The following is a 57,671-nucleotide window of genomic DNA, read 5'->3' as shown; positions in this document are numbered from 1 at the left end:
TAGATTCGTCTATTTTTCTTGAAAGAATTGTTTTTACTTCATCATCCGATGTTCCTATTTGAATTTCGTCTTCTAAAGAACGTGTTGCAAAAATATCTGGTGAAGCTAATGTTTTGTCTCCTTTAATGGCATCAAAAGCGGCATAAAAATCATCTTTATAATCGTTTTGTCCATTTTTTTGAAGCTCGTCTGCGTCTTCTAAAGCTTTTCTAAATGTTGGGTCTTGGCTGTTGTTAGCTAAACCAATTAAGATATCTTTTACAGATACTTGTAAAATAGCTTCTAGACCTCCTTTAAGGTCAAGACCTAGTTTCATAGATTTACTCTTAACTTCAGAGTATGTGTTACCTAAATATACTTTTGTAGTATCATTAACTAAAGAGTCTAGATATTTAGCTTCATAGGCACTTACTTTCTTTTTCCTACCTTCTACTGAAGCGTCGAATTTACTTTCTGCAACTTGGTTTGCTTCACTTTCTATAGAATTATTTTTAAAAGTGAAAGACAATTGGTAAATACTTACCAATCCAAATAAAAGTGCAAAGAGTTTTATTAATCCTTTGTTTTGCATTTTTCTAATGTTTGTGTCAACAAATTTAGTTGACTATTTATGTTTTTTTATATGTGATTTCTATAGCTTTTATTTAGCTATTATTTTATCAAGAAATTGTTTTCTTAATTTTTTTGATTGAGGGAATTACTTATATAAAAGATGGTCCAGCTCTAACTTCTGGAATGTTATGTGAAGTATTATCTATTGCTATTGCAATAGTTTTATTTATTTTTAAAGCAACTTTTGTAAGTTGATTTTTTTCATCTACTAAAACTTCAGGTATATAGGTGTTGAAGTTTGGTGTTGAAGAACGATCGTATTCTTGTTTAAGCTCAAATGCATATTTGTTACTTAAATCTGAAGTAACATCTGAAGCATTTTGAATATCAAATACATCTAAATCGTAGTTTTTTGAAGTATCTTTATTAGGTGTATTTGAAGATTCTTGTTTATACTTATATGTTGTAGTTGATTGATTAACATCTAAACTGATGTTTTTTGAAAGGAGTTGCTTTATACTTTTGGAATCTGTATCGCTATAGTATGTGATTTTAAGCTGTTTATTTCCTTGTTCTTCTACTTGAATGTTATTAATTCCTAGGGCTTGTAGCTGCTTGGTAACAAGAGTTAAGGTTTTTTCAACCTCGCTAGATGCTGTTTTAATATCAGTAAATTGTAAAACAATCTGCTGATTTGGCATTGTTATATGCTCTTTGTGTACCCCAAGTAGGGTAAAGATTATAATTAAAGCACTAACATACCATTTTGCTTTCATGCGCCAAATATAAAAATAAAGACTGTATTTCTATAGTCTTTAAGTAATTATATTATTTATAAATTATTGAGTGTTAAAAAGCTAAAATGTAAAGGGTGTTTTTAAGGATATAACTAAAAAAGAGCAACATTATCGTCGCTCTTTTTTTAATTCAAATGAAGGTGTTTCTTATTGACCATCCATTTTTTCATAACCTTCTGGAGGTGTCATGTTAAATTTATCATCTGCTACAGTCTCTTTTTTTATGTCTGTAACTTCTGTTGTTATAACCATGTTTGTACCCATTTGGCTCATTTTCATTACAACATATAAAGGGAATCCTTTAACTTTTTCAGCTACCATTGAAGTTTGTTGAGATCTAGCTGGGATATCTTCGGTAGTGTACATTTCCATTTCTACGTTTCCAGCATCTTGTTTTAAAACTACTGTATATTGTTTACATTCGTAACCTAAAATAGTTTTGGTCTCTGTACCAGGAGTAACTTGTATATCTTGTACTTGTTTTTCGGCTTCTTTTACATTTTGTAACATGTATTTTTTTCCTAGCATTGGATTGTCCATTAATACTAATACACTCTCAGCGTTTGATACTGTTACAACATCTCCCGACATAGGGTTAGATAGCTCAGATCTTGTTTTATCATTTTTAAAGTAAGTGGTCGTTTCCATAGCTCCCATCATTTCTAATTGAGCTTTAACTTGCTCATTATCGCTAGACATTGTTTGTTTAGAAACAATAACACCTTCAGTTATCTTTTTTTGAGCAGATACCATAACTGTTAATGATAGTGCTAGTAATGTAAATACTTTTTTCATTTTATTTGTTTTTATTAATCGCATACAATGTAAGTCTTTCTAGTTTTAAAAATGTTACATTATAAATTATTTTTTTAAATAAAAACCTCACAAGTAAGGACTAGTGAGGTTTTGTTATTTGAAATTAGAGTGTTTATTATAGCTCTAATAATCCGTTAGTTTTATTAACGCCTTCAGCACTTTCTGTTAAATGCGCTTTTTCTGCATCACTTAATTCTATTTCAACTATTTTTTCAATTCCATTTGCTCCTAAAATAACAGGAACTCCTATACATAAGTCATTTAAACCATATTCTCCTTCTAATAAGGCTGAACAAGGGTACATTTTCTTTTGGTCGCAAGCAATAGCTTGTACTAATCCTGAAACAGCGGCACCTGGTGCATACCAAGCAGATGTTCCTAATAACTTAGTTAATGTTGCTCCACCAACTTTAGTGTCTTGTTTTACTTGTTCTAAACGCTCTTCAGATAAAAATTCTGATACTTTTACACTGTTTCTTGTTGCATGAGCAGTTAATGGTACCATGCCTTTATCGCTATGTCCACCAATAACCATTCCGTCTACATCGCTTATTGGTGCTTCTAAAGCTTCTGCTAATCTGTATTTAAAACGTGCAGAATCTAAAGCTCCACCCATTCCTATAATTCTATGCTTAGGTAATCCAGTAGTTTTATGTACTAAATAGGTCATTGTATCCATTGGGTTACTTACTACAATGATTATTGTATTTGGAGAATGCTCTATTAAACTAGCAGATACCATTTTTACAATACCAGCGTTAATACCGATTAATTCTTCACGCGTCATTCCTGGCTTTCTTGGAATACCAGAAGTAATTACACAAATATCACTATTTGCTGTTTTAGTATAATCGCTTGTGCTTCCTGTAATTTTAGTATCAAAACCGTTTAAAGAAGCTGTTTGCATTAAATCCATAGCTTTACCTTCTGCAAAACCTTCTTTAATATCTAGTATTACTACTTCTGAAGCGAAGTTTTTTATAGCAATATATTCTGCACAACTTGCGCCTACTGCTCCAGCTCCAACTACTGTTACTTTCATATTATTTCTTTTAATTGTAATTGTTTTTAATGATCGCAAAAGTAGTGATTATTTATCATTTTTAAACTGAAAAACGCAAGGTTTTATCCTTACGTTTCCTAATAATTTACTATTTGTTATATCTTCTAATTTTTAATACTCAACTTATTACAGGTGTATTTTATTTTCTTTAGATGTTTAAATTGTAGTTAACTCCAAAAAGAACATTTGCATAAACACCAATAGTTAGCATTGAATTTATAGAAAGGTTGTTTAAATTGTAATTAACTCCTAAATCTACCTTGAAATTTGTTTTATTATCCTCTAAGGTTGTTAATGCCTGATTTAAAACGGAAAGTAATAATTCTCCATTTCCTCCAATTTTATATGTAAAAGTGCTAATGTTTATACCTAGTGCAGCAGAGATATCAAATGATTTTATTTTTTTTGAAGCCAAAACATTAAATTGTAAGGATTCTCCTTCTACATTAATTGCATTTATGGTTCCTAAAACAAGATTAGCAGGAGTAAACTCGTCACTAACATTATAATTTGAGTAAGATACTAGCCCTGCTAAATTAAATGATGATTCTTTTAATGTAGGTACCCATTGAGAGATATTGTGTTGTAATCCGAATCCAAAAACTTGATAATGAGTTTTATTTATTTTAATTTTTGGGGAATATCTACTTATTAAAGTTGTGCCTTTCCATAAGCCTAGCCCCGCTTGAACTTGGTAATGATTAACATAAGATTGGTCTAAACCTTCTGGAGCATCAAATTCAAAAGTATTGTCATTTATAACGCCTTCAAAAACAACATTGCTTTTTCCGCCTAATGCAGAAGGGATGTGTGTTGTTGTTTCGGTTCCTTTAATAGTTAAATTTGTAAGATTAGATTCTTCTACTAAAATGTTTTGCTTGCTATTTGGGATAAATAATACGTTGGCTTGAAGTGATATTTCTAAATCCCAAAGTGTCTTTTTCTTTGCAGTAGTGTACCAACCTCCTGATGATTGGTATGTTGTTGCTTGTGCAGCGGGTGCTACATAATTGCCAGTAAGGAATATTAAATCGCCTGCAACATTGTCTAAATCTTGATTTTGACTTAGTGTCATTGCAGGCAATAAAAATATTACAAAAATTAATTTATGCATCAATGTTAGCATAAATTGCATTCTTTTCTATAAAGTCTCTACGTGGTGGTACTTCATCTCCCATTAGCATAGAAAATACACGATCTGCTTCTACACCATTATCAATGTGTATTTGACGTAATGTTCTAAATTCTGGGTTCATTGTGGTATCCCATAATTGTTCTGCATTCATCTCACCAAGACCTTTGTATCGTTGAATTTTAGAGCCTTCTCCAAATTCAGAAACAATTTCTGCACGTTCTTCATCGTTCCACGCATATCTCTTTTTTGCTCCACGTTTAATTAAATATAAAGGTGGTGTAGCAATATAAATATGTCCGTTTTCAATTAATTCTTTCATGTAACGGAAGAAGAATGTTAAAATTAGTGTCTCAATGTGACTTCCATCAATATCGGCATCACACATAATTACAATTTTATGGTACCTTAATTTAGATAGGTTTAAGGCTTTACTGTCTTCTTCTGTTCCTATGGTAACTCCTAAGGCTGTGAAAATGTTTTTAATTTCTTCATTTTCAAAAACTTTATGAGTCATAGCTTTTTCAACATTTAAAATTTTACCACGTAATGGTAAAATGGCTTGAAAAGCTCTATCTCGTCCCTGTTTTGCAGTTCCACCTGCCGAGTCTCCCTCTACTAGGTATACTTCGCATTTTGCGGGGTCTTGTTCTGAGCAGTCTGATAATTTACCAGGTAAGCCTCCAATACTCATTACTGTTTTACGTTGTACCATTTCACGTGCTTTTTGGGCAGCGTGTCTGGCTTGGGCAGCAAGTATTACTTTTTGAACAATGGTCTTTGCATCATCTGGATGTTCTTCTAAATAGTCTGCTAACATTTCAGAAACAGCTTGACTTACAGATGCAGAAACTTCTCTGTTTCCTAATTTAGTTTTTGTTTGTCCTTCAAATTGAGGTTCTGCTACTTTTACAGATACAATTGCTGTTAGCCCTTCACGGAAATCATCTCCAGCAATGTCAAACTTTAATTTGTCTAACATTCCAGAACCATCCGCAAATTTCTTAAGTGTATGTGTTAATCCACGACGGAAACCAGATAAATGTGTACCTCCTTCGTGTGTATTAATATTGTTTACATAAGAGTGTAAGTTCTCTGCGTATGATGTATTATAAATCATAGCAACTTCAACTGGAACACCATTTTTCTCACCTTCAAATGCAATAACATCTTTCATTAAAGGTTCTCTAGTTGCATCTAAAAATCTGATAAATTCTTTTAAACCTTCTTCAGAATGGAATGTTTCGCCTTCAAAAGTACCATCTTCTTTAGTTGTTCTTCTATCAACTAAATGAACTGTAATTCCTTTATTTAAATAAGCTAATTCACGCATTCTACTAGCTAAAGTATCGTAGTTATACTCTAGTGTTTGCGTAAATATTGTTGGGTCTGGTCTAAACGTTACTGTAGTACCTCTTTTGTCTGTGTCTCCAATAGCTTTTACAGGGTAAAGAGATTTTCCACGTTCGTATTCTTGCTCCCAAATTTTTCCCTCTCTAAATACTGTTGCTTTTAAATGTGCCGATAATGCATTAACACAACTAACACCAACACCATGAAGTCCTCCAGATACTTTATAGGAGTCTTTATCGAACTTACCACCAGCACCAATTTTTGTCATTACAACTTCCAGCGCAGAAATACCTTCTTTTTTATGAAGGTCTACAGGTATACCACGTCCGTCATCTTCTGTGGTAATAGAGTTATCTTCGTTTATGGTTACAGTTATGTTATTACAGTGCCCTGCTAATGCTTCATCAATAGAGTTATCTACTACTTCATATACCAAATGGTGTAATCCTCTTACACCTACATCTCCAATATACATGGAAGGACGCATACGTACATGCTCCATTCCTTCTAATGCCTGAATACTATCCGCCGAATATTGTGGCTTATTTTCTTCGCTCATAAATGTTATATTATTAGTTTGTTTTTTACACATAAAAAGATGCAACATTGCATCTTTTCGAGTACAAACAAATATACAATATTATCATAGCTTTTTTAAGCTTTTTAAGTGGTTTGGTCTCTTTTTATTAACAATTGTTAATTTCTTAAAATGGGCTTAAATCGCTTAAAAAGACCTTTATATTGGATTTTAGGTGTTTTTTTATAAGCAGCCGTATTGAAAATTGGTAGAAATAGCATAGAGAGGCTAATTTGATATTGAAAAATACAGATGTTTATTATAAATCTAGTCATTGTTTAAAAGAAAATGCTTTGTTTTTATCCATAACAATAGCTATTTATAATGTGGGGTTGTTTCTGTTTTTAGAACACTATTTCTGTATGTTATAACTTTATCTATAGCGTAAAGGAAACAATAGGCGATGGTGTTTTCTATGTGTTTTAATTTAGATAGATTGGGAATACTATCTCTTATACGTATTAATTTTTTCTTCTAAAAGTCATTGACAATAGTGTCACTTACAAATACTAAAAGAATTGATATAAAAACGAGTATATGCAATCCTAAAATTATAAATATTGTAAAGTTTTTGTTTGATGTTATTTAATTGGGTACGTATATTTTTAATATTTAGTTGTACGAAAACAATTCAATTTAAGTTTTGGAATAGGGGTAAGGGAATGTTTCTTGAGGAACGAGTAGTATTTTTTATAAAATGGTATATTTCTTCTTCTTCTTCTTCTTCTTCTTCTTCATAAATTATTTTAGAAGATATGTTGGCATTTACAATAGAAGTACTAATAGTTTATAAAATTTATAGAAACTTTTTTATTTCTCTAACCTTTTTAATAGAAGGTGTGTTTTTTGTTATTGTTTTAATAGATTAGTTCTGTAGGATATAAAATGTTTTTTAAATTTTTTTAAATGTCTGTTTGGTTTCGATTTAGAAAATGCATTAAACTCTATTCTTTTTTTTAGAAGTCCTAATCGTCCAGACATAAACTCTCGCCACAATGAGTTTTCCAGTATGTTAGGTTTATTATTAGAAATCGTTATGTTGTATTTTTTGTAACCTATTTTTAAAATTAATTGATCTTTTAAGTCAATAATATAAAATCTATTATTAATCTTTTTGTTATTCAATTTATTTTTATACTTGAAACCTTGATTAATGTCGAAGAGTAATATATGTGTTTTTGCGTGGCTTTTTTGCTGTTGGGCCCAATCTGTTATTCTCTTTTTTGCCCATTTTTCTTTCATTAAAAAATAATGAACTTCTTCATCTTCCTCTCCTTCGTGTTTATTTAAAATGGCTTTATGTTCATTGCAATAAGCCTCATTAATATTATAAATACAGAAACCTATGGCGTGTGCAGATTTTTTTAATTTAGCCCAATTGTTGTTTTGGGCATAAGATAGACTAGAGAATAATATTAAACTTAATATGAGCTTCATAGTTATAGTTTTAAGTTCTGTATACACAAATATAAGCTAGTACTATTTGTAAAGACAAAAAAAAGACCATAACAGTTTTTGTTATAGTCTTTTGCTTGTACTTGTATTTTATGTTTTTTATAACCTAAAGCCTAGAGATAAAGTAATGTTAGAGTTTGTATTATCTATAGTTGTAGCATCAGTAAGTCCTGTGTTATACAGTTGGTAATTTGTAGAGTGTTTAGCTTGATCGTAGGTTAAATCTAATCTAGTGTTGCCAAAATTATACCCTAAGCCTAAAGAATAGCCAGTTAAATCACCAATAGTGGTTTCGTTTTTATATGGGCTTTCTTCAAAACGATATCCACCTCTTAAGCTAAAGTTTTTTATTTTGTATTCTCCACCAACTTTATAAGTCGCTGCGGCTTGCAAGTTATTACTAATAATAGCGTTTTGTGAAGCAAAATAAGTGTCAGACGTTGGTTTGAATTTAGTATTGCTGTAATCTTTACGAGAATAATCAAAACTAATTAAACCTTGTTGTCCAAAAATATAGGCAAAACTTGCTGTTATTTTTCCTGGAGCTTGTAGTCTATATCTAGGGAAAATATTAATAATTTGTGGATCTACAATTTGTAAAACATCTGAACCTCCTTCTGTTCTTAAAGTTTCTATATATTGTGTAGTTTCTTCTTCTATGCTTAACCATGTTGGTGAATCGTAAGATAGTCCTAAACGTAAAGCATTAGATACTTTATATATACCTCCTAACTGAAACGAAAATCCTCTACCAATAGTAGATAAGTTGTTTTCAAAACCTACTTGGGTAACAACAGATCCAGCATTAGCATTTTCTTCATATAAAAAGGTAGTACGCTCATAATTTAAAAAATGAGAATTTAAGTTTAAACCTAAGTATAAGTTATCTGTATACTGTGCTCCTATATTAAAGGCTATTTTTCCATTATAACCTGTAGCGGCATAATTGTACTCTTGATTAAAATTTCCTGCGGCAATGTTGGAGTTATATACCGTATTATCATCATCTAATGTTTCAGGTTCTAATATATAAGAGTCATATCCTAAATAGGCTTGTTGGTTTACATAACCATAAGTGTTTCCAATACGAACATAAGCATCTGATGTGCTTTCTTCATCAAACGCAGAGATTTGATCTAGTCTTAGGCCTTGAGCGTTATTTAAAAAGTAACGATCTATAGATGTTGTATTTGTGCCAGAACTAAACCAATCGTCATTATAGTTTTTTGTATTATCATAAGCAATGCCTAATGTTACTTTTTTCCAATTTGAATCTTCTTTATAATTTTTAAAAACAAAAACAGCTCCTCCTTGTTGTAGGGAAATATCTGAGTTTGAAGAATTGTTTCTTCCGTTAAAAAAAGAAGTCTCATTATCATTATTGTAGCTAGACAGAGAAACTGATGCGTAACTATTATTAAATATAGCGGAGCCAGCAGGGTTTAAGCTTATAGCACTTAAATCACCTCCCAATGAGTTAAATGCTCCGCTTAATGCACGATATCGTGCCGTTCCCTGTATGTCTCCGTTACTATATCTTAATGCGTCATTAATGTCTTGAGCGCTAATTATAGGCATAGATAAGATACCTATGAATAGTAATATTAACTTTTTCATATAATTAATTTAATGTCTTAATCGTGTATTTTTTTTTTTTTTGAATTCTAGTTTCTTCTTCTTGAACTTCCTCCTCTGGTAGCTCTAGAAGAACTTGAACTTCTTGGAGCGCTAAAAGATCTGCTAGATCTTTGCGTTCTTGTACCAGAAGACGGCCTTACTCTAGTTCCTGAACTTGGACGAACTCTTGTGCCAGAAGATGGTCTTACTCTAGTGCCTGAACTTGGGCGAACTCTTGTGCCTGAAGATGGCCTTACTCTAGTTCCAGAAGAACTTGGACGAACTCTTGTACCTGAAGATGGTCTTACTCTAGTTCCAGAATTTGGTCTTGTACGTGTATTTGAATCTCTTCCAACTTGTCTTGTTCTTGGCGTTGAAGAAGAGCGTGTTGCGCTAGTTCTAGTTCTTGTGCTTCTTGAAAGGTTAGAGCGTTTTCCTAATACAGATTGTCTACCTAAGTAACCTCTTCTTCCAGATGTATATGCTAAGCCTCTATGTCCATTTCTTCCGTAGTAATTGTATCCGTAATAAGCATTTCCGTATCCGTAAGGAGGACACCAGTAAGGGTTATTAAAGCCAGCATTCCAACCCCAGTTATTCCATCCATAACCAGTATTCCAACCCCAATCTCCCCATCCGAAGCCTGCATTCCAACCCCAGCTATTCCAACGGTTCCATCTATTCCATCCCCAATTGTTCCAACCCCATGGTCTATTCCATGTGTTAAAACCAGTGTTATATACGTTAATTGTTACATCGCTACTAGACTCGCCCCATCCTGCATAACCAGTACTGTTACTAACAGTTCTTTCTTCTTCGGTGTAATCACCTTGGTAAGAGTCTACATCTGTAAATATTTCGCTTTCTTGTTCAGCTAATTCCAGTTCTTGAGATTTTTCTTTAAAGTAGTTTTGATAATAGCCATTAGATGCAGTGGATTCATTAGGAGCTGTTTCTTCTGTTCGTTCAACAGTAGTTTCAGAAGAATCATAAATGCCATCTGTATCTTGACCAACATATTGGTAAGAACCACACGATGTAAGTCCTAATGTTAATCCAATAATAGCTAAAGTTGGTACTTTCTTTTGTAAGTAGTTAATAAATCTCATATCTCTTTCATTTTAATTGTTGAACATAACAAAAATAGTTAGTTTTGTCGAACTATTTATTTTTTTAACATAGTCACAATATTTGTGCCAAAACATTGAATATGAGCAAAAAACTTACGAGTAGAGCAGAGGATTACTCAAAATGGTATAACGAACTCGTTGTAAAGGCTGACTTAGCTGAGAATTCGGCGGTTAGAGGATGCATGGTAATAAAACCTTATGGTTATGCTATTTGGGAAAAAATGCAGGCAGAATTAGATAGAATGTTTAAAGAAACAGGGCATCAAAATGCATATTTTCCATTATTTGTGCCTAAAAGTTTATTTGAAGCCGAAGAAAAAAATGCAGAAGGGTTTGCTAAAGAGTGTGCAGTAGTTACACATTATAGATTACAAAATGACCCAGATAAAGAAGGGAAATTAAGAGTAGATCCTGAAGCGAAGTTAGAAGAAGAGTTGGTAGTTAGACCTACTAGTGAAGCTATTATTTGGAATACTTATAAAGGATGGATTCAATCTTACAGAGACTTACCTTTATTAATTAACCAATGGGCAAATGTAGTTCGTTGGGAAATGCGAACACGTTTATTTTTACGTACAGCAGAGTTTTTATGGCAAGAGGGACATACGGCGCATGCCACTAAAGTAGAAGCTTTAGATGAAGCTAAATTAATGAATAATGTGTACGCAACTTTTGTTGAGAACTTTATGGCTATTCCTGTAGTGCAAGGTGTGAAAACTGAGAGTGAGCGTTTTGCAGGTGCAGATGAAACGTATTGTATAGAAGCCTTAATGCAAGATGGGAAAGCATTGCAAGCAGGAACATCTCACTTTTTAGGGCAGAACTTCGCAAAAGCATTTGATGTTAAGTTTACATCTAAAGAAGGTAAACAAGATTATGTATGGGCAACTTCTTGGGGTGTTTCTACACGATTAATGGGAGCACTTATTATGACGCATAGTGATGATAAAGGATTAGTATTACCTCCAAATTTAGCTCCTAACCAAGTCGTTATTGTACCTATATATAAAACAGAAGAGCAGTTAGCTGAAATTACAGAGGTTGTTAATGGTATAATGAAAGATTTAAGAAGTAAGCATATTACTGTTAAATTTGATAATAGAACAACGTATCGTCCTGGTGCTAAGTTTGCACAGCACGAATTACAAGGTGTGCCTTTACGTATAGCTATAGGACCAAAAGACTTAGAAAACGGAACAGTAGAACTGGCAAGAAGAGATACGCTAACAAAAGAGGTTGTTGCTTTAGAGGCTTTAACAGCTAAAGTGGAAGGTTTAATGACGGAAATTCAAGACGCGCTATTTAAGAAAGCTTTTAATTACAGAACTGAGCATACAACAGAAGTGGATACGTTTGATGAATTTAAAACGGTATTAGAAGGCAAAGGAGGCTTTGTTTCAGCACATTGGGATGGTACAATGGAAACAGAAGATAAAATAAAGGAAATTACTAAAGCAACCATTCGTTGTATTCCTTTAGAAGGAGATGTAAAAGAAGGTGTCTGTGTGTATTCTGGTAAGCCTTCAAAACGTAGAGTATTGTTTGCAAAAGCGTACTAAATGAAATTTTTTTTAAATTTTTTCATTTAGTGCTTGCAACACTCAAAAATAGTTGTATTTTTGCATCCGCAATGGAAACATTGTAAGTTATTTGAAAAGTATAGCAAGTAAAAAAAATAAAAAAAACTTTTGTGAGTTTTAAAATAAGTTTTATATTTGCACACTCAAAAATAAATGGCCCGTTCGTCTATCGGCTAGGACGCCAGGTTTTCATCCTGGTAAGAGGGGTTCGATTCCCCTACGGGCTACAATTTTTTAATAAAGAAAGAATAAGAACAAATGGCAAATCATAAGTCAGCGTTAAAGAGAATTAGAAGTAACGAAACTAGACGCGTAAGAAATAAATATCAGCACAAAACTACTCGTAATGCTATTAAAAGATTACGTGAGTTAACTGATAAGAAAGAAGCTGAGGCTTTATTACCATCAGTAGTGTCTATGTTAGATAAATTAGCTAAAAAAAATATTATACATGCTAACAAAGCAGCTAACCTAAAGTCAGGTTTAACAAAGCACGTTGCAGCTATATAATTATTTAAATTTATATTTAGAAAAACCTATTGTTAACGCAATAGGTTTTTTTATGCTCTATATTTTGATGGAGTGAAAGTGAATATTTATACAGTATTTTATTTATAGGTAAAGCGTGAGGTAAGTTTATAGTGTACCTATTAATGATTTATAATAAAAAAGTCTTTCTGAGAATTTCAGAAAGACTTTTTTATTAGTAAACAACTTGTGTTGTTTTAACCGTTCATAGAGATTAAAAATTCTTCGTTGTTTTTAGTTTGTTTAAAACGTTGGTTTATAAATTCCATTGCTTCTACAGGGTTCATGTCTGCTAGGTATTTACGCATTACCCACATACGTTGTACGGTATTGTCGTCTAACAATATATCATCACGACGTGTACTTGATGATGTTAAATCGATAGCAGGGAAGATTCTACGGTTAGATATTTTTCTATCTAATTGTAGTTCCATATTACCTGTTCCTTTAAACTCTTCAAAAATAACTTCGTCCATTTTAGAGCCTGTCTCTGTAAGAGCAGTAGCTATAATGGTTAAAGATCCGCCATTTTCTATGTTACGAGCAGCTCCAAAGAAACGTTTTGGTTTGTGTAATGCATTAGCATCTACACCACCACTTAATATTTTTCCAGATGCAGGTTGTACTGAGTTATATGCTCTTGCCAAACGCGTAATAGAATCTAATAAAATAACAACATCATGTCCGCATTCTACTAAACGTTTAGCTTTTTCTAATACAATGTTAGCAATCTTTACGTGTTCATGTGCTTCTTTATCGAAAGTAGAAGCAATAACTTCACCACGTACATTACGTTGCATATCGGTAACTTCCTCTGGACGTTCATCTATAAGTAAAATCATTTGATATACTTCTGGATGATTAGCAGCAATAGCATTTGCCACATCTTTTAAAAGCATTGTTTTACCTGTTTTTGGTTGTGATACAATCATACCACGCTGTCCTTTTCCAATAGGAGCAAACAAGTCCATAATACGAGTAGAAATAGTGCTTTGTCTTTCTGCAATATTAAATTTTTCCTGAGGGAATAATGGCGTTAAATGCTCAAAAGATACTCTATCTCTAACAACATCTGGGCTTTGACCATTTATTTTATTGACTTTAATAAGCGGAAAGTATTTTTCGCCTTCTTTAGGTGGTCTTACGTTTCCTAAAACGGTATCACCAACCTTTAATCCAAATAAGCGAATTTGAGACTGTGATACATAAATATCATCTGGTGATGATAAATAGTTATAATCTGATGAGCGTAAAAAACCATATCCATCTTGCATGATGTCTAAAACCCCTTCACTTTCTATAATGGCATCAAATTCAAAGTCTGGCTCGCGGTAACGGTTTCTATTATCCTTATTACCGTTATTACCATTGTTTTTGTTCTGATTTTTATTTTGGTTCTTATTTTGGTTTAGATTGTTGTTACTAGATTTATTTGAACGATTTTGTTGATTATTATTGTTTTCGTCCTTTTTATTCTGGTGGTTGTGAACCGGTTTTTTATGTTGAGGTTTCTGTTGTTGTGGCTTTTGCTGGTCCTCGTTATCCGTTTTTGCTTCTGTATTTGTGCTAGTAGTTGTTTTATCAGCAGCAGCAGGTGCTTTCTTATCTTCTGTTTTTTTAGAAGTTCTAGGGCGTTTTGCTCTAGATTTATTCTCAGTTTTTGCTTCTGCTTTTTCTTCTTTAAAGTCTAGTGCTTCTTGAGCAGGTTTCTTTTCTGCAGTTTTTTTACTTTCAGTTTTTGTAGCCGTCTTTTGTACTCTAGCTCTTTTTTGAGTTGGAGCTTTTTTTGGTTTGTCTTCCTTTTTGACTTCTGTTTTAGCGACTTCTGCTACAGCTTTTGGGTTTGCTGCTTGATGATCTAGAATTTGGTAAACTAAATCTAATTTTTTTAATGAACGAAACTTTGGAATAGATAGTTTCTTTGCAATGTCCTGTAATTCAGGAAGCTTCATTTCTTTTAATTGTGATATTTCAAACATTGATGTTGAATTGAATATTTTGAGTTGAAATTTTTTCCGAAGAAATTGTAATGTAATTCTGAAGAATTAACCCCTTGCAAACGTGTGTATTGCAAAATGTTATTGCAATTATACAACTTTATTTTATTTTTTTGAGTTAAAATTATAAAAGAAACTATATTTTTGTAACTCAAATTTTTCAAATATATATGTTACAACGTATACAAACTATATACTTATTATTAGCCGCAGGAATATCTGGAGGGTTAATTTTTATGTTTCATATTTGGATAACTAATGAGAATGTTAAAGTCTATGCTATAGACGAAATGCCTATTTTTGGTTTGTTTGTAGGATCTGCTTTACTGTCATTAGTATCTATTTTCATGTTTAAAAATAGGAAATCTCAATTTATGTTGGGACGACTTAATATAATATTAAACTTTATTTTACTAGGATTACTTGTGTATCAATCTCTAAATTTACCTGGAGAAGTTACGGCTTCAGAGAAAGGTATTGGGATGTTTCTTCCTATTGCGTCTATCGTATTATTAGCATTGGCTAATAAGGCCATCAAAAAGGACGAAGATCTTGTAAAATCTGTAGATAGATTACGATAAACCTATCATCTTAGTAGTATTAGTGCGTTAACCCAAAGTGAAGACTTTGGGTTTTTTTGTAATTACTATTTTGGTAGTATTATTTTCTAGGGTATTCAATAACTTCTAATTGCTCAATTTTTTTTCCGTTAATTATAAAACGAAGCATGGTTCTAACTTTGTGAAACCCATGCAGGCCTACGGCACCAGGATTCATGTGTAATAGGTTTAGTTTTTTGTCTGGCATAACTTTTAGTATATGCGAATGGCCACAAATAAAAAGCTTAGGTGGATTTAAAGTAATTGCTTCACGAATATTTACATTATATTTGTTTGGATAGCCACCAATATGTGTTATCCATACATCTACGCCTTCGCACATAAATCTATTATGTTCTGGGAACTCTATTCGAGCTTTATGGTCGTCTATATTACCATAGACAGCCTTAAGTGGTTTTAATTTTTTTATTTCATCTGTTACTTTTAAGTCTCCAATATCACCAGCATGCCAGACTTCATCAGCTTGTTTTACATGCTTTATTATATGCTCATCAATATGGCTGTGTGTATCAGATAGTAAAAGGATTTTTTTCATATTTATTCTATAAGTAAGATGAAATCTTGTAATTATGTTAATAGGATATTCTAAGGATTAAAAAACAATTATATTTGTACTTCTTAATACAAAAATAAAGCTTTACTTGAGATATTTTATAGAACTTTCGTACAATGGTAGTGCTTATCATGGATGGCAAAACCAACCCAATGCTATTTCTGTACAAGAAGTTTTAGAAAAAGGATTATCGATCTTATTAAAAGAACCAATCTCTACAATGGGTGCTGGTAGGACAGATGCTGGCGTACATGCTAAACAGTTATATGCACATTTTAATACAGAAGCAAATTTAGAGATAGACACTGTAATCTATAAGCTGAATGCTTTGTTACCAAAAGATATTGCGGTTAGTAATATTTTTAGAGTTAAAGAAGAGTCTCATGCACGTTTTGATGCAATTAGTAGAACCTATTTGTATAGAATAGCTTTATCTAAAAATGTTTTTAATTACGAGCAAGCTTATTACTTGAAGCCAAAAATAAATATAGAAAGACTTAATAAAGCAACAAAAATTTTATTTGACTATAAAGATTTTCAATGTTTTTCTAAATCTAATACAGATGTAAAAACGTATCATTGTGATATAATGAAAGCTGAATGGACTATAGTGGATGATGAGCTTCGTTTTACTATTAAGGCCGATAGGTTTTTACGTAATATGGTAAGAGCAATAGTTGGTACTTTAATTAATATAGGTATTGGTAAAGTAGAAATAGAAGAGTTACATACTATTATACAATCTAAAAATAGAGGTAAAGCTGGTTTTTCTGTTCCTGCTCACGCATTATATTTGATAGAAGTTGGGTATCCGGAAAATTTCTTTTTGGAATAAAAAGAGCTAGTTTACAGATAAAAAGATGACTAAAAAAAAAGAAAATATATTCGATGTTACTTTATTTAAGCGCTTGTTTAAATTTACAAAGCCATACAAAGGAGTTTTAGTAGGCGTACTTTTTGCCGTTGTAGCTATAGCTTTATTAAGTGTGTCTATTCCTTATATTTTAAAGCATGCTATAGATAATAATATTAAGTTAGGAAAAGAAGAAGGTTTTTTGTTCTACATACTTTTAATGATAGGAATGTTGTTTTTAGAGACCATTTTTCAGTTTCTCTTTATTTTTTATGCAGCTTGGTTAGGGCAAAGTGTTGTTAAGGATATTAGAGTTAAGTTATTTAATCATATGCTTAAATTTAAAATGAAGTATTATGATAATTCTTCTGTAGGGACTTTAATAACAAGAGCCGTTACAGATATGGAGCGTATTGCAGATATTTTTTCGCAAGGCTTATTTATGATTTCTAGAGATTTAACGGTAATGTTAGTAATCTGTATTATTATGTTAGCCAATAACGTTAAACTGAGTTTAATTGTATTTGTAACTATGCCTATGGTTATTTATGCAACTAAGATATTTCAGAAGTACATGAAAAAGGCTTTCGAAGATGTAAGAACAGAAGTCTCTAACTTAAATTCATTTGTTCAGGAACGTGTTACTGGTATGAAAATACTTCAGTTATTTACCCGTGAAACAACGGAGCAAAAAAAGTTTAAAGAAATAAATGAAAGACATAAAAAAGGATGGTTAAAAACTATTTGGTACAACTCAATTTTTTTTCCAATTGCAGATTTTTTATCGTCTATAACTTCAGGATTAGTAGTTTGGGCTGGTGGGCTAATGGTTGTTTTATATGATACCGCTACAGTAGGAGAGTTGTTTATGTTTATTATGATGATTCCTAAGCTGTTTAGACCATTACGACAAATTGCAGATAAATTTAGTTCTCTACAAATGGGAATGGTTGCTGCTAGTCGTGTTTTTAAAATTATAGATACAACATCGCAAATTGATGACGATGGCAAACAAGAAGTTTTAAATTTTAGAGGCGATATTACTTTTAAAGATGTGCATTTTAGTTACGTGGAGGATGAGGAAGTCTTAAAAGGAATATCGTTTAATGTAAAAGCAGGAGAAACTATAGCTATTGTTGGAGCAACTGGAGCAGGAAAATCTACGATTATTAATTTATTGAACCGTTTTTATGAAATTAATGATGGAAGTATCTGTATAGATAATAAAGATATTAAAACTGTAACACTAGCATCGCTTAGAAGCCAGATAGCAGTAGTTTTACAAGATGTATTTTTGTTTGCAGATACTATTTTAAATAATATAACTTTAAATAATCCAGAAATTACAGAAGATCAAGTTAGGCAAGCTGCCAAGGATATAGGTATAGACGACTTTATTATAAGCCTACCGCAAGGCTATCAATATAACGTGAAAGAACGTGGGGTAATGTTATCTTCTGGACAAAGGCAACTTATTTCTTTTTTAAGAGCTTATGTTACCAACCCAAGTATTTTAATTTTAGATGAAGCAACTTCGTCTGTAGATTCTTACTCAGAACAGTTAATTCAAAATGCAACTGATAAAATAACAAAAGGAAGAACTTCTATTGTAATAGCGCATAGGTTAGCTACAATTCAAAAAGCAGATAAAATTATAGTAATGGATGCTGGTAAAATAGTAGAGCAAGGCACGCACAATGAGTTGTTGCAAAATGAGAATGGATACTATAAAAACTTATACGAAGTACAGTTTTTTAAAGCAGATGTAGCTTAATAATTTAGTGTTAAAAATTAAAGATACGTTATAGATGCCTTTTGCATTTGTTCCATGGCTTCCTTAAACTCATGCATACCTACATAATACACAAATATTAATATGAGCATGAATACTATTATAGCTAATAAATAGAAAACGGAAAAAACAATTAAAAATAACAATGTTTTTAAGATTATCTTTTTAAGATTTAACGCGTAAAGACGTTTTAAACAATAAGCTGAGTATAAAATTTGAAGCGGTAAAAATATAAAGACAACATTACCCATAGTGAAACCTAAAGTAGCAGAAGTAAGTATTATAATAACTCCAGTAATAGCCATTTGGGAAATGGTATACATGAATACAACTAAAAGCTCTGTATAGTTAAAGGTTTTGTTTTTTAAGAATACAATTTTTGCCATTAATGCATAAGCGGGTAGCAGTAACATCATTACAAAGGAATTATACTCTTGTGTTAATTTCATGATTTTCATAGATAGGCCTATATTGTCCTCACTTGTAAAATCTGAGATGTCTATGGCATCTGGGAAAAATGCCTTAAAACAAAAACTTGTAACCCAGAAAAAGTAATGGCTATTGCAAAATAGTTTATAGCATTTATATACTTTTTACGTGTACCATTAATATAGCCTCCAATAACAGCTTCTGGAGTTATAAATAATGCAATGAATGTTTGTAGAAACTTGTTATCTAGATTTAAAAACTGTTCATTGAAATCTTCAAATACATGTTTAAATGTAAGTTTATTTCTAATAACCTTTGCACCACAATTATAACAAAAGTTTATATCGTCGTTTAACGAGGTTTTACAATTTTTACAAAGCATTATTAATCTAAATCCTTTTTTATGAGTTCAATAAGTTCTAAATGATCTTTAAATGGTAAAAACTCACCATTTTTAAAGCAGGATATTTGCCCTGTTTCCTCACTAACGGCTAAAGCAATGGCATCTGTTCGTTCTGTAATACCTACTGCAGCTCTATGCCTTAAACCAAAACGCTGAGGTATTCTTTTTTCATTATTAACGGGTAAAATAACACGTGTTGCTTTTACAATGTTATTTTCTATAATAATAGCGCCATCATGTAAAGGGCTGTTTTTAAAGAAGATGCTTTCTATTATAGGCTGTGTAACCTTAATATTCATAGCATCACCAGTATCAACTAAAAAATCTAAACTATTATTACGCTCCAAAACTATTAAAGCACCAGTTTTTGAGGATGCCATTTTATTACAGGCTGCAATAATTGTTTCTATATCTGTTGTAGATGCACCTTCGGTTTTTAAAAACTTTAACTGATTTAAAAATTTACGCCTACTACCTATATTAGCAGAACCTATCATTAATAAGAATTTTCGTAACTCTTGCTGAAAAACAACAATAAGAGCAAACATTCCTACACTAATAAAACCACCAAGAATATTACTTAGTAATTGCATTTGTAGTGCTTCGGTAATTTTCCAAATGACATAAATAATAACGATGCCAATAAAAATATTAATAGCTACTGTACCTCGTACTAGTTTATATACATAGTAAAGTAGTAGTGCTACTAATACTACATCTACAATGTCTATCCAACTAAAGTTTAAAATGTTATCGAAAAGTTCTTTCAAGAGAAAAGTGTTTCAGTAAATTTAAAAATTTAAATTAATTAAAGATAAATTCATCTTTACTAATTGTAAAATTAGTAGTGTTTAATTTTAATAGTTCAGACTTAATACTTATATAATCTTGAAACGTTAAGTCTTTATTAAAAGCAAAGAATATTATGTTGTCATCTGTGCCTTCAAGTATGGCGTTAATAGTTTTAGTTAAATCATTTATATTAGTGTTAGTTGTTTTATTATTTGGCGTAATAATGCTAATATCTTTCAATGTGTTAATGTTTATACGTAAATAGGAGTGATTATCTTTTAAATCTACATTCTTGTTATACGAGTAATGTATTTCTGTAAAATCAATGAATCCTAAATTTTTTATAGCAGTGTCATTACAAGTAAAATAATTTTTGGCTTGTTCATTTTTATGCATTTTAGCATTACGCTTTTTATTTTGCAACTTAATAATAGAGGGTAAAGCCTGTTTAAGAGTTAGTCTCTTATCTACATTAATTAACCAATTTGTTGTAATAATTAAATTTTTACTATTTAATTCTACACTATCAGTTTTTGTCTCATCATAAAAAATATAAGCAGGCGATATATCTAAAACCTTTGTAATTTCTGCATTTTGTATTTGGGGAAGTAAAACCTGTTTTTCATTATTACAAGCTATTAAAAAAGTAGAAAAAATAATTAATAATATCTGTTTCATTATTTAAGGCGTTTATATAGTTCTACACATTCAACAGCTTCTTTTACATCATGTACACGTAAAATTTTTGCGCCTTTTTGCAAAGCAACCATATTTAAAGCTGTAGTGCCATTTAAAGCTTCAGCTGGTGTTGTATTTAATGTTTTATAAATCATAGATTTTCTAGAGACACCAACTAATAAAGGTAAGCCAGCTATTTTAAAACTTTCTAGACCATTTAATAATTCAAAGTTTTGTTCCTGTGTTTTAGCAAAACCAAAACCAGGATCTAAAATCATGTCTTTTATACCCAGTTGTCTCGCTTCTGCGATGCGTTCAGAAAAATAAAAAAGGATTGTTTTAAAAATATCGTTATAGTTTGTTAACTGTTGCATGTTTTGTGGTGTGCCTCTCATGTGCATCATAATATAAGGCACATTGAGTTTTGCAACAGTAGTTAACATATTTATATCTAGTAATCCAGCAGAAATATCATTCACAATTGCAGCTCCAGCTTCAATACATTGTTTTGCAACTTCAGATCTAAAAGTATCAATGGATAATACACTTTCGGGGAAAGTAGCTACTAAAAGTTTAACAATGGGTAGAATACGCTGTAACTCTTCAGTTTCAGAAATAGTTTCTGCATTAGGTTTAGAGCTATAGGCACCAACATCTATAAAAGTAGCACCCTCATGGAGCATTTTTTCAACTTGAGTTAAAATAGATTTTTCATTTTTATAGAGGCCTCCATCAAAAAAAGAATCTGGTGTAACGTTAAGAATACCCATAACTTTAGGCATACTTAAGTCAATACAATTACCGTTGCAATTTAATGTCATTTGTAGTGTTATAGACGTTGTTTGTTTAGGCTTGTAAAACTTTAAACCATAAACTTTGAACTTTTCAAAAAATTAAGCGAAATTTACGCAAAATTCAATCAATTCATGCAAGATACATCAAAACAATATGATGCCGTTATAAATAGCTGTCGTAACCTATTCATTAATAAAATGAAAGACTACGGAAGTGCTTGGCGCATTTTACGTTTGCCATCGCTAACAGATCAAATTTTTATTAAAGCACAACGCATTAGAAGTTTACAACAAAATGAGGTTAGAAAAGTAGATGAAGGAGCGCAAAGCGAATTTGTAGGAATCATTAATTATTGTATCATGGCTCTTATTCAATTAGATAAGGGAGTAGTAGAGCAACCAGACTTAACAACAGAAAAAGCAACACTGTTATACGATGAAAAAGTAGCACTTACAAAACAGTTAATGCAAGATAAAAATCATGATTATGGTGAAGCATGGAGAGATATGAGAGTGAGCTCGTTAACCGATTTAATCTTACAAAAGCTATTACGAGTAAAACAAATAGAAGATAATTCTGGAAAAACAATAGTAAGCGAAGGCATAGATGCTAATTATCAAGATATGATAAACTATGCCATTTTTGCATTAATACACTTAAGCGAAGCAGAAGCAAGTTAATTAAACAATAATAAACACATGAAAGTAATAGTTGGGGTTAGCCGTATATTTATAGGTATATTTTTTATCATTTCTGGATTAATAAAATTAAACGATCCTATAGGTTTTGCCTTTAAACTCGAAGAATACTTTGGGCCTACGGTTTTAGATTTACCTTTTTTAACACCTTATGCATTAGGGATTTCTATATTTGTAGTTGTATTCGAAGTGCTTTTAGGTGTGTTTTTAATTATTGGATACAAACCAAAGTTTACAGTTTGGAGTTTGTTACTAATGATATTGTTTTTTACGTTTTTAACTTTTTATTCAGCTTATTTCGATAAAGTAAAAGACTGCGGATGTTTTGGTGACGCTATGAAAATGACACCTTGGCAAAGCTTTTGGAAAGATGTGGGCTTATTAGCATTAATCCTTATTGTTTTTACACAAGTAAAATACATAAAACCTTTCTTTAATAAATTTGCAACAACAATAATATCATTATTAAGTTTTATAGCCTGTTTATGGTTTGGATACCATGTGTTAATGCATTTGCCTGCAAAAGATTATAGACCATATAAAGTAGGCGCTAATATTATAGATAATATGACGGTGCCAGAAGATGCACCAAAAGCAGTACAAGAATTTACTTGGACCTTTGAGCTTAAAAATGGAGAGCAAAAAGAATTTGTTACAGATGGATCTTACCCTAATGTAGAAGGCAAATACGTTGGTGTAGAAGTAGATATTATAGAAGAAGGATACGAAGCACCTATTCATGACTTTTCTATAGAAAAAGATGGTGAAGATTTAACAGAATCTATTCTTAAGGAAGATAACTTAATCCTTATAGTCGCCTATAATTTAGAGAAAGCAGAAGTAAATGGATTAAAAATAATAAAAGAAGCTACAGATAAAGCCATTAAAAATGGTTACACTGTAGTTGGTTTAACAGCAACAGGACCAGAAGAAGTAGCAGAGTATAAATCTGTATATAATTTAAATTTCGATTTTTATTTCTGTGATGAAACGGCATTAAAAACAATAGTGAGATCTAACCCGGGAATATTAAAACTGCAAAACGCGACAATTAAGCAAAAGCTACATTTTAATGATATCGACCAATTAGAACTCCCAGTAGTAGAACGTAAGCCAGAATCTAAACCAGAACCAGTTGAGGTAACAAATGTCATGTATTTTATAGACGATGAATTAGCTACTAAAGAGATGGTAGATACTATAAAAGCAGAACTTATAGAACGTATGGAAGTTGTTAAAGATAGTGTGTTGTTAAAGGAGATGGATGTAACGGGAGTAGACTCTATTATTAAAATAACATTAAAACAATAATATAGTCTGATCAGTTATTTTCTAAATAAAACCTTTTATGCACTACTTACATTATTTGGAGTAGTCACAGTTATATTTTTTTTATTTAGTGTATTGCCAGGAGACCCTGCAGAAATGATGCTGGGACAAAATGTAGATAAAGCCCAACTAGAAGTCGTTAACAAAAAATATGGTTTCGATAAACCTATAAGTACACAATACGCTTATTATATAAACGATTTATCACTACTTTCGTTTCATTCTAATAAAACAGAAGACTACACTTATTTAAGCGCTAATAAATACTCCGCCTTACAACTATTTACTCTAGGGAATACGACAACGGTTTTAAAACTGCCTTATTTGAGAGAATCGTTCACAAAACAAGGCAAAAAAGTAAGTCAGGTTTTAGTAGAAACCTTACCCAATACATTTGTACTAGCAATAACAGCCATATTAATAGCTATAATTCTTGGAATATGTTTAGGTATTATATCCGCCTTAAAAAAAGATACCATACTAGATAAAACAATACAAATATTGAGTACTGTAGGCATGAGTGTACCCTCCTTTTTTAGTGCAATACTATTTGCGTGGTTATTTGGCTTTGTATTACATAAGTACACAAATTTAGAAATGACGGGTAGTTTGTACGAATTAGATGATTTTGGAGAAGCAATGCACATACAATGGAAAAACTTAATACTACCAGCCGTAGTATTAGGTATTAGGCCATTAGCAGTAATAATACAATTAATGCGTAACTCTCTATTAGAAGTATTTAATCAAGACTACATACGAACAGCAAGAGCAAAAGGATTAAGCGAATTTCAAATAATAAAAAAACACGCTATTAAAAATGCAATGAATCCTGTGGTAACAGCCATATCAGGGTGGTTTGCATCTATGTTGGCAGGAGCAGTGTTTGTAGAATATATTTTTGGCTGGAACGGATTAGGAAAAGAAATAGTAAATGCTTTAAATACATTAGATTTACCAGTAATAATGGGAGCAGTATTAATTATTGCATTACTCTTTATAATAATTAATATTTTTGTAGATATTATTTATGCTTGGTTAGACCCCAAAATAAAACTACAATAAACTATTATGAAAAAAATTAGCCTTATTCTATTGTGTCTTTTTACGTTAATAAACTGTAAAGCACAAGAAGCACCAACGCAGTTTTCACAAGAAGCATTAAACGATACATTTATAAATATAAAAGGAAAGCAGGTAACATTTGCTAGTATATTAAAAGAACACAAAGACAAAACAATTATAATAGATGTGTGGGCATCTTGGTGCAGAGATTGTATTAAAGGAATACCTAAAGTAGCGCAACTACAGCAAAATAATCCAGAAACAGTATTTTTATTTTTATCATTAGATAAAACTGAAGCCGCATGGAAAAGAGGGGTCGCAAAATATAAGCTAAAAGGAGAACATTATTATATGCAATCTGGCTGGAAAGGGCCGTTTGGTACTTTTTTAGACTTAGATTGGATTCCTAGATATATGGTAATAGGAAAAACAGGAGAAATAAAAGTCTATAGAGCTATAAAAGCAGACGATAAAATTATACAAGAACAATTAAACTAAAGACTCTATTTAGTGAATTGAAAAAAATATAAAACAATGAGAAAAAATATAGTAGCAGGGAATTGGAAAATGAATAATGATCTAGCCCAAACCGAAACCTTAATAACAGCAATAAAGCAACAAGCAAAAACATCTAATGCAGAGGTAATGGTAGCTCCAACGTTTGTTAACTTATATCCTGCATTTAATGCATTAAAACAATCTAACGTAGAAGTTATAGCACAAAATATGCATTTTGCAAGTAATGGAGCATACACAGGAGAGGTAAGTGCAGCAATGTTAAAAAGTGTAGGAGTTAATACCGTAATTTTAGGGCATAGTGAGCGCCGAGCATATTTTAATGAAACCGATGAGATACTTGCACAAAAAGTAGACACAGCATTAAATAACAACATGAGAGTTATTTTCTGTTTTGGAGAAGAATTAGCCGACAGAAAAGCTAATAATGAAGAAACAATCGTAAAAAATCAAATAGCAAACGCATTATTTCATTTAGAAGCAGCTGCCTTTAAAAATATAGTTTTAGCATACGAACCCGTTTGGGCAATAGGTACAGGAGAAACAGCAACTCCAGAACAAGCACAAGACATGCACCAGTTTATAAGACAAACTTTAGCAGAAAAATATACAGCAGAAATAGCAAATTCAGTATCTATATTATATGGGGGGAGCGTAAAACCAGCAAATGCAAAAGAAATTTTTTCAAAACCAGATGTAGATGGCGGTTTAATAGGAGGAGCATCACTAAAAGCAGAAGACTTTTTTGCTATAGTAAATGCATTTTAGGGCGTTACCTAAAGGTCGGGCTTTCTCAAGTCACTCTCTGCGAGGAGTTCCAACAATTGCTCAATCCCTAACGCAGAAAAAGATAATACAGAAAAAAAAAAAGAACATTCAATAACATAACAATGTCAAATATTATATACATCGGCTATTATTTTAAGGTAAGCCCAATACAACCAGCAGTAGAAATTTTAATAGCAGAATTAGGTTATGCAGGTTTTGAAAGTTTTGTTGAAACAGAGGAAGGCGTTACAGCATACATACAAAAAGAAGAGTGGCAAGAAAATATACTAGACAATGTGCAAATTTTAAAATCAGACGAGTTTAAAATAAGCTATACATTCGAAGACATAGAACAAGTAAACTGGAATGCAGAATGGGAAAAAAACTTTAACCCTATAATAGTAGACAACCTATGCTCAGTAAGAGCACCGTTTCATGACAAACCAGACACTAAATACGACATTATTATAGAACCCAAAATGAGTTTTGGTACAGGGCATCACGAAACAACACACATGATGATTCAGCATATTCTTAAAAATGATATGATTGGGAAATCTGTTTTGGATATGGGCTGTGGTACAGGCGTATTAGCAATTCTAGCAGCTATGAAAGGAGCAACAGTAGTAGACGCTATAGATATAGACAATTGGTGCTACCTAAATAGCGTTGAGAATGTAGAACGTAATGGAGCATTAGATATAACTGTGTTAGAAGGAGATGCTACTTTGCTAAAAAATAAATCCTACGATAGTATTATAGCAAACATAAATCGTAATATTCTTTTAAAAGATATGGCAACCTACAAAAGCTGCCTTAATGCTGGAGGAAACCTATTTTTAAGTGGGTTTTATGACAATGATATACCACTAATAACCGAAGAAGCAAACAAGCTTAATTTAACTCTAAAACACAAATTAGAGCGAAACAATTGGGTGTCCTTGCATTTTGCCGAATAAAATAGCGTTTAAACGATTTTTTTGACAGATTATTCTGTAAAACAATCAAACTACGGGTTTTGCCGTAATCCGTTTGTTTTAAATAATTTACCTTTATTTTAAATAAATTTATTTTATCCTATAGGTATTGTAGACTTTCTAAACCAAAAGCTCTGCACCAAGTTACCTATGGCTATTGTTTACGTAAGCTTTAAAATTAATTTTAACCAAAAAACTTTAAAAACAATGAAGAATATTAAAATATTTTTAATAGCAATACTTTCATTATCATTCTTTATTCAATCTTGTGAAAAAGAAGAGGTTAGTGAAGATATCTCAGCTTTTAATGATGATGTAATAATTAATTCAGATGGAGTAGAAGGTAGAACTTCAGTAACAGATATAGATTTGTTAAACTCAATTAGAGACCTCGAATTAGATGCAGGAGCTATTACAAAAGGAGACTTTCATCTACCAGACGGTTCTGTAGAAGAGAGAATTTATATAGGTAGCGATATTGTAATTACTAGAGAAGAGATTCAGTTATTAAATGAAGCATATTCTGGTACAGGGCGTCAATACAGAACAGCTAATCTAGTAACAGGAGCAAATAGAACAATAAACATTTTAGGTTACACAGGAGGAAGTCAAGCATTATCTAGTAAAGCGCAAACAGCATTGTCTAGAGCCGTAAATAATTACAATAATATTAGTAATATGGCATTAAGTTTTAATTTATCATTTGGAACCAATTACCAAGCTGCAGATATGGTTGTGTACGATAATACAGTGAATACTAATGGTACAGGTGGAGTTGCTGGTTTTCCAAAATCTAACGGAACACCTCATAAATTCGTGCAAATATATAACTTAGAGCAATTTTCAACTAATGTAAATGAACACGTTATTACACATGAGATTGGACACTCTGTAGGGTTCAGACATTCAGATTGGTTTGATCGTTTAAGTTGTCCTGCATCTAGTCAAGGAAATGAAGGAACAGGATCAGATGGTGCAATACACATATCTGGAACACCAACAGGAAGAGATTTAACTTCAGTTATGCAAGCATGCTTTTCTTCAGGAGCAAGTGGTAATTTTAACGCTAACGATGTATCTTCTTTACGCTCTATGTATCCAACGACCTCTGGTGGAGGTATATGCGATGGAGTATCAGAATGGCAAAGTAATGCAAGTTACTCTGTAGGAGACCGCGTTACATACTTTGGTAACCTTTATGAGCGTACAAGTAGCGGATGGAGTTTAATAGGTCCATGTTAAGCTAAAACTATAGATTATGTTTTGCTTTTAAGTAAAACCAAATCTTAACTATAAAATTAGTTGTAAATGAGTCATTTAGTATAATCTAAATGGCTCATTTTTTGTAACATAAATATGGAGGTTTTAGTCTTTTAGATATTTAATTTTTAACTCTTATTTTAAGAAGGAAGTATCAAAAAGGAACTCTTTTTGTTTTTATCTTTGTATAATATTATATAAATTAGTGTTATAATTTTGAAGAAGATGAGTACTCAAGAACAAGTATTAGAACAAGTTGAAGTATCAACTAAAGAAAAAAAGAATAATGAAATTGTATTATACAATGATGATGTTAATACATTCGATCATGTCATAGATATGTTAATTTATGCCTGCGACCATACGCCAGAACAAGCAGAGCAGTGCTCTATATTAGTACACTATAAAGGAAAATGCACCGTTAAAACAGGAGATATTAAGGATTTAAAGCCACGATGCTCTAAATTACAACAAGCAGGTTTAAGCGCAGAAATTATTTAAAAGAATAAAAGTTTAAAATAGATATAAAAAGCCGATTCTTAATTAGAGAATTGGCTTTTTATTATACTACACCTAAATAAGTCTCTACTTATTTAAGTTAATTATATTTTCAGTTTCAATTCGCGATAACTCTTTTAACTCTCCATTCTCGTATAATTTAGGTAAGTCCTTAAGAGGAGTATTTGCAGGAGCTTTAAAATTTATATAATCCTGAAACCTAATACCATCTACTGTACGTGCATTATAGGCGCTTCTAAAGCGAACGCCTCCACCATTTACAAGGTAATTATAGGCTAAAAAATCTATAGTGTTAGTTTTTGTATTTATCCAATAATAAAATTCATCATCATGGTCTTGACCACCACCTTCTTTATTAAAAGTAATTTCAATAATATTGTAGTCTTCGTTTTTTATAGATGTCGTGCCTTTAAAAGCTTTATTAACGGCAGCATCATTCAATTTATGAGGTAAAGTAGCAAAATAAATTACAGAATTTAAAGCACCCGAGTATGCTTTAATTTGTTTCTCATTTAAATTAACACGCTTGTCATTAATAACTCTAGTTAATGTGCCGTTTTCTAAAACATCATAAATTAAATCCCCTTCAGTTTCATTTTTCATTTCATAGCGGTAATTACTACCGTTATTAGTAAAAGAGTATTCTTTTTTTCTAAAAATAAAAGTATAAGAAGCATTATTATACAAACGCCCACCATGAGCTTTTATGGCCTTATTTACTAATAATTCGGCCTTGCTAAGTGTTTTTGCTGGAGTAAGTGTATCCGCTTTTATAATATTAGGAGTAGGTGCTTTAGTAGCGGTAACCCTAACCGTGTCCTTACAAGAGGTAAGGCATAAGCTAAGGATTAAGATTTGTACAATAGGTTTCATTAATATATTAGTATTAAAATGAGATTATGCAAATGTAAGTCTACTTTTTTAAGTAAAGCTTACTTAATTATTAAAAAATAAAAAGACACTCTATACAGTAATAAGCACTATTTAAAGTTATACAAACTATTTACTAAAGGCATTTTAAGTTTAAAAACTCTCCTAAGGTTATTAAAAACTTTTTGTTTAAGGAGACACAAAACTTTATCTTTAACAAATCAACTTAATTCCTTAAAAAGAACTTATGTCATTAAAAAATGACCTTATAATAATCATGTTTAGTGCAGTTTCAAATAGCACTAATAAAAATGCAATATATACCACAGATGAAGAGTTAGTGAAACTAATATTAAATTCAAATGACTCTGCACTCTTTGGACAGTTATACGATAGGTACAGTAAAAAAATATATAGTAAATGTTACAGTTTTGCGGAGGATAGCGATGAAGCACAAGATTTAACTCAAGACGTTTTTTTAAAGCTGTATACAAAACTGCATACTTTTAAAGGGAAATCTAAATTCTCTACGTGGCTCTATAGCTTTACCTACAACTTTTTAGTAAATTACAAAAAGAGAGATACAGCAAAAAAATTAGGAGAACGTTGGGAATTATTAAATAAAAATGATAAACACCTTACACAAGTAGATGATATTGAGGAAGATGAAATTTTTGAGTTTAAAGCATCCAATTTAGAAAAAGCATTAGAGCTAATTGAACCTGCAGATAAAGCTATTCTGTTATTAAAATATCAAGATGAAATTTCTGTTAAAGAAATACAAACCCTCCTTAATATTAATGAGAGTGCGGTTAAAATGCGGCTTAAAAGAGCAAGAATAAAATTAGTAAAAGCGCATCAAAAACTATTAAGTAATGACTAAAAAAAATCCGTTTCAAAACATAGAGCCAGAAGTATCTATACCAGAAGACTTAAAAAAAGACATTCTTCAAGAAGTAGAAGAAATCATTGCTAATGAGGAAGAAAATGATGAGGAGGAAAATAATATTGATCCCTCGAAGACTTAAAAATATAATATTTTTTAGGTGACCAATGTGTTTTTTAGGTGTCATATTTATAGTAATCCTAATTTTAGTAGATACTATGGTAAAACAAAATCCTTTTAAATCTATTGCGGTTGTACCAAAGGAAGTACCTGCCCATCTTAGAGAAAAAATAATGAGAGCGGTTACTAAAATAAAGAGGCATAAAAAGATGTCTACATTAACTACCAAAAACTAATAAAGACACAGTTTCTTCATTATTTAAAATAATATTTATTTTTTATTTAAAAAAAAGTGACCTAGAAAAAAAAAGTGTGTCTTAAAAGCAAAAGAGTTACACATCTCCAGATGTTTTCAACTTGAGAAGTGTAGCTTTTTTTAATTAAAATGAGTTTTATATAAACGCATTGCCATAACCAAAATGAAATCGTTTTTCATGTTCGGGTTTAGGAGAATAAAGAAGTCTTCTCTAAAAACTGCCTTAGGGATAAGGAACCGAATCACAAGGCTGTCTTCTAAAATTAATATAACATTCCGTATGTTGGAGCAAAATAGCTTCGACCCATCTACTATTTTTATATTTCGTATCTGAATAATTAGAAATAACGTTTCTGTTGCTTTTAAAGCAAAATATACATTTTTCTAATTTTTATTTATACATAATGAAAACCAAATACATTGATCTAATCGATCAAACTTTCGATTTTCCTCAGGAAGAGTTTACCCTAAAATCAAACAAACTTAACTTTCATGGAATTGACTTAATGGCACTAGTAGAAAAACATGGTGCGCCATTAAAATTTACATACCTACCAAAAATATCCGATAATATTAACAGAGCAAAAAACTGGTTTGCAAATGCAATAACAGAACATAGTTATGAAGGTAACTATAACTATTGTTATTGTACAAAAAGCTCTCATTTTAAGCATGTATTAGACGAGGCACTTAAAAACGATATTCATATAGAAACATCATCGGCTTTTGATATAGATATTGTTGAAAACCTTAAAGCACAGAATAAAATAAGCGATAACACCTTTGTTATTTGTAATGGCTTTAAACGCGATCAATATGTGCAAAACATTGCAAGACTAATTAATAAAGGTCATAAAAACTGTATAACGGTAATAGACAATTATGAAGAAATATCCTTGTTAAGTGAAGCTATTAATGGTAACTATAATATAGGTATTCGAATAGCTTCAGAAGAAGAACCAAAGTTCGAGTTTTACACCTCTCGTTTAGGTATTGGCTATAAAAATATTGTGCCTTTTTACAATAAGGAAATTAAGGACAACTCAAAAGTAACCTTAAAAATGTTACACTTTTTCATAAACACAGGTATACGAGATACTGCCTATTATTGGAATGAGTTACTAAAGTGTATGAAAGTTTACGTTAACCTAAAAAAGGAATGTCCTAGCCTAGATAGCCTTAATATAGGAGGTGGGTTCCCTATAAAAAATTCATTAGCTTTTGATTATGACTATGCTTATATGGTAAGCGAAATTATAAGACAGATTAAACAAGTTTGCGATGAAGCAGAGGTAGCAGTACCAAATATATTTACAGAATTTGGAAGTTTTACAGTAGGAGAAAGTGGAGGCGCTATTTATGAAGTTTTATATCAAAAACAACAAAATGATAGAGAAAAGTGGAATATGATAAATTCCTCTTTTATAACAACAATGCCAGACACTTGGGCTATAAATAAACGCTTTGTAATGTTGGCTATAAATGGATGGAATAAAGAATACGAACGTGTATTGTTAGGAGGGTTAACCTGTGATAGTGATGATTATTACAACAGCGAACAGCATATGAATGCGATATATCTTCCTAAATACAATAAAGAAAAACCGTTATACATTGGTTTTTTTAATACAGGAGCCTATCAAGAAACTATAGGAGGATTTGGAGGATTACAACACTGTTTAATCCCAACTCCAAAACATATTTTAATTAATAAAAATGAAGAAGGAGAAATAATAACAGAGGTATTTGCAGAACAACAAACATCCGAAAGCTTATTATCTATACTTGGTTATGACTTTGGAATAAACAATAATTTGAACAAAGAAAAAACTAAAACACATTCAGCCTTAGAAGTATTAAAAACAACACACTAATAGCAATTATTTTACAAAAAATGAAAACGAATACTAATTATGCTGGCATTCCTAATAACTATGCTGGTTTAGAAACATCAAAAATAGTATTAATTCCTGTGCCTTACGATGGTACTAGCACATGGGGAAAAGGAGCCGATAAAGGTCCAGAAGCTTTTTTACACGCTTCAGAAAATATGGAGTTGTACGATATTGAAACAGATAGTGAAGTATATAAACAGGGTATTTATCTTGCAGATGCAGTAACAGAGAATAGTGCGCCAGAAGCAATGGTTAATGCCGTTCATGTAGCAGTTAAAGCAAACATAAAACGAAACAAATTTGTGACTATGTTTGGCGGTGAACATTCAGTATCAATAGGAGCTATTCGTGCTTTTGATGAGTATTTTAATAATTTAACAGTATTACAACTTGATGCACATGCCGATTTAAGAAAAGAATATGATGGCTCTAAATACAACCACGCTTGCGCTTTATACGAAGCTAATGAGAATACAAATTTAGTACAAGTAGGAATTCGTAGTATGGATATAGAGGAGAAACGAGTAATGAATGAAGAAAATGTATTTTTTGCACACGATATGGTAAATGATGATTATTGGATGGATAGCGCTTTAGATTTAATGACCGATAATGTGTATATAACAGTAGATTTAGATGCCCTAGACCCTTCAATAATGCCATCAACAGGTACACCAGAACCAGGAGGGCTATTTTGGTATGAAACATTAGAGTTTTTAAAAAAGGTTTTTGAAGAAAAAAATGTAGTAGGTTTTGATATTGTAGAGCTATGTCCAAATGAAATAGATAAATCTTCAGACTTTTTAGCGGCAAAACTATACTATAAAATGTTAAGCTACAAATTTGTAGAACAAGAGGCAGAGGATGAAAACGAAAACCTATACGGGAATAAAAATCAAAATACTATAAACAAATTAAAATACAATCAAGATGAAGAGTAAAGGAGCCATCTCTCAATTTATAGAAAAATACTATTTGCACTTTAATGCAGCATCAGTAGTAGACGCTGCAAAAAGTTACGAAGAACAACTAAATAAAGGCTCTAAAATGTTAGTATCTTTAGCAGGAGCAATGAGCACAGCAGAGTTGGGTAAAATTTTTGCTGAAATGATTCGTAAAGACAAAGTGCAAATTATTTCGTGCACAGGCGCTAACCTTGAAGAAGATATAATGAACCTAGTTGCACATAGCCATTATGAGCGTGTACCAAACTATCGAGACTTAACACCACAAGACGAATGGGATTTGTTAGAAAGAGGTTTAAATCGTGTTACAGATACCTGTATTCCAGAAGAAGAAGCTTTTAGACGTATTCAAGAACATATAGTAAAGATTTGGAAAGATGCAGAAGCTAATGGAGAGCGTTACTTCCCTCATGAGTTTATGTATAAGTTATTGCTTTCTGGTGTGCTAGAGAAGCATTACGAGATAGACATAAAAGACTCTTGGATGTATGCCGCAGCAAAAGCTAATTTACCAATTGTAGTACCTGGCTGGGAAGATAGTACTATGGGAAATATTTTTGCAAGTTATGTTATGAAAGGAGAACTCAAAGCCAGTACAATGAAATCAGGTATTGAGTATATGGCATATTTAGCAGATTGGTATACAGATAATTCAGAAAATGGTATCGGTTTTTTTCAAATAGGAGGTGGTATAGCAGGTGATTTTCCTATTTGTGTAGTACCAATGTTATATCAAGACATGGAGCGCACAGATACCCCTTTTTGGAGTTATTTCTGTCAAATAAGTGACTCAACAACAAGCTATGGGTCTTATAGTGGGGCAGTGCCAAACGAAAAAATAACATGGGGTAAATTAGATATAAATACACCTAAATTTATTATAGAGAGTGATGCTACAATTGTAGCACCGTTAATATTTGCTTACCTATTAGACATGTAATTATGAAAAATAATAATCCAAATTTAAAAAGAGTTATTGTCGATTTTAAAAAATTAACACCAGAAATTCTAGCGTTAGTAGTTGATAAATTTCCAGATGGATACGACGATGCAGATATTATAAAGTTTAGAAATGCAAAAAATGAATGGATAGAAGCAGTTGAGATTATTACAGACGACACTAAATATTTGGTTAAAGTAAGTGCAAGGTTAGAAAAAGTAATGGAAGATTATGATGAAGAAGATTATGAAGCCTATGAGGATAACGACCCAGAAGCTGTACAAGACCCTTTTTGATTAAAAATAAATATGAAAGCCTTAAAAAAAAAAGATAAAGTTAGACTGATAGCAATTAATAATGATAACTTACTAGTACTTGAAAAAGGAGATGTTATTAAAAAGTACTCGTTACCAGGAGGTGTAAAAAAGAAAACAGAAGTAGATTATAATTCGTTAATTAGAGAAACTTATGAAGAAATAGACGTTAAGCTTAAAGAAAATGAGTTAACCTATTTCCTATCTATAAAGAGTAAAAATAAGGCTAAGCAATTAGTTTATAAATATTATTTCACAACAACAAAACCAATAGAAAAAATAAAGCTAAACGAGCCAGATAAGTTTAAAAATGTACTTTGGGTACCATGGCAAGAAGCTCTAGACTATTTAGATAAAGAAGACCGAAGCGCAGTAATTAGGTATTATAAATAATACAAAAAGAGATAACCTTAAATAATATTAATATGAAAGCAGCATTCCATTTAGCACTTCCTTGCAAGAGTGTTGAAGATACAAGACAATTCTATATAAATACGCTTGGAGCTAAAGTAGGTAGAAGCTCAGAAACATGGGTAGATATTAATCTTTATGGAAATCAACTAACATTTACCAACACTGGAGCTTTTAAATTTAACTTTAAAAACTATAAATTAAGCGATAAAATATTGCCTACATTTCATTTTGGAGTTGTGGTGGATAATGATACCTGGAAAAAATTGTACAAAAAACTCTCTAAAAATAATTTTGATGTCACTACAGAAGTTACATTTTTAGAAAATAAAGTTGGAGAACATTTATCTTTTTTTATTACAGACCCTAACGAGTATATGGTAGAATTTAAGAGCTTTAAAAATGCAGAGGAAATTTTTGAAAAAAAATAAATGAAAACAAAAGACATAGAAAATATTGAGCTTAAATTTTTGGATTTAAAAGATTACCAAGAACTTAAAACTGTGATGATATCTGCATATAAAAATATGCCAAACTCTTATTGGAAAGAGCATCATATAGAAGCGTTAATAAATAAATTTCCTGAAGGGCAGGTCGTTATAAAAATTAATGGGCAGCTAGCAGGTTGTGCACTAGCAATTATTGTAGAGTATGATGATTTTGAAGACAATCATACCTATATAGACATTACAGGCAATTATACTTTTAGAACACATAATAATGATGGAGATATTTTGTATGGAATAGAAGTTTTTATAAAACCAGAATTTAGAGGATTGCGTCTGGGAAGAAGGCTTTATGATTACCGAAAAGAAATAGCAGAAAAGTTAAATTTAAAAGGAATTGTGTTTGGAGGTAGAATGCCTAATTACAGTAAGTATGCTAACACAATTTCACCTAAAGAATATATTGAAAAAGTAAAGCGAAAAGAAATTAACGACCCTGTATTAAATTTTCAGATATCTAATGACTTTCACCCTATTAAAGTAATGAAAGGCTATTTAGAAGGAGATGAAGCATCTGGAGAATATGCTATTTTAATGAAGTGGGGCAATATCTATTACACAAAACCTTCAAAGAAAGCAGCAACAAAGAAAAGTGTAGTTCGATTAGGGTTAATACAATGGCAAATGCGTTCATATAAAGACCTTGATGAACTTTTAAATCAAGCTGAATATTTTATAGATGCAGTTGCAGGCTATCGCTCAGATTTTGCATTGTTTCCAGAGTTTTTTAATGCACCATTAATGGCAAAAGACAATCATTTAAAAACACCAGATGCTATTAGAGAATTAGCCAAACACACAACAGCTATTGTAGAAAAGTTTTCAGAATTTTCTATTACTTATAATATTAATATCATTTCTGGGAGTATGCCAGAAATGCGAGATGGACGTTTATATAATGTTGGGTATTTATGTAGGCGAGATGGTACAGTAGAACGTTACGAGAAGCTACACGTTACACCAGATGAAGCAAAAGTATGGGGAATGCAAGGAGGAAGCCAAATAAAAACATTCGATACAGATTGCGGAAAAATAGGCGTCTTAATTTGCTACGATTCTGAGTTTCCAGAATTAGGTAGGTTACTAGCAGACGAAGGAATGGATATTCTATTTGTGCCCTTTTTAACAGATACTCAAAATGGATACTCACGTGTGCGCCATTGCTCGCAAGCTAGAGCTATTGAAAACGAATGTTACGTAGCCATTGCAGGAAGCGTGGGCAATTTACCAAATGTAGAAAATATGGATATACAATTTGCGCAATCTATGGTTTTTACACCTTGCGACTTTTCGTTTCCAACCAATGGTATAAAAGCAGAAGCAACACCAAACACAGAAATGATACTTATAGCAGATGTAGATATAAACCTTTTACGCGAATTACATCAATTTGGAGCTGTGAAAAACTTAAGAGATAGACGTAAAGACCTCTTTGAACTTAAAAAGAAGTGTTAAGCTAGTTTTAAATGTTGACTATTTTAAAAAACTGTAGTCGTAAATTTATTATCTAAATAATTCTGTTAATTTATAATACCTAATTTTATTGCAATGAGTAATACACTATATAAAAACCTAGATTATTACACATCGCTAGCACATCTACTTTATGCAATAGCAATGGCAGACCGGTCTATTAATCGCGATGAAAAACTACAAATTATAGCTTTTACTAAAAAATATTTCACTAAAAGCATACCCGAAATAGATAGCCAAGAGCTCATTTATAAAACCTTACGAGAGCTAATAGCTAACCAAACAGAAGCGCAAAGAGCATTTTTGGTTTTTTCTGAATATTATTTTAGAAACAAAACGTTATTTAATAACTCACTCAAATCTCAAATTTTAGAAACCTGTAATGCAATTGCTACAAAAAAGGGGAAGCGTTCAAAAATGGAATTAATACTACTAGCAAAACTGCAAGCCTTGTTTTTTCCTAAAGAGTTTTAATACGGTTTAGTAAAAAAAACAAAAAAAAGTAAATAGATAAGTGACCCCAAAAAAACTTCGGTGTCTAAATAATAACATCAAAAAGGCAAGGAATCTTTTTGAAAACATTAGTAGTATAACAATTATAAATAATTAACAATGAAAACATTAAAATTATTACCGTTATTCCTTATTGCATTCTTATTTTGTAACCATGTTGTAGTAGCGCAAGAAGATGAAGAAGAAGAAATTATAGAAGAAGTAAGTGAAGAAAACCAAGAAGAACTATCTATCATCACTGCTATTTATAGAGGGATAGACGATGGCATGTTTACCTTTAGTTATAAAGATGAAGAAGGAGAAGAAATAGCAATTAGTTTTAATAAGCTTTCGTTAGAAGCAAAACGTATGTTCGATCTTAACAAAAAAGAAATGATAGGTGAAAAATTTGAAATCACTTACTCAAGTGTAAATGAGGAAGAAGAAGATGATGACGATGAGGTAGATTATACAATTGTAAAAACAATATTAAAGCTTAAAAAACTGTAACTTCCCAGTAGTATTTCGTTAAAAAACAAAACCTGTAATAAAATTACAGGTTTTGTTTTTTTGTGACCATGGCAGGATTCAAACCTGCAACCTCTTGAGCCGTAATCAAGTGCGCTATTCAGTTGCGCCACATGGCCTTTTTTTGTGGGTGCAAATATATTTCTTTTTTATTGAATGTACCAAATAAAATGAGAATTTATTTTGCTTTTTTTAATTCAAGAATTTAATAAAAAGAAATATTGCTAATACTTGTTTTAATGTATAGAGTAATGTTTTTAGATTATAAATTAATCTAAAGCATTTTTTGTAACAAAAACTTTCCAACCAAAAATAGCCATTTGTAGTTTGCTGGCTTTACTTAAATCTAATCTTTGTTTAGTATAGCTAGGTAGAATGGCTTTATTAAGTTTAGCTAATACTTTAAATAACTGTTTTTTCATGTCTGTTATTCTATAAAAACAAAACCCATTCATAAAGAGTTTATTGCTTTTTCATTTCTCAAAACTATTATTTAATTACCGGTTTGCCAAATAGTGTTTAGAGATTTTTAAAAATGATAAAACTTATTCTAGACTAAGTTTTACATTTTATGTAAGTCTTAAAGAAGTATCCATAAGATAATATCAATAATTAGTTTGGCAAGTGCGATCATAAGTTTTATAGTTTAAAAGGTTAATAACAACTACAACCATTTTTAATGATTGTTCAGCCAATATATATTTTTGGGAATCTATTATCCAAATGAAATTAACAGAATTAATGAATTTAAATTTACATTTATAACTAAAAAAATATAAAAGGTTTTAATTTAAAACACTATTTGCTTTATTAGTGTTTAAATATGTAGTTTAAAACAGCTTTTATTGTTTTATATTATAACAATTACAGGGGTTTTTTTGATGTGTTTTTAATTTACAAGGGAAATTTGATTTTAAAAAAACACTAAAAATGAGGTTTGATTTTTTTTTGTAAAAAAAATCTATAAAAACGATTTGTTAAAAAAGAGGGACTTATAGATAAAAAAATGCTCACTATAGTAATGTTACGTACCTTTGCAAAAAGTGTAAATGATATGAGAAGTATAATTATTATAATTGCAGTACTAATTTGTAATCAATTAAGTACTGCCCAAGTTGTTATTAACGAATTAGATTGCGATACCCCAGGCACAGATACTTTAGAGTTTATAGAATTAAAAACTCCATCTGCAAATACAAGCTTAGATGGATATGTTTTAGTACTATTTAATGGCTCATCAAGTGGCATGGACTCTAGTTACTATGCTAAGGATTTAGACGGAACCACAACAGATGAAAATGGATTGTTAGTATTAGGTAGCACTACACTAACACCATTTCCTCAAGTACTAATACCAAGTAATATAATACAACAAGGAGCAGATGCAGTAGCTATATATCAAGCAGACGATACAGATTTTCCAGATGGAACTCTAGCGACAACTACAAACTTAATAGATGCATTGGTTTATGAAACAGGAGATCCAGAAGATGTGACATTGCAAACCTTGTTAGGAGAAACGTTTCAAATAGATGAAAACTTAAACGGTAACAAAACAACAGAATCTATACAGTTAAATAATGATGGAACAAGCTATGCAGTAACAACACCAACACCAAGACAATTAAACGATGGTTCAGGAGTAGTATTCAACCCTATAACCATATCTACCACACAAACACAGTATGGAGAAGGAGAGACGTTTAATATAACCTTTACAGCAGAAACTAATGTAACCGCAGATGCTACTTTTAGTTTTACGCTTAACAACTTTGGTTTTACTACTGCAGACTATACAGGAAATACAACCGTTACTATATTAAGCGGACAAAACTCGGTAACTACAAGTATAACATTAGTAGACGATACGTTTAATGAAGGAGATGAAGAATTGGTTATTAAATTTTCTAATTTATCTTCACCATACATTCCGTTTAATAACTTTATAACTATAAGAGCTGTAGATAACGATTTTATCGTTGCCCCATACGGAACTCCATTAAACCCCACATACGGTACAGTTGCTAGTACACAACCAAACGGATATTATGATCCTATAAATGGATTATCGGGCACAGCCTTAAAAGAGGCATTGCAGGGTATTATAGCAGATCCAGCAACGGTAAGAGCACAAACTTATGCCGATGTTATAAACATTTTAAAAGAGGCAGATGTTAACCCAAATAACAGTAATCAAGTATGGTTAGTATATACAGAACAAGGACGTGCAAAGTTAGATATACAAACAGGAGGAAGTAATTTTGGAAAATGGAATAGAGAACATACATTTCCTAGATCGCGAGGCGGCTTTAATGATATAGAAGGCGATGAAATTGCAGATGGTATAAATACATTTTGGGCAACAAAAGCAGATTCGTTGCGTCATGCAAATTCAGACGCTCATGCATTACGAGCTGCAGATGGACCAGAGAATAGTAATAGAAGTAATAAACACTATGGAGGAACAGGATATAACGGGCCAACAGGAACAGCAGGAAGTTTTAAAGGCGATGTAGCAAGAAGCGTTTTGTTTTTAGACGTTAGATATAATGGTTTAGATATTGTTAACGGGTTCCCTACAACAACAGGAAATGGAGAGCTAGGAGACTTAGCGACCTTATTAGATTGGCACAGAAACGACCCGCCAGACGATTACGAAATGAACAGAAATAATGTGGTATACACTTGGCAATTTAATAGAAACCCATTTATAGATAACCCAGATTTAGTAGAATATATTTGGGGGAATAATGTAGGAGATACTTGGAATAATTCGTTAAGCATAGATGATTTTGAGAAGGAAACAGTAAAACTATACCCTAATCCTTTAACTGCAGACAATAATTTACATATTTCAGGAATTAATGGAACATACAAAGTTTCTGTCTTTTCTTCAGAAGGAAGGCTACTTCAAACTAAAACACTTAAAAATAATTCATATTTAAAACTAAACTTATCTAGTGGATTGTATTTGGCAAAAATTCAAGTTGAAGGAAAAACACTAACGAGGAAAATTATTATTAAATAAAAAAAGCTCGAATACTTGTATTCGAGCTTTTAAGTCTTTATTAAAATATATAACTATAATTTACTTCGTTTTAATAATGATTACCCCATTTTTAGCTTTTTCACCATGTAATTTAATCGCGCTTTCACCTTTTAAAATATTTACACTCTTTATCGTTTTTGGAATAATAGATGATAGTTCCTCTTTAGTAATTTCTTTACCATCTTTAATATAAATAGGATCTTTTAGGTTTTTACCTGTGTTAAAAATTATCTTGTTATCGTCTTGGTTTAAGTCTATAATAATATTTTCATCTTCCTTATTTTTATCTTGTTTCCAAGTATTAATCACTTTAGTTCCATTAACGATGTTTTCCTTCTCAACAATAATAATGTCTTCATTGTTATTGTCATTATTTTCATTGGAATAAACAAAAGTATTACCTTCTTTTACTTTGCTTGATTTGTTTTTTTCTTTAAAAATAACTTCTACATTTTCATTGTTATCTTTAGAAGTGTATACATAAACACTATTAGTATTCTTTTTTAGTTTATAATTATTAGGACTAATATCTGTATTAAACTTAATAATACTTTTACTAGGGTTGCCTTTTACAATAACTTCCACATCTTCATCTTTATTATTGCTATTTTTTTTCTTTTTATAAGTATAAGATGTGTGCTTTTCATCACTATCACCATTATGGTCGTCGTCACCAGATAAGATAAATACATTATCATTAGGAGAGCCTTTTACTATAAAAGAATGATTCTCTACTTTTGCAAAGCCAACCTCTCCGCTGCTAGAATTATAATAAAACTTAAAAGCTTTTATTGGTTTTTGCCCAGATACATTATAATTACCTTTATTATTTTCTGGTGTTTTAAAAGAGGCTTTAATTGCGATAATTTCCCCTTTATTATTTCGTTTAATACCTTTAAACTTTAAATCAACATCTAGGTTATAAAATTGTCTTTTTGCATTTTCAAAATCTTCTTTACTAAAATCTTTAGTAATAATTACGGCTTCTATATCTTCTAACGTCTTTACAATAGAAGAAACATTAGCGGTTTTAGAGGGAGTTACAGTAGTGGTATAAATTTCTTTAGTGTTAAAGCTCATTAAAAATAGAGCTAACAAAGGAAGTATTAAAGCATACTTCCATAGATTTAATGGTTTAGATTTTGATTTGTGTAACATAATGATTCGTTTTTTGATTAATGAATTGTAAAAATTGTTAACTAATGCCATCTGATTAGGAGATAACACTGTTTTTAATAATAAAGTTTGATAACTTTTAGTATCAGTTATTTTTTGTTGAGTATTACTATCTGCAATGAATTCTAAATTTTGTTGTAAAGATTTGTTGTAGAGCCAAATAAATGGATTGAACCAAAATAAGATAGCTGTTATTTTAGTAATTAAAATATCTATAGAATGGTATTGTTTTGCATGTACTTTTTCATGAAGAATAATATGTTCTAACTCCGTTACACTAAAATGATTAGGGTTGTAAACAATATACTTAAAAAACGAAAAAGGAGAATGATCTTTTTTAGTCTCTACATAAGTATAGTTTCCTTTTTTAATACTCTTATTTTGTATTAAAATATGGAGTAAGCCAGCGAATTCTATCATAAATTTAATAGAGAATATAACAATACCAGTAAGGTAAATCCATTGAAATAATAGAAAAAAGTTAAACGAATTTTCAGAAAAATTACTGATTGGTGTTTCATTTTCTGTGGTAATAAAATTAAACTCGTTTAATTCTGGGGCTGCTATGTAAATTGGTATAACTATAGAAGGAATAATCAAAGCAGTTGCTAAACCAGCAAGTAAGAAATAACGATTAGATTCAAAAAAAGTTTCTTTCTGTAAAAGAAGTTTATAACACAAATAGAATAATATAACTATAGCATTAGCCTTTAATAAATAATCCATAATTAATCTTTCTTTTCAATTAAATTAATAATCTCTTTAAGCTCCTCTACGCTAATCTTTTCTTCTTTAGCAAAAAAGGATACCATATTTTTGTAAGAGTTATTAAAGTAGTTTTCTATAGCAGTAGACATAAAGCGTTTTCTGTAGCTTTCCTTTTCAATTATAGGGTAGTATTGATGCGTTTTACCATAAGCATTGTAGCTTACATAACCTTTGTCTACCAGATTCCGAATCATTGTAGATAAAGTATTATAATGTGGTTTGTCTTCTTTTATTTCTGCCATGACATCTTTTACAAAAGCCTTTTCAAGCTTCCATAAAATGTGCATAATGGCTTCTTCTTTATTTGTTAACTTTTGCATCGCTATAATATTTTACAGTTTGAATAGTACTATAATTGAAATTGATTCTGAAACAAACATATAACTGTTTTTTTAGTTATACAACTGTTTTTATAGTTTTTTAACTAAAAAAGTAGTTTTAGGTTAAAAAAAGAAACTCACAAAACGTTAATTTGAAATGTTGTAGTATATTCGCTCAAAAAGTATAGAATGGATTTTTTATTAATAATAGGAGGCTTGGTGACATTGATTTTAGGAGGAAACTGGCTTTTGAAATCTGCTGTAGCCTTATCATTAAAATTAGAAATACCAAAGATTGTTATTGGTATGACGGTAGTCTCTTTTGCAACCTCTGCGCCAGAACTTATAGTTAGTGTAAATGCTGCCTTAAGTGGATCTTCAGACTTAGCACTAGGAAATGTTATAGGCTCTAATATTGCAAATTTAGGCTTGGTGCTTGGTATTACTTTGTTGTTATCTAAAATAGATGTAGAGAAAAGTTTTTATAAAACAGACTGGCCAGTAATGATGATTGCTTCTCTAGCTTTATACTTTTTTATAATAGGAGATAAAGCAATCGTAGCACACGAAGGCTTAATACTATTTGTATTACTATTGGTTTTCTTAATTTACTTATTACGATTCCAAAAAACAGCAGTAGTAGATGAAATGCCAGAGGACGATGAGCCATTACCGTTATATAAAATTGTTTTATTTTTAGTTTTAGGAGGTGTGAGTTTATGGGGTGGATCAGAATTGCTAATAAAAGGTGCAGTGGCTATGGCTCAAGACTTTGGAATTAGCGAACGTATTATTGGAGTTACAGTAGTGTCAATAGGAACAAGTATTCCAGAACTAGCAGCTTCAGTAATAGCCATTCTTAAAAAAGAAAAAGGGATTTCTTTAGGGAATTTAATTGGATCTAATATTTTTAATATTCTAGCCGTTTTAGGTATTACAGCTATGATTACACCAATAAAAGTAGGGCCACAAGGAGAAGGATTACTTACAAACGATATTTTCTGGATGTTAGGAATTTCATTTATAATATTACCATTAGTATTCGTACCAAGCCGTATGCGATTAAACTGGAAAGATGGATTAATATTACTAGCAGGCTATGTAGCATTTGTATACATAACCTTAAAATAGAAACCTATTTATGTAATAAATAATAGGTTTATTATAAAAGCATAAAAAAGCGTTATCAAATTTGATAACGCTTTTTTTATAGATTTAACAAATACTAAGTTTAATTAATATTTGCAGACTTTACTGTTTTTATAATACGTCCAGCAACTTTGTATGGATCTGCGTTAGATGCAGGTCTACGGTCTTCTAACCAACCTTTCCAGCCTTTTTCTACTGTAATAATAGGAATACGAATAGAAGCTCCTCTATCTGAAACACCATAACTAAAATCGTTAATAGATGCTGTTTCATGCTTTCCAGTTAAACGCTGGTCGTTAAACTCACCATAAACTTCAATGTGTTCTTTAACCACTGGTCTAAAAGCTTCACATATTTTTTCATAAGTTTCTTTGCTACCACAAGTACGTAATGTTGTGTTCGAGAAGTTTGCGTGCATACCAGAACCATTCCAATCAGTATCACCTAATGGTTTAGGGTGGTACTCAATATAATAACCATATTTTTCGGTTAAACGATCTAATAAGTATCGTGCAATCCAGATTTCGTCTCCAGCAATCTTAGCCCCTTTTGCAAATAATTGGAACTCCCATTGCCCAGAAGCTACTTCTTGATTTATTCCTTCAAAATTTAATCCAGCATCAATGCATAAATCTGCATGCTCTTCAACTAAATTTCTACCATGTGTATTTCTTCCACCAACAGAGCAGTAGTACATACCTTGTGGAGCAGGATAACCACCAACAGGGAAGCCTAAAGGAAGTAATGTTTTTCTGTCCATTATAAAATATTCTTGCTCAAAACCAAACCAAAAGTCATTATCATTATCGTCTATAGTAGCTCTTCCATTAGATACATGAGGAGTTCCATCTGCGTTTAAAACCTCTGTCATTACTAAATAACCATCCCTTCTTGCCGGATCTGGATATATAGCAACTGGTTTTAGTAAACAATCAGAATCACCACCTACGGCTTGTCTTGTAGAACTTCCATCGAAAGACCAGATAGGACAGTCTTCTAATTTTCCACTAAAGTTTTCTTCAACTTTAGTTTTACTTCTCATGTTTTGTGTTGGTTTATAACCATCCAACCAAATGTACTCTAATTTAGACTTACTCATAATTATTGTAAAAAATGTTAATTAATACGTTGCAAATATAAATATATTTTAAACACCCCATTAAAAAAGGAGGTAAAAAATAATAAAATATTTTATTGTTGAATTTAAACCCTATTTTTTAGGGGGTGTAATTTAATTTTGTTTAAAAATAGACTCAAAACACTATCTTTGTAAAAAAATAAGAGTTAATTTATGGCTACATTACGATTTTTTGCGATTAAAGAAACATTAAATAGGACTCCATTAAAAATTACTGAAACGAAACGACGTTCAGAATTATTTGGAAATAATGTTTATAATAAAGCTAAAATGCAACAAACACTTACAAAAGATGCTTTTGAAAGTGTTACTAATGCAATTGAAAAAGGATCGAAAATTGAAAGAAGCATAGCAAACCAAATTGCGTCTTCTATGAAAGATTGGGCTTTGTCTAAAGGCGTTACACATTATACTCATTGGTTTCAGCCATTAACAGGAGCAACTGCAGAAAAGCATGACGCCTTTTTTGAAACCATGGGAGAAGGGCATGCTATAGAACGATTTGGAGGAAGTCAACTAGTGCAACAAGAGCCAGATGCTTCAAGTTTTCCTCACGGAGGCATAAGAAATACCTTTGAAGCGCGTGGTTACACAGCATGGGATCCTACATCGCCAGCATTTGTATACGGGACTACACTATGTATACCAACAGTATTTGTATCGTATACAGGAGAAGCGTTGGATTATAAAACCCCTTTATTAAGAGCATTACAAGCTATAGATACAGCAGCAGTAGCAGTTTGTAAGTATTTTGATAAAAATGTAAAAAAAGTAAATGCCTCTTTAGGTTGGGAACAAGAATACTTTTTAATAGACAGTGCATTAGTATCCTCTAGACCAGATGTTTTATTAACAGGACGCACCTTACTAGGGCATGCCTCTGCAAAAGGACAGCAGTTGGACGATCATTATTTCGGAACCATCCCTAATCGAGCTATGGCATATATGAGAGATTTAGAGACAGAGTGTATGTTATTAGGGATTCCTGTAAAAACAAGACACAATGAAGTAGCGCCTAATCAATTTGAATTAGCGCCCATATACGAAGAAGCTAATTTGGCCGTAGACCATAATGCATTGCTAATGGATGTTATGGATAAAGTTGCAGAACGCCATAGTTTTAAAGTGTTATTTCATGAAAAACCATTTAAAGGAATAAACGGGTCTGGTAAACATAATAATTGGAGTTTAAGTACAGATACTGGAGTCAATTTATTAAGCCCAGGGAAAACCCCAATGAGTAACCTTCAGTTTTTAACCTTTTTTATAAATACAATAAAAGCTGTAAATGATAATGAAGAGTTGTTACGAGCAACAATTGCATCAGCAAGTAACGATCATAGATTGGGGGCTAACGAAGCACCGCCAGCAATAATCTCTGTATTTATTGGCGATCAATTAACCAAAGTTTTAAATGAACTAGAAAATGTAACAACAGGTAAACTATCGCCACAAGAAAAAACAGATTTAAAGTTAAATGTAGTAGGGAAAATTCCAGAAATATTATTAGATAATACCGATAGAAATAGAACATCTCCTTTTGCATTTACAGGAAATAAATTTGAATTTAGAGCAGTTGGATCTAGAGCTAATTGCGCTAACCCAATGACTCTATTAAACTCTATAGTAGCAAAACAATTAATAGAATTTAAAACTGAAGTAGATACGCTTATAGAAAAAAAGGATATGAAAAAGGACGATGCTGTCTTTAACATATTACGAGAATATATTAAAAAATCTAAAACTATTTTATTTGAAGGCAATGGTTATGGAGAGGCCTGGGAAAAAGAAGCAAAAAAACGAGGTTTGAGTAATAATAAAAATACGCCAGAAGCCTTACAAGCAAAAATTTCTAAAAAAGCGATTAAACTATATGAAGATTTAGGAGTAATGAACTCTGTGGAAATACAAGCACGATACGAAATTGAAATGGAAGATTATATCATGCGAGTACAAATTGAAGGTCGTGTTTTGGGAGACATTGCAAGAAACCATATTGTACCTACAGCAATTAAGTATCAAAACATACTAGTAGAAAATGTAAAAGGACTTAAAGATATCTATGGAGAAGACTATAAACAGGTAGGAAAAGCACAGTTAGAACTTATAGAAGAAATATCTTCTCATATCTTAAAAATTAATGATACAGTTACAAAAATGACTGAAATTCGTAAAAAAGCAAACCTAATAAATGACGTAAGTGTCAAAGCAACAGAATATTGCGAAAAAGTGAAGCCGCTATTCGAAGAGATACGATATCATTGCGATAAGCTAGAACTACTGGTAGATGATGAGTTATGGCCGTTAACCAAGTATAGAGAATTATTGTTCACTAAATAACATTTAAGCCGATAAAAAAATACTTTTGTCGGCTTTTTTTTGCCTAGATTTTTAATTGTAGTAAAAGGATTACGTTTTAATGTATTTTGACGAGCTTTGTGTAAAAATCGTCGAAAACATCGACGAAGTGTATTTAACTTTTAAGGTTCTGGATATATATTAGAGACTATTAATTAATAATCCAATTCAAATGAAAAAACTAATCTTAAGCGCAGCTGCGCTAATGTGTGGAACAGTAATGTTCGCACAAATGAACAACAGCGATGTAACTCAAAATGGAAGCATGAATGCTTCAACTGTTTCTCAAACAGGAATGACAAATGACTCAGATGTAGATCAATGGGGAGATTCAAACACAAACACAGTAACGCAAGATGGCGTTAGTAATGATTCAGATGTAGATTCAAGAGGGGATAATAATACATCTGTAGCAACACAAATTGGAAATGATAACGAGTCTGATATCCATCAAGGATTTGGAACTGGAGCAGGACCAAACGATGGTAATGTTAGTACCGTAGATCAAACAGGTAATAACAATGATGCTCACAACGATCAGTATGGGGATGCTGGTGGTTCTGATGATAATACCTCTAGTCAGTCACAAACAGGAAACGATAACGATTCTTTTGTAGATCAAATTGGAGATAACAATATTTCAGATGTAGACCAAACAGGCAATAACAATGACTCTTTTGTCGGGCAGTATGGAGATGTAAATGATTCGGATGTAGACCAAACAGGGGATGATAATGATTCAGATGTTAATCAAATTGGAGACAATAACCAATCTGTAGTAAGACAAGTTGGTAACAATAACGAATCTGATGTTACACAAACAGGAAACGGAAACGATTCAGAAGTTAGGCAAGGTACTGTTGGCGATAATAACGTAAGTGATGTAGATCAAACAGGAGATGCTAACTTTTCTTTTGCATGGCAAGATGGAAACGATAACGTTGCAGATTTAGATCAAACAGGTAATGATAATTACTCTTATGTAGACCAATGGGGACACCAAAATAATAGTACTACAGATCAACAAGGAAACAATAACTATTCAGATGTAAGACAAGGTTATGATGGATCTGGACAAGATCATGTAAGTTCGGTAGTGCAAGTTGGAGATGATAACTTCTCTGATGTAGACCAAAGAAATGGTAACGGAAACCTTTCAGATGTTACACAAACAGGAAACTTAAACACTAATGATGTAAACCAAAGCGGAAATACAAATGAAGCGTTAGTAATTCAAACAGGAGATGAAAATGATGCAGATATAGACCAGTTTGGAGATGATAATTTCGCAGGAATTAATCAACAAGGAAACCGTAACATTAGCGATGAAACGCAAACAGGAAACGATAATTATGCTGGAAATGGACAATTTGGTGAAGATAACGTATCAGACATGGACCAAACAGGAGATACAAACTTTAGTGTAGCATCTCAAACAGGAAACTTTAATAATAGTGATACAGATCAAATAGGAAACAATAACGGAAGTGGAGTATTACAATTAGGAGATAATAATATAGCAGTTACTTATCAAGAAGGAAACGCTAATGGATCTACAACAATTCAGCAAGGAAACGATAATGAGTCTTACGTTTCTCAAATAGGAAATAATAACGGGCAATTTACAAGCCAAGCAGGAAATGCTAATGACTCTTTTGTTGATCAAATTGGAGATTTAAATAATAGTACTACAATACAAGTAGGAAACACTAATATGTCCGATGTAGATCAAACAGGAACTAATAATGGTAGTACAGTAACACAAACAGGTGATACTAATGGTTCTTCTGTTGTGCAAGATGGTAATTTTAATACAAGTGCAGTAAGCCAAACAGGAACATTAAACCTATCTACAGTAACACAAACAGGAGACTTAAATGTAAGTACAGTAGATCAAGATGGCGTAAGTCACTCAAGTTTAGTTAATCAGTTAGGAAACAGTAATATAAGTACAGTAGACCAAAATGGGACAGCGCATACCAGTACGGTAAACCAAATTGGTAACGGAAACATGTCTTCTGTAACTCAAAATGACTAAAACTATGTATTAATTATTAGTTTTAATTATAAAATTAGTATAAGAGCATTTTTAGAGGTGCTCTTATGCTTTTTTAATAAAATAATGAAAATATTGTTTAATTTTTTTATCTTTAGTTACTGTAATTCAGTGCTTTTGATGAAATAAAAGAGTGAAACATGAAAACTATAATTAAAATTGTTTTAGTGATATTGTTTGTTTCAATAAGTAACTATACTACAGCTCAAACATATAAAAATAATACAAAAGACGCCACTTTATCTGGGTTTAAAAATAAAGAAGCGCAACAAAATTTTTTACTTAATCAAGAAACTGTAAAAACAGCAGAAGCATATACAGTATCAAACGAAAATGCAGTTTTTATTTCGCAAATAGGAGATAATAATAAAATTAGTTCTAATACAACGTCAAATAGTAGTGATGTTAATTTTTTTCAGGTTGGAAATTCAAATATTGCAACAGTAAATATTAAAAGTGATGTTATAAAGGAATCTATTTTTCAATTAGGTAATAATCATTCCGTTCTAGATGTTAATGTATTTAAAAATGCATCACATACTATAGAAGTAAATCAAAGAGGAAATAACCAGAACTTAACACTTTTTGGAGGTAATTCTATTTCAGAGAAACTTAAGGTTTCCATGCAGGGGCAAAACCAAACTATAATTGTAAGAAATTATAATTAAAAAATGAAAATTAAAATAAGGGTGTTATGCAGTAAGGAAATACTATTGTTGTTAAGCCTGTTTTTATGTTCGTTACAAGGCTTTACTCAAAAACGCTATAACGAAAATGTAGAAGCTAAAATACAGTTTGATAAAAATAATGAGTTTATAAAAATTACAGGAACAGCATTTAATAAAACAGAACTTAATAAGAGTTTAAGGTATAAATTGTCTGTTATAAAAACGAATTCAAAAAACTCAAATCGATCAAAAAATGACCAGAATGGACGTATCGTTTTAAAACCAAACGAAAAAAAAGAGTTAGCAACAACCACAATTAATGCTAATGAAGACGATAGGATTATTTTATTGCTATTAATTTATAATCTAAATGATAAAATTATAGGACAAGATAGAGTTGTATTAAACGAAACAGATAACACCACTACAGTGTCCAAACAAAAAATAATTAAAGCACTAGAAAAAGAATCTAAAGATGTAGACGATGGCTCTAAAGACGGAGTAGAGCTTAGGGGGATTGTTGTAGAAGACACTAAAACAAAACCAGGGAGAGATTTTTATAGATTATTTTATGCATTATACTCTAGAAATAATATTAACGGGAGTAACATTGTAACCATAAAAGAAGTTTTAGCAATTGGCTCTAACACTAAAATAGAAGTTATTGTTGGAGACCAAATAATATTCTCATTTTTTGTAAGACCAAGAAACAATTATTTGGTAAAAATGAATGATGTAGCAATAAAAAAAGTGTATGTTCATTTTAAAACATTAGAGAAAGAATCTAAAACAATAAAACGCTATTAATAACCAACTAAACTATAAATAAATGAAAAAACTAACACTGCTTGCTTTGGCATTAATAAGTTATTGTGGATTTAGTCAACAATTAACTTATGAGCCAATAAACCCAGCTTTTGGAGGCGATACATTTAATTACACTTGGCTTTTAAATTCGGCCAATGCCCAAAATAGTTTTACAGATCCAGATGCAACATCACGTAATGCAGATGAGTCAGAATTAGAGCAATTTTCAGAGAATTTAAATAGGCAATTGCTAGGGCAACTGTCTAGAACGCTATTTAATACGCAATTAGGAGAAGGTTTGCAAGAAGGCACATTTACTTTTGGAACGTTGTCATTGGAAATCTATGAATCTGCAGAAGGATTAGTTGTAGATATTTTAGATACAAATACAGGAGAGCAAACTCAAATAATAGTCCCTAACTAATTAACTAATTGAAAATAATATGAAATGTACTCGTAAATCTATTTACGCTGTTGTTTTGTTTTTTATTCTAACGAGTTGTGGAACCTATTTTAACCAACCCATAACCCAACAAAAAGCAAGATTAGGAGAAAATACCGAAGTAACAAAAACACTAAAAGAATTTCCGTTACCTCAAAAACCAGTAGTTGCTGGTGTTTATAATTTTAAAGACCAAACAGGGCAATACAAAGCCGTAGAAAACGGAAGTACATTTAGTACAGCCGTATCTCAAGGAGCAACAACAATATTAATAAAAGCCCTAGAGGACTCTAAATGGTTTACACCAATAGAGAGAGAAAATTTAGGAAATCTTTTAAACGAAAGAAACATTATTCGCTCTACCAGAGATGAATATAGAAAAAATAAAAATCCTAATGAGCCACAATTACCACCGTTATTATATGCAGGAATATTGTTAGAAGGCGGGGTTATCTCTTACGATACAAATATAGTAACAGGAGGAGCCGGTGCTCGATATTTCGGGATAGGGACTTCAACTCAATATAGGCAAGATCGTATTACAGTATATTTAAGAGCAGTATCTACATCTAGCGGAAAGATTTTAAAAACCGTTTATGTCTCTAAAACTATTTTATCTCAAGCAGTATCAGCCAATTTATTTAAGTATGTAAATTTTCAACGACTACTAGAAGCTGAGGTTGGATTTACAAAAAATGAACCTGTACAATTAGCATTAAAAGAATCTATAGAAAAAGCAGTAGAATCTCTTATTATAGAAGGTATAGCAGCAAACCTATGGAGCCCTCAATTAAACGAGCAAGAAACAAAAGAGTTAATAGACGCCTATAAAGAAGAACAAGATGAAGCAAACTCAACAGCATTATACGACCGATATTTAAAAGAGCGTAGAGGTACAGTGGCAGCAACAGGAGCTTTGGGTGTTACATTAATAGATGGTGATTTACCAAACCCACAACCAGAGTTTAATAGTCGAGTAGGTCTAAAATATTTTTTAACCCCAAGCTTGAATACAAATTTCACTTATTATAAATATAATCTTGAAAATAAAGAATTGTTAAACGAAGGCTTCATGTCTTTCGATTTTAATCTAGAATATAACATCTTACCTTATGATGAGTTTACACCATTTCTTTATGCAGGAGGTGGTGTTAATGCAGCTAATTATTTTACCTCTGTAGACCCTAAAATACAAGCAGGGTTGGGAGTAGAGTATTTAATAACTAATAACTTAGGAATACAATTATTTGTTGATTATAACTATGTGTTTAGTGATGAGTTAGATTTTGTAGAAGCAGGGAAACGTGATGATACCTTTTATAGAGCAGGATTTGGAGTGAACTATTACTTTTCTAAAAGAAAAAATAAAAAATTAGATGAAGGGAAGTTGAAAGAGTTAGAAGCAAAGCGAGAATTAAAAGCTTTAAAGAAAAAAAATAGAGCTAATAAAAAAAAACGCAAAAACTTAAATTAAAGGATAAGCCTAATAAAAATTGAAAACGATGAAAACTAATATAACATACATTTGTCTGTCTCTATTTCTGCTGCTATGCTTTAATTGTAGCGAAGACAAAATAACGATAACTGGAAAAGGCGGAATTTCAGGAAAGGCCGTTACAGTTGGAAATAATGAGCCTTTAGATAATGTAAAAATAAGTACAAGTCCTAGTACTAGTATTGTGTTTACAGATGCCAATGGGAATTTTTCAATCCCAAATATAGAAACACAAAGTTATTCCATACAGGCCGAAAAACAAGGGTTTTTAACGGAGTTCGAATCGGTAACGGTAACAGAAGAAAATAACTCTACTGTTATTTTTGAGTTAGATGTAGAAACAGCAAATAACGATGCTCCAGATGCACCAACTTTAATTAGCCCAGCAGATAATACAGTAAATGCCGAAATAGCAGTAACTTTAACATGGTCTGGTAGCGATCCTGAAAACGATACTTTAACCTATATCTTAAAGCTATTAAACGACCAAAATTCCGATGTATTAGAGTTTACAGATATAACAGAGGAAACCTACATGGTGTCTGGATTACAATATGGTACTAAATATTTCTGGCAAGTCTCAGCTTCAGATGGTATTAATGAACCTATTTTAAGCGAAGTATATAATTTTAAAACAGTACAATACCCAGATAATAGAATCTTTTTTACTAGAAAAATTAATGGCAATAATGTTATTTTTTCTTCAGATGAAGCTGGTAACGAGTTTCAATTAACATCATCATCATCTAATAGTTGGAGGCCTAGAAAAGCAAATACAATAGATAAAATAGCGTTTTTAAGATCTAATGGAGGAGAAACACACATTTACACTATGGATTTAGATGGTACAAGCGTATTTCAAGTAACCAATACTGTAAGTGTAACAGGCTTTAATCTAGAGGAAATAGATTTTTCATGGAAAAGTAACGATACACAAATACTATACCCTAGTTTCGATAAATTATATCAAATAACAACAACAGGAGCTTCATTGTCTCAAATACACCAAACAGCAAATGGTAACTTTGTTACCGAAGTAGATTGGAACGAAAACACATCTAAAATAGCTGTAAAAACTAATAATAATGATGGATATAATGTAGAAATATATACAATAAATACTTTGGGTGTTATTCAAGAAACGATATTAACAGGCACGCCTGGAGCAGCAGGAGGATTAGACTTTTCTTTTGATGGAAATACATTACTATACACTAGAGATGTTTCTGAAAATGAAAACACAGAGTATAGACAGCTTAATACAAATATGTTTATTTATAACATAACCTCTACAGTAAATACTAATGTATCTATAAATAAAGCAGGAGGAACTAACGATTTAGATGCACGTTTTTCACCTAACGAAGCCAAACTTATTTTTGTAAATACATCAAATGATGGAGTGTCTCAAAAAAATATGCAAATTTTAGATATAGGTATAATAGATTCTAGAACAACTATAGTAGAAGATGCAAAGATGCCAGATTGGAAATAGTTAAATAACAATGTGCCATTCTGGGATATAAAATATGAGTAAAAGCATGCAATTAATTTGTGTGCTTTTTTTTTATAAATATATTTGCACAACAACATAATATTATGAGCTCAGAAATAAGTAAACGTTATAGTCAAAGAGGTGTGTCTGCATCTAAAGAAGATGTGCATAATGCAATAAAAAATATAGACAAAGGCTTGTTTCCAAAAGCGTTTTGTAAAATAGTTCCAGACTATTTAACTAACGATGAAGATTACTGTTTAATTATGCATGCAGATGGAGCAGGAACAAAAAGTGCTTTGGCGTATATGTATTGGAAAGAAACAGGAGATATTTCTGTCTGGAAAGGTATAGCGCAAGATGCTCTTATAATGAATATTGATGACTTACTTTGTGTAGGAGCTACAGATAATATTATGCTATCCTCTACCATAGGGAGAAATAAAAACTTAATAACAGGAGAAGTCCTTTCTGCTATAATTAATGGAACCGAAGAATTAATAGAAGAACTTAAAGGTTTTGGAGTAACCATACATTCTACAGGAGGAGAAACAGCAGACGTAGGCGACTTAGTAAGAACAATAATAGTAGACTCTACAGTTACTGCAAGAATGAAACGTAGCGATGTTATAGATAATGCAAATATAAAAGCAGGAGATGTTATTGTTGGTTTAGAAAGCTTTGGTCAAGCCACTTACGAAAAAGAATATAATGGAGGCATGGGAAGTAATGGATTAACTTCTGCACGACATGATGTTTTTAATAACTATTTAGTAGAAAAATATCCAGAAAGTTTTGATGCCGCAGTACCAAAAGAGTTAGTGTATTCTGGAGATGTGAAATTAACAGATGCAGTTGAAAATGCTCCACTAGACGCTGGTAAACTAGTACTATCGCCAACAAGAACCTATGCGCCAATAATTAAAGATATTTTATCTAAATATAATAGTGATACTATTCATGGAATGGTACACTGCTCTGGAGGAGCGCAAACAAAAATCTTACATTTTGTAGATAATTTACACATTGTAAAAGACAATTTATTTCCAGTGCCACCATTATTTAAATTAATACAAGAACAATCTAAAACCGATTGGAAAGAAATGTATCAAGTATTTAATTGTGGACATAGAATGGAACTATACGTAACTCCAGAAGTTGCAGAAGAAATTATTTCTATCTCTAGACGTTACAATGTAAACGCTCAAATAATAGGAGAAGTAAAAGCTTCAGAAACAAAACAATTAACTATTAAAAGTGAGTTCGGAGAATTTAACTATTAACCTTTTTTAAATATATTTATATAGTCTAATGAGAAATGCTATATGTCTTTTGTTGCTTTTATGTGCAAATGTAGCAACGACACAAACAGATTCCTTAACTGTAAAAAACGATACCCTAGAAATAAAAAAACCTTGGGTTCAAAAAAATAAAGTAAACTTAGATGTAAATGAAGTAGCCTTTGTAAATTGGAACTCGGGAGGTGTTAACTCAGTTTCAGCTTTGTTAGGTGTGTTATCTTCCTTAAAGCATGAAAAAGAAGGGTTAATATGGAATAATACTATTTCTGGACGCTATGGCATTAATAAGCAACAAGCTCAAGATGTTAGAAAAACTGACGATTTAATAGAGATAAACTCTAGTTTAGGCTATAAAAAAGATACCCTTACAAACTGGTATTATACAGCTAAATTTAATTTTAAATCGCAATTTTCAAATGGATATAGTTATCCTAATCAATCTAAACCTATTTCTAAATTTATGGCGCCAGGCTATTTGTTTTTTGGTACAGGAATGGAATACGGTAGAGATATAGAAACGTTTTCTTTTTACTTTTCGCCATTAACTGTAAAAGGAACCTTTGTGTTAGATGATGACTTGGCAAATGCAGGAGCTTTTGGTGTAGAATCTGCTGTTGTAAATGATAACGGAGATATTATAAAAGAGGGAGAAAAAGTTAGAACAGAAGTAGGAATATTAATAACGAATGCCTACGAGACTGTTATTTTTGAAAACATAGCCTTAAAAAATGCATTAAGCCTTTATACAGATTACTTTAATAGCTTTGGAAATGTAGATGTTAATTGGGAAATTAACCTAGATTTTAAAGTTAATGCCTATGTAAAAGCAACTTTAGGATCTCATTTAAAATACGATAACGATACCAAAACTCAAGTTGAAATTGACAATGGTGAAGAATTAGCAGAAGAAGGTGCTAAGGTGCAATGGAAACAACAAATTGGGATTGGCGTTACTTTAGACTTTTAAAATAAAAAAGTAGTAAACTACTTTTTTTGTTCTTATCTATTCGTTAAGTAGCATTAGATTAGTAATTATTAAAAATAATTGCTAGATTAGAGAATATTCTTACTTTTTGTATGTTGTATTCTGAAGCTACCTAATGAATTTAAAAAAAATAATTCCTATACTCGCATTAGTATTAGTTATTT

The 57,671-nt window shown here is 31.4% G+C and carries 57 protein-coding genes and 2 tRNA genes (2 of these 59 running past the window's edge); 37 read left to right on the top strand and 22 right to left on the bottom strand.

Annotated elements, in window-relative coordinates:
• The 9 genes from secDF to ACVC08_RS08400 form a co-directional block, all read right to left on the bottom strand.
• Window positions 1–571: the start of a protein translocase subunit SecDF gene (gene secDF, locus ACVC08_RS08440; RefSeq protein WP_452601707.1), read on the bottom strand. It extends 2,456 nt beyond the left edge of the window; 571 of the gene's 3,027 nt are visible here — the first part of the coding sequence; the start codon lies at window positions 569–571; its stop codon lies beyond the left edge, outside the window.
• A 130-nt stretch (window positions 572–701) separates the two neighbouring features.
• The gene (locus ACVC08_RS08435) at window positions 702–1,328 is read right to left on the bottom strand and encodes a hypothetical protein (RefSeq protein WP_452601706.1); all 627 of its coding nucleotides are present in this window, start codon (window positions 1,326–1,328) and stop codon (window positions 702–704) included.
• A gap of 168 nt (window positions 1,329–1,496) precedes the next feature.
• Window positions 1,497–2,144, bottom strand: a complete 648-nt coding sequence (locus ACVC08_RS08430) for a DUF4412 domain-containing protein (protein WP_452601705.1) — start codon at window positions 2,142–2,144, stop codon at window positions 1,497–1,499.
• Between the two features lie 136 nt (window positions 2,145–2,280).
• Window positions 2,281–3,207 (bottom strand): malate dehydrogenase, encoded by a 927-nt coding sequence (mdh, locus tag ACVC08_RS08425; protein WP_452596655.1) that lies wholly within the window; start codon window positions 3,205–3,207, stop codon window positions 2,281–2,283.
• A gap of 169 nt (window positions 3,208–3,376) precedes the next feature.
• Complete coding sequence (locus ACVC08_RS08420; protein WP_452601704.1) at window positions 3,377–4,342, bottom strand: DUF6588 family protein; 966 nt, start codon at window positions 4,340–4,342, stop codon at window positions 3,377–3,379.
• Window positions 4,335–6,272: a DNA topoisomerase (ATP-hydrolyzing) subunit B gene (gyrB, locus tag ACVC08_RS08415; RefSeq protein ID WP_452601703.1), complete on the bottom strand. Its 1,938-nt coding sequence runs from the start codon at window positions 6,270–6,272 to the stop codon at window positions 4,335–4,337. Before gyrB ends, ACVC08_RS08420 begins: the two co-directional genes overlap by 8 nt.
• Before the next feature lie 867 nt (window positions 6,273–7,139).
• A complete protein-coding gene (locus ACVC08_RS08410) occupies window positions 7,140–7,727 on the bottom strand; it encodes a hypothetical protein (protein ID WP_452601702.1) in 588 nt (195 codons plus the stop codon).
• A 117-nt stretch (window positions 7,728–7,844) separates the two neighbouring features.
• The gene (locus ACVC08_RS08405; protein WP_452601701.1) at window positions 7,845–9,362 is read right to left on the bottom strand and encodes an OmpP1/FadL family transporter; all 1,518 of its coding nucleotides are present in this window, start codon (window positions 9,360–9,362) and stop codon (window positions 7,845–7,847) included.
• Window positions 9,363–9,409: 47 nt separating this feature from the next.
• Window positions 9,410–10,471 (bottom strand): hypothetical protein, encoded by a 1,062-nt coding sequence (locus ACVC08_RS08400; RefSeq protein WP_452601700.1) that lies wholly within the window; start codon window positions 10,469–10,471, stop codon window positions 9,410–9,412.
• A gap of 101 nt (window positions 10,472–10,572) precedes the next feature.
• On the opposite strand from ACVC08_RS08400, the gene proS reads away from it, so the two are divergent.
• From proS to rpsT, 3 genes are all read left to right on the top strand, one after another.
• Entirely contained in the window at window positions 10,573–12,051 is a 1,479-nt protein-coding gene (proS, locus tag ACVC08_RS08395) for a proline--tRNA ligase (protein WP_452601699.1), read from the top strand.
• 176 nt (window positions 12,052–12,227) lie between these two features.
• Window positions 12,228–12,299: transfer RNA gene (locus ACVC08_RS08390), tRNA-Glu, on the top strand.
• Between the two features lie 31 nt (window positions 12,300–12,330).
• Window positions 12,331–12,582, top strand: coding sequence for a 30S ribosomal protein S20 (rpsT, locus tag ACVC08_RS08385; protein WP_452598429.1), 252 nt, complete (start codon window positions 12,331–12,333; stop codon window positions 12,580–12,582).
• Window positions 12,583–12,797: 215 nt separating this feature from the next.
• Here the strand turns inward: rpsT and rho are convergent, their stop codons facing one another.
• The gene (rho, locus tag ACVC08_RS08380) at window positions 12,798–14,579 is read right to left on the bottom strand and encodes a transcription termination factor Rho (protein WP_452601698.1); all 1,782 of its coding nucleotides are present in this window, start codon (window positions 14,577–14,579) and stop codon (window positions 12,798–12,800) included.
• 188 nt (window positions 14,580–14,767) lie between these two features.
• Here rho and ACVC08_RS08375 point away from each other — a divergent pair, with 188 nt between their 5' ends.
• The gene (locus ACVC08_RS08375) at window positions 14,768–15,178 is read left to right on the top strand and encodes a DUF4293 domain-containing protein (RefSeq protein ID WP_452598427.1); all 411 of its coding nucleotides are present in this window, start codon (window positions 14,768–14,770) and stop codon (window positions 15,176–15,178) included.
• Window positions 15,179–15,257: 79 nt separating this feature from the next.
• On the opposite strand, the gene ACVC08_RS08370 is transcribed toward ACVC08_RS08375, so the two are convergent.
• Complete coding sequence (locus ACVC08_RS08370) at window positions 15,258–15,752, bottom strand: metallophosphoesterase family protein (protein ID WP_452598426.1); 495 nt, start codon at window positions 15,750–15,752, stop codon at window positions 15,258–15,260.
• Between the two features lie 106 nt (window positions 15,753–15,858).
• Here ACVC08_RS08370 and truA point away from each other — a divergent pair, with 106 nt between their 5' ends.
• Both truA and ACVC08_RS08360 read left to right on the top strand, forming a co-directional pair.
• Complete coding sequence (gene truA / locus ACVC08_RS08365) at window positions 15,859–16,605, top strand: tRNA pseudouridine(38-40) synthase TruA (RefSeq protein ID WP_452598425.1); 747 nt, start codon at window positions 15,859–15,861, stop codon at window positions 16,603–16,605.
• 25 nt (window positions 16,606–16,630) lie between these two features.
• Complete coding sequence (locus tag ACVC08_RS08360; protein ID WP_452601697.1) at window positions 16,631–18,397, top strand: ABC transporter ATP-binding protein; 1,767 nt, start codon at window positions 16,631–16,633, stop codon at window positions 18,395–18,397.
• A gap of 17 nt (window positions 18,398–18,414) precedes the next feature.
• Here the strand turns inward: ACVC08_RS08360 and ACVC08_RS08355 are convergent, their stop codons facing one another.
• From ACVC08_RS08355 to folP, 5 genes are read right to left on the bottom strand one after another with little or no spacing between them, the layout of a single operon-like run.
• On the bottom strand, window positions 18,415–18,864 hold the full coding sequence (locus ACVC08_RS08355) for a hypothetical protein (protein ID WP_452601696.1): 450 nt from the start codon (window positions 18,862–18,864) through the stop codon (window positions 18,415–18,417).
• A gap of 50 nt (window positions 18,865–18,914) precedes the next feature.
• Window positions 18,915–19,226 (bottom strand): DUF3667 domain-containing protein, encoded by a 312-nt coding sequence (locus tag ACVC08_RS08350; RefSeq protein ID WP_452601695.1) that lies wholly within the window; start codon window positions 19,224–19,226, stop codon window positions 18,915–18,917.
• A gap of 2 nt (window positions 19,227–19,228) precedes the next feature.
• On the bottom strand, window positions 19,229–20,017 hold the full coding sequence (gene cdaA, locus ACVC08_RS08345; protein WP_452598422.1) for a diadenylate cyclase CdaA: 789 nt from the start codon (window positions 20,015–20,017) through the stop codon (window positions 19,229–19,231).
• A 34-nt stretch (window positions 20,018–20,051) separates the two neighbouring features.
• Complete coding sequence (locus tag ACVC08_RS08340; RefSeq protein ID WP_452598421.1) at window positions 20,052–20,717, bottom strand: hypothetical protein; 666 nt, start codon at window positions 20,715–20,717, stop codon at window positions 20,052–20,054.
• A complete protein-coding gene (folP, locus tag ACVC08_RS08335) occupies window positions 20,717–21,538 on the bottom strand; it encodes a dihydropteroate synthase (protein ID WP_452601694.1) in 822 nt (273 codons plus the stop codon). Before folP ends, ACVC08_RS08340 begins: the two co-directional genes overlap by 1 nt.
• 105 nt (window positions 21,539–21,643) lie before the next feature.
• Here folP and ACVC08_RS08330 point away from each other — a divergent pair, with 105 nt between their 5' ends.
• The 8 genes from ACVC08_RS08330 (at window position 21,644) to ACVC08_RS08295 (ending at window position 28,626) form a co-directional block, all read left to right on the top strand.
• Window positions 21,644–22,192 (top strand): DUF1599 domain-containing protein, encoded by a 549-nt coding sequence (locus tag ACVC08_RS08330; protein WP_452599310.1) that lies wholly within the window; start codon window positions 21,644–21,646, stop codon window positions 22,190–22,192.
• An 18-nt stretch (window positions 22,193–22,210) separates the two neighbouring features.
• Window positions 22,211–23,521 carry a BT_3928 family protein gene (locus tag ACVC08_RS08325; RefSeq protein WP_452601693.1) on the top strand — a complete coding sequence of 437 codons (1,311 nt, stop codon included), beginning with the start codon at window positions 22,211–22,213 and terminating at the stop codon, window positions 23,519–23,521.
• Between the two features lie 6 nt (window positions 23,522–23,527).
• Window positions 23,528–24,604 carry an ABC transporter permease gene (locus ACVC08_RS08320; protein ID WP_452601711.1) on the top strand — a complete coding sequence of 359 codons (1,077 nt, stop codon included), beginning with the start codon at window positions 23,528–23,530 and terminating at the stop codon, window positions 24,602–24,604.
• 6 nt (window positions 24,605–24,610) lie between these two features.
• Window positions 24,611–25,102, top strand: a complete 492-nt coding sequence (locus ACVC08_RS08315) for a TlpA family protein disulfide reductase (protein WP_452601692.1) — start codon at window positions 24,611–24,613, stop codon at window positions 25,100–25,102.
• Window positions 25,103–25,138: 36 nt separating this feature from the next.
• The gene (tpiA, locus tag ACVC08_RS08310; protein WP_452599313.1) at window positions 25,139–25,888 is read left to right on the top strand and encodes a triose-phosphate isomerase; all 750 of its coding nucleotides are present in this window, start codon (window positions 25,139–25,141) and stop codon (window positions 25,886–25,888) included.
• A 122-nt stretch (window positions 25,889–26,010) separates the two neighbouring features.
• Window positions 26,011–26,847 (top strand): 50S ribosomal protein L11 methyltransferase, encoded by an 837-nt coding sequence (gene prmA / locus ACVC08_RS08305; RefSeq protein ID WP_452599314.1) that lies wholly within the window; start codon window positions 26,011–26,013, stop codon window positions 26,845–26,847.
• Between the two features lie 225 nt (window positions 26,848–27,072).
• The gene (locus tag ACVC08_RS08300) at window positions 27,073–28,107 is read left to right on the top strand and encodes a M57 family metalloprotease (protein ID WP_452601691.1); all 1,035 of its coding nucleotides are present in this window, start codon (window positions 27,073–27,075) and stop codon (window positions 28,105–28,107) included.
• 243 nt (window positions 28,108–28,350) lie between these two features.
• Window positions 28,351–28,626 (top strand): ATP-dependent Clp protease adaptor ClpS, encoded by a 276-nt coding sequence (locus ACVC08_RS08295; RefSeq protein WP_452598000.1) that lies wholly within the window; start codon window positions 28,351–28,353, stop codon window positions 28,624–28,626.
• An 84-nt stretch (window positions 28,627–28,710) separates the two neighbouring features.
• On the opposite strand, the gene ACVC08_RS08290 is transcribed toward ACVC08_RS08295, so the two are convergent.
• The gene (locus ACVC08_RS08290; RefSeq protein ID WP_452601690.1) at window positions 28,711–29,517 is read right to left on the bottom strand and encodes a DUF6503 family protein; all 807 of its coding nucleotides are present in this window, start codon (window positions 29,515–29,517) and stop codon (window positions 28,711–28,713) included.
• A 244-nt stretch (window positions 29,518–29,761) separates the two neighbouring features.
• Between ACVC08_RS08290 and ACVC08_RS08285 the strand changes: the two genes are divergently transcribed.
• The 11 genes from ACVC08_RS08285 to ACVC08_RS08235 all read left to right on the top strand — a co-directional run bounded on the left by ACVC08_RS08285 (window position 29,762) and on the right by ACVC08_RS08235 (window position 38,282).
• The gene (locus ACVC08_RS08285; RefSeq protein WP_452597998.1) at window positions 29,762–30,397 is read left to right on the top strand and encodes an RNA polymerase sigma factor; all 636 of its coding nucleotides are present in this window, start codon (window positions 29,762–29,764) and stop codon (window positions 30,395–30,397) included.
• Window positions 30,390–30,542, top strand: coding sequence for a hypothetical protein (locus ACVC08_RS08280; RefSeq protein WP_452597997.1), 153 nt, complete (start codon window positions 30,390–30,392; stop codon window positions 30,540–30,542). The genes ACVC08_RS08285 and ACVC08_RS08280 overlap by 8 nt, the downstream gene beginning before the upstream one ends.
• Window positions 30,543–31,180: 638 nt before the next feature.
• Complete coding sequence (locus ACVC08_RS08275; RefSeq protein WP_452601689.1) at window positions 31,181–32,650, top strand: arginine decarboxylase; 1,470 nt, start codon at window positions 31,181–31,183, stop codon at window positions 32,648–32,650.
• Between the two features lie 20 nt (window positions 32,651–32,670).
• Complete coding sequence (speB, locus tag ACVC08_RS08270) at window positions 32,671–33,612, top strand: agmatinase (protein ID WP_452601688.1); 942 nt, start codon at window positions 32,671–32,673, stop codon at window positions 33,610–33,612.
• Window positions 33,602–34,576: a deoxyhypusine synthase family protein gene (locus tag ACVC08_RS08265; protein ID WP_452601687.1), complete on the top strand. Its 975-nt coding sequence runs from the start codon at window positions 33,602–33,604 to the stop codon at window positions 34,574–34,576. The genes speB and ACVC08_RS08265 overlap by 11 nt, the downstream gene beginning before the upstream one ends.
• Window positions 34,577–34,578: 2 nt before the next feature.
• Window positions 34,579–34,872 (top strand): hypothetical protein, encoded by a 294-nt coding sequence (locus ACVC08_RS08260; RefSeq protein ID WP_452597993.1) that lies wholly within the window; start codon window positions 34,579–34,581, stop codon window positions 34,870–34,872.
• 12 nt (window positions 34,873–34,884) lie between these two features.
• The gene (locus tag ACVC08_RS08255; RefSeq protein ID WP_452601686.1) at window positions 34,885–35,283 is read left to right on the top strand and encodes an NUDIX hydrolase; all 399 of its coding nucleotides are present in this window, start codon (window positions 34,885–34,887) and stop codon (window positions 35,281–35,283) included.
• Window positions 35,284–35,315: 32 nt separating this feature from the next.
• Window positions 35,316–35,732, top strand: a complete 417-nt coding sequence (locus tag ACVC08_RS08250) for a VOC family protein (protein ID WP_452597991.1) — start codon at window positions 35,316–35,318, stop codon at window positions 35,730–35,732.
• Window positions 35,733–37,262 carry a bifunctional GNAT family N-acetyltransferase/carbon-nitrogen hydrolase family protein gene (locus ACVC08_RS08245; RefSeq protein ID WP_452597990.1) on the top strand — a complete coding sequence of 510 codons (1,530 nt, stop codon included), beginning with the start codon at window positions 35,733–35,735 and terminating at the stop codon, window positions 37,260–37,262. It begins immediately after the preceding gene.
• Between the two features lie 93 nt (window positions 37,263–37,355).
• Window positions 37,356–37,754 carry a hypothetical protein gene (locus ACVC08_RS08240; RefSeq protein WP_452597989.1) on the top strand — a complete coding sequence of 133 codons (399 nt, stop codon included), beginning with the start codon at window positions 37,356–37,358 and terminating at the stop codon, window positions 37,752–37,754.
• A gap of 138 nt (window positions 37,755–37,892) precedes the next feature.
• Window positions 37,893–38,282: a hypothetical protein gene (locus ACVC08_RS08235; protein WP_452601685.1), complete on the top strand. Its 390-nt coding sequence runs from the start codon at window positions 37,893–37,895 to the stop codon at window positions 38,280–38,282.
• 63 nt (window positions 38,283–38,345) lie between these two features.
• On the opposite strand, the gene ACVC08_RS08230 is transcribed toward ACVC08_RS08235, so the two are convergent.
• Window positions 38,346–38,419 (bottom strand) — tRNA-Arg (locus ACVC08_RS08230).
• A 150-nt stretch (window positions 38,420–38,569) separates the two neighbouring features.
• Entirely contained in the window at window positions 38,570–38,722 is a 153-nt protein-coding gene (locus ACVC08_RS08225) for an SsrA-binding protein (protein ID WP_452597987.1), read from the bottom strand.
• Between the two features lie 584 nt (window positions 38,723–39,306).
• Between ACVC08_RS08225 and ACVC08_RS08220 the strand changes: the two genes are divergently transcribed.
• The gene (locus ACVC08_RS08220; RefSeq protein ID WP_452601684.1) at window positions 39,307–41,328 is read left to right on the top strand and encodes an endonuclease; all 2,022 of its coding nucleotides are present in this window, start codon (window positions 39,307–39,309) and stop codon (window positions 41,326–41,328) included.
• Between the two features lie 60 nt (window positions 41,329–41,388).
• On the opposite strand, the gene ACVC08_RS08215 is transcribed toward ACVC08_RS08220, so the two are convergent.
• Together ACVC08_RS08215 and ACVC08_RS08210 are read right to left on the bottom strand one after the other, a co-directional pair.
• Entirely contained in the window at window positions 41,389–43,251 is a 1,863-nt protein-coding gene (locus tag ACVC08_RS08215) for a M56 family metallopeptidase (protein WP_452601683.1), read from the bottom strand.
• A 2-nt stretch (window positions 43,252–43,253) separates the two neighbouring features.
• On the bottom strand, window positions 43,254–43,613 hold the full coding sequence (locus ACVC08_RS08210) for a BlaI/MecI/CopY family transcriptional regulator (RefSeq protein ID WP_452597694.1): 360 nt from the start codon (window positions 43,611–43,613) through the stop codon (window positions 43,254–43,256).
• Between the two features lie 189 nt (window positions 43,614–43,802).
• Here ACVC08_RS08210 and ACVC08_RS08205 point away from each other — a divergent pair, with 189 nt between their 5' ends.
• Window positions 43,803–44,744 carry a calcium/sodium antiporter gene (locus ACVC08_RS08205; protein WP_452597693.1) on the top strand — a complete coding sequence of 314 codons (942 nt, stop codon included), beginning with the start codon at window positions 43,803–43,805 and terminating at the stop codon, window positions 44,742–44,744.
• Between the two features lie 100 nt (window positions 44,745–44,844).
• Here ACVC08_RS08205 and ACVC08_RS08200 read toward each other — a convergent pair whose 3' ends face one another.
• The gene (locus ACVC08_RS08200) at window positions 44,845–45,861 is read right to left on the bottom strand and encodes a glutamine synthetase beta-grasp domain-containing protein (protein ID WP_452597692.1); all 1,017 of its coding nucleotides are present in this window, start codon (window positions 45,859–45,861) and stop codon (window positions 44,845–44,847) included.
• Window positions 45,862–46,053: 192 nt separating this feature from the next.
• On the opposite strand from ACVC08_RS08200, the gene ACVC08_RS08195 reads away from it, so the two are divergent.
• From ACVC08_RS08195 to ACVC08_RS08150, 10 genes are all read left to right on the top strand, one after another.
• Window positions 46,054–48,240, top strand: a complete 2,187-nt coding sequence (locus ACVC08_RS08195) for a glutamine synthetase III family protein (RefSeq protein WP_452601682.1) — start codon at window positions 46,054–46,056, stop codon at window positions 48,238–48,240.
• Between the two features lie 190 nt (window positions 48,241–48,430).
• Window positions 48,431–50,296 carry a hypothetical protein gene (locus ACVC08_RS08190; RefSeq protein ID WP_452601681.1) on the top strand — a complete coding sequence of 622 codons (1,866 nt, stop codon included), beginning with the start codon at window positions 48,431–48,433 and terminating at the stop codon, window positions 50,294–50,296.
• A 158-nt stretch (window positions 50,297–50,454) separates the two neighbouring features.
• A complete protein-coding gene (locus tag ACVC08_RS08185) occupies window positions 50,455–50,982 on the top strand; it encodes a hypothetical protein (protein WP_452598801.1) in 528 nt (175 codons plus the stop codon).
• A gap of 3 nt (window positions 50,983–50,985) precedes the next feature.
• Window positions 50,986–51,789 (top strand): CsgE family curli-type amyloid fiber assembly protein, encoded by an 804-nt coding sequence (locus ACVC08_RS08180; RefSeq protein ID WP_452601680.1) that lies wholly within the window; start codon window positions 50,986–50,988, stop codon window positions 51,787–51,789.
• Between the two features lie 22 nt (window positions 51,790–51,811).
• Complete coding sequence (locus ACVC08_RS08175) at window positions 51,812–52,213, top strand: curli production assembly/transport component CsgF (protein WP_452598799.1); 402 nt, start codon at window positions 51,812–51,814, stop codon at window positions 52,211–52,213.
• Window positions 52,214–52,232: 19 nt separating this feature from the next.
• Window positions 52,233–53,705, top strand: coding sequence for a CsgG/HfaB family protein (locus tag ACVC08_RS08170; protein ID WP_452601679.1), 1,473 nt, complete (start codon window positions 52,233–52,235; stop codon window positions 53,703–53,705).
• A 28-nt stretch (window positions 53,706–53,733) separates the two neighbouring features.
• On the top strand, window positions 53,734–55,221 hold the full coding sequence (locus ACVC08_RS08165) for a carboxypeptidase regulatory-like domain-containing protein (protein ID WP_452601678.1): 1,488 nt from the start codon (window positions 53,734–53,736) through the stop codon (window positions 55,219–55,221).
• Between the two features lie 104 nt (window positions 55,222–55,325).
• Window positions 55,326–56,504 carry an AIR synthase related protein gene (locus ACVC08_RS08160; RefSeq protein WP_452601677.1) on the top strand — a complete coding sequence of 393 codons (1,179 nt, stop codon included), beginning with the start codon at window positions 55,326–55,328 and terminating at the stop codon, window positions 56,502–56,504.
• Window positions 56,505–56,532: 28 nt separating this feature from the next.
• Entirely contained in the window at window positions 56,533–57,489 is a 957-nt protein-coding gene (locus ACVC08_RS08155; RefSeq protein WP_452601676.1) for a DUF3078 domain-containing protein, read from the top strand.
• A 133-nt stretch (window positions 57,490–57,622) separates the two neighbouring features.
• Window positions 57,623–57,671, top strand: the start of a protein-coding gene (locus tag ACVC08_RS08150) for a hypothetical protein (protein WP_452601675.1). 650 nt of this gene lie beyond the right edge of the window; 49 of the gene's 699 nt are visible here — the first part of the coding sequence; the start codon lies at window positions 57,623–57,625; the stop codon falls past the right edge of the window.

This window comes from Pontimicrobium sp. MEBiC06410 (assembly GCF_053601615.1).
Note: the sequence above shows the minus strand (reverse complement) of the source record. Positions and strands in the feature narration are given on the sequence as shown.

Coding starts and splice junctions, on each gene's coding strand:
- ACVC08_RS08400 (WP_452601700.1), bottom strand. CDS start 10,471: ATGAGATTTATTAACTACTTACAAAAGAAAGTACCAACTTTAGCTATT.
- ACVC08_RS08170 (WP_452601679.1), top strand. CDS start 52,233: ATGAAATGTACTCGTAAATCTATTTACGCTGTTGTTTTGTTTTTTATT.
- ACVC08_RS08430 (WP_452601705.1), bottom strand. CDS start 2,144: ATGAAAAAAGTATTTACATTACTAGCACTATCATTAACAGTTATGGTA.
- ACVC08_RS08180 (WP_452601680.1), top strand. CDS start 50,986: ATGAAAATTAAAATAAGGGTGTTATGCAGTAAGGAAATACTATTGTTG.
- gyrB (WP_452601703.1), bottom strand. CDS start 6,272: ATGAGCGAAGAAAATAAGCCACAATATTCGGCGGATAGTATTCAGGCA.
- ACVC08_RS08340 (WP_452598421.1), bottom strand. CDS start 20,717: ATGAAACAGATATTATTAATTATTTTTTCTACTTTTTTAATAGCTTGT.
- ACVC08_RS08160 (WP_452601677.1), top strand. CDS start 55,326: ATGAGCTCAGAAATAAGTAAACGTTATAGTCAAAGAGGTGTGTCTGCA.
- ACVC08_RS08200 (WP_452597692.1), bottom strand. CDS start 45,861: ATGAGTAAGTCTAAATTAGAGTACATTTGGTTGGATGGTTATAAACCA.
- ACVC08_RS08285 (WP_452597998.1), top strand. CDS start 29,762: ATGTCATTAAAAAATGACCTTATAATAATCATGTTTAGTGCAGTTTCA.
- prmA (WP_452599314.1), top strand. CDS start 26,011: ATGTCAAATATTATATACATCGGCTATTATTTTAAGGTAAGCCCAATA.
- ACVC08_RS08295 (WP_452598000.1), top strand. CDS start 28,351: ATGAGTACTCAAGAACAAGTATTAGAACAAGTTGAAGTATCAACTAAA.
- ACVC08_RS08245 (WP_452597990.1), top strand. CDS start 35,733: ATGAAAACAAAAGACATAGAAAATATTGAGCTTAAATTTTTGGATTTA.
- ACVC08_RS08330 (WP_452599310.1), top strand. CDS start 21,644: ATGCAAGATACATCAAAACAATATGATGCCGTTATAAATAGCTGTCGT.
- ACVC08_RS08205 (WP_452597693.1), top strand. CDS start 43,803: ATGGATTTTTTATTAATAATAGGAGGCTTGGTGACATTGATTTTAGGA.
- ACVC08_RS08235 (WP_452601685.1), top strand. CDS start 37,893: ATGAAAACATTAAAATTATTACCGTTATTCCTTATTGCATTCTTATTT.
- ACVC08_RS08315 (WP_452601692.1), top strand. CDS start 24,611: ATGAAAAAAATTAGCCTTATTCTATTGTGTCTTTTTACGTTAATAAAC.
- ACVC08_RS08355 (WP_452601696.1), bottom strand. CDS start 18,864: ATGAAATTAACACAAGAGTATAATTCCTTTGTAATGATGTTACTGCTA.
- ACVC08_RS08300 (WP_452601691.1), top strand. CDS start 27,073: ATGAAGAATATTAAAATATTTTTAATAGCAATACTTTCATTATCATTC.
- ACVC08_RS08215 (WP_452601683.1), bottom strand. CDS start 43,251: ATGGATTATTTATTAAAGGCTAATGCTATAGTTATATTATTCTATTTG.
- ACVC08_RS08255 (WP_452601686.1), top strand. CDS start 34,885: ATGAAAGCCTTAAAAAAAAAAGATAAAGTTAGACTGATAGCAATTAAT.
- ACVC08_RS08265 (WP_452601687.1), top strand. CDS start 33,602: ATGAAGAGTAAAGGAGCCATCTCTCAATTTATAGAAAAATACTATTTG.
- ACVC08_RS08275 (WP_452601689.1), top strand. CDS start 31,181: ATGAAAACCAAATACATTGATCTAATCGATCAAACTTTCGATTTTCCT.
- proS (WP_452601699.1), top strand. CDS start 10,573: ATGAGCAAAAAACTTACGAGTAGAGCAGAGGATTACTCAAAATGGTAT.
- ACVC08_RS08435 (WP_452601706.1), bottom strand. CDS start 1,328: ATGAAAGCAAAATGGTATGTTAGTGCTTTAATTATAATCTTTACCCTA.
- ACVC08_RS08240 (WP_452597989.1), top strand. CDS start 37,356: ATGAGTAATACACTATATAAAAACCTAGATTATTACACATCGCTAGCA.
- ACVC08_RS08185 (WP_452598801.1), top strand. CDS start 50,455: ATGAAAACTATAATTAAAATTGTTTTAGTGATATTGTTTGTTTCAATA.
- ACVC08_RS08405 (WP_452601701.1), bottom strand. CDS start 9,362: ATGAAAAAGTTAATATTACTATTCATAGGTATCTTATCTATGCCTATA.
- ACVC08_RS08190 (WP_452601681.1), top strand. CDS start 48,431: ATGAAAAAACTAATCTTAAGCGCAGCTGCGCTAATGTGTGGAACAGTA.
- ACVC08_RS08195 (WP_452601682.1), top strand. CDS start 46,054: ATGGCTACATTACGATTTTTTGCGATTAAAGAAACATTAAATAGGACT.
- folP (WP_452601694.1), bottom strand. CDS start 21,538: ATGACATTAAATTGCAACGGTAATTGTATTGACTTAAGTATGCCTAAA.
- ACVC08_RS08175 (WP_452598799.1), top strand. CDS start 51,812: ATGAAAAAACTAACACTGCTTGCTTTGGCATTAATAAGTTATTGTGGA.
- ACVC08_RS08225 (WP_452597987.1), bottom strand. CDS start 38,722: ATGAAAAAACAGTTATTTAAAGTATTAGCTAAACTTAATAAAGCCATT.
- ACVC08_RS08290 (WP_452601690.1), bottom strand. CDS start 29,517: ATGAAACCTATTGTACAAATCTTAATCCTTAGCTTATGCCTTACCTCT.
- tpiA (WP_452599313.1), top strand. CDS start 25,139: ATGAGAAAAAATATAGTAGCAGGGAATTGGAAAATGAATAATGATCTA.
- rho (WP_452601698.1), bottom strand. CDS start 14,579: ATGTTTGAAATATCACAATTAAAAGAAATGAAGCTTCCTGAATTACAG.
- ACVC08_RS08325 (WP_452601693.1), top strand. CDS start 22,211: ATGAAAGTAATAGTTGGGGTTAGCCGTATATTTATAGGTATATTTTTT.
- ACVC08_RS08220 (WP_452601684.1), top strand. CDS start 39,307: ATGCTCACTATAGTAATGTTACGTACCTTTGCAAAAAGTGTAAATGAT.
- ACVC08_RS08420 (WP_452601704.1), bottom strand. CDS start 4,342: ATGCATAAATTAATTTTTGTAATATTTTTATTGCCTGCAATGACACTA.
- ACVC08_RS08210 (WP_452597694.1), bottom strand. CDS start 43,613: ATGCAAAAGTTAACAAATAAAGAAGAAGCCATTATGCACATTTTATGG.
- ACVC08_RS08375 (WP_452598427.1), top strand. CDS start 14,768: ATGTTACAACGTATACAAACTATATACTTATTATTAGCCGCAGGAATA.
- ACVC08_RS08155 (WP_452601676.1), top strand. CDS start 56,533: ATGAGAAATGCTATATGTCTTTTGTTGCTTTTATGTGCAAATGTAGCA.
- ACVC08_RS08280 (WP_452597997.1), top strand. CDS start 30,390: ATGACTAAAAAAAATCCGTTTCAAAACATAGAGCCAGAAGTATCTATA.
- speB (WP_452601688.1), top strand. CDS start 32,671: ATGAAAACGAATACTAATTATGCTGGCATTCCTAATAACTATGCTGGT.
- mdh (WP_452596655.1), bottom strand. CDS start 3,207: ATGAAAGTAACAGTAGTTGGAGCTGGAGCAGTAGGCGCAAGTTGTGCA.
- rpsT (WP_452598429.1), top strand. CDS start 12,331: ATGGCAAATCATAAGTCAGCGTTAAAGAGAATTAGAAGTAACGAAACT.
- ACVC08_RS08410 (WP_452601702.1), bottom strand. CDS start 7,727: ATGAAGCTCATATTAAGTTTAATATTATTCTCTAGTCTATCTTATGCC.
- ACVC08_RS08350 (WP_452601695.1), bottom strand. CDS start 19,226: ATGCTTTGTAAAAATTGTAAAACCTCGTTAAACGACGATATAAACTTT.
- ACVC08_RS08260 (WP_452597993.1), top strand. CDS start 34,579: ATGAAAAATAATAATCCAAATTTAAAAAGAGTTATTGTCGATTTTAAA.
- ACVC08_RS08360 (WP_452601697.1), top strand. CDS start 16,631: ATGACTAAAAAAAAAGAAAATATATTCGATGTTACTTTATTTAAGCGC.
- ACVC08_RS08165 (WP_452601678.1), top strand. CDS start 53,734: ATGAAAACTAATATAACATACATTTGTCTGTCTCTATTTCTGCTGCTA.
- ACVC08_RS08370 (WP_452598426.1), bottom strand. CDS start 15,752: ATGAAAAAAATCCTTTTACTATCTGATACACACAGCCATATTGATGAG.
- ACVC08_RS08250 (WP_452597991.1), top strand. CDS start 35,316: ATGAAAGCAGCATTCCATTTAGCACTTCCTTGCAAGAGTGTTGAAGAT.